At 69.5% G+C, this 57,432-nt stretch carries 48 protein-coding genes (1 of these 48 only partly in view); 23 read left to right on the top strand and 25 right to left on the bottom strand.

Translation table 11 applies throughout. The features are described 5' to 3' along the window. Positions 1-502 precede the first annotated feature (502 nt). The gene (locus ACFV6H_RS35610; RefSeq protein WP_385550737.1) at positions 503-2,134 is read left to right on the top strand and encodes a chitinase; all 1,632 of its coding nucleotides are present in this window, start codon (positions 503-505) and stop codon (positions 2,132-2,134) included. Between the two features lie 215 nt (positions 2,135-2,349). Here ACFV6H_RS35610 and ACFV6H_RS35615 read toward each other — a convergent pair whose 3' ends face one another. Then, positions 2,350-3,744 carry an Nramp family divalent metal transporter gene (locus ACFV6H_RS35615; RefSeq protein WP_385550739.1) on the bottom strand — a complete coding sequence of 465 codons (1,395 nt, stop codon included), beginning with the start codon at positions 3,742-3,744 and terminating at the stop codon, positions 2,350-2,352. Between the two features lie 214 nt (positions 3,745-3,958). Between ACFV6H_RS35615 and ACFV6H_RS35620 the strand changes: the two genes are divergently transcribed. Next, complete coding sequence (locus tag ACFV6H_RS35620) at positions 3,959-6,082, top strand: serine/threonine-protein kinase (RefSeq protein WP_385550741.1); 2,124 nt, start codon at positions 3,959-3,961, stop codon at positions 6,080-6,082. Positions 6,083-6,146: 64 nt separating this feature from the next. Here the strand turns inward: ACFV6H_RS35620 and ACFV6H_RS35625 are convergent, their stop codons facing one another. The 4 genes from ACFV6H_RS35625 to ACFV6H_RS35640 all read right to left on the bottom strand — a co-directional run bounded on the left by ACFV6H_RS35625 (position 6,147) and on the right by ACFV6H_RS35640 (position 10,179). After that, a complete protein-coding gene (locus ACFV6H_RS35625; protein ID WP_384982272.1) occupies positions 6,147-7,619 on the bottom strand; it encodes a GntP family permease in 1,473 nt (490 codons plus the stop codon). Between the two features lie 142 nt (positions 7,620-7,761). Next, on the bottom strand, positions 7,762-8,187 hold the full coding sequence (locus tag ACFV6H_RS35630) for a RidA family protein (protein WP_093597118.1): 426 nt from the start codon (positions 8,185-8,187) through the stop codon (positions 7,762-7,764). Positions 8,188-8,194: 7 nt separating this feature from the next. Then, positions 8,195-8,962, bottom strand: coding sequence for an IclR family transcriptional regulator (locus ACFV6H_RS35635; RefSeq protein ID WP_385550744.1), 768 nt, complete (start codon positions 8,960-8,962; stop codon positions 8,195-8,197). Continuing rightward, on the bottom strand, positions 8,959-10,179 hold the full coding sequence (locus tag ACFV6H_RS35640; protein WP_385550746.1) for a sugar kinase: 1,221 nt from the start codon (positions 10,177-10,179) through the stop codon (positions 8,959-8,961). Before ACFV6H_RS35640 ends, ACFV6H_RS35635 begins: the two co-directional genes overlap by 4 nt. Positions 10,180-10,317: 138 nt before the next feature. On the opposite strand from ACFV6H_RS35640, the gene ACFV6H_RS35645 reads away from it, so the two are divergent. The 3 genes from ACFV6H_RS35645 to ACFV6H_RS35655 all read left to right on the top strand — a co-directional run bounded on the left by ACFV6H_RS35645 (position 10,318) and on the right by ACFV6H_RS35655 (position 13,634). Then, positions 10,318-11,682 carry an alanine racemase gene (locus tag ACFV6H_RS35645; protein WP_385550748.1) on the top strand — a complete coding sequence of 455 codons (1,365 nt, stop codon included), beginning with the start codon at positions 10,318-10,320 and terminating at the stop codon, positions 11,680-11,682. 11 nt (positions 11,683-11,693) lie between these two features. Further along, positions 11,694-13,337 carry an amidohydrolase family protein gene (locus ACFV6H_RS35650; protein ID WP_385550750.1) on the top strand — a complete coding sequence of 548 codons (1,644 nt, stop codon included), beginning with the start codon at positions 11,694-11,696 and terminating at the stop codon, positions 13,335-13,337. Positions 13,338-13,457: 120 nt separating this feature from the next. Beyond that, the gene (locus ACFV6H_RS35655; RefSeq protein WP_385550752.1) at positions 13,458-13,634 is read left to right on the top strand and encodes a hypothetical protein; all 177 of its coding nucleotides are present in this window, start codon (positions 13,458-13,460) and stop codon (positions 13,632-13,634) included. A 224-nt stretch (positions 13,635-13,858) separates the two neighbouring features. Here ACFV6H_RS35655 and ACFV6H_RS35660 read toward each other — a convergent pair whose 3' ends face one another. Beyond that, positions 13,859-14,206, bottom strand: coding sequence for a DoxX family protein (locus ACFV6H_RS35660; RefSeq protein ID WP_385550754.1), 348 nt, complete (start codon positions 14,204-14,206; stop codon positions 13,859-13,861). Between the two features lie 201 nt (positions 14,207-14,407). Between ACFV6H_RS35660 and ACFV6H_RS35665 the strand changes: the two genes are divergently transcribed. Beyond that, complete coding sequence (locus tag ACFV6H_RS35665; protein WP_385550756.1) at positions 14,408-15,268, top strand: helix-turn-helix domain-containing protein; 861 nt, start codon at positions 14,408-14,410, stop codon at positions 15,266-15,268. Positions 15,269-15,408: 140 nt separating this feature from the next. Here the strand turns inward: ACFV6H_RS35665 and ACFV6H_RS35670 are convergent, their stop codons facing one another. Continuing rightward, positions 15,409-15,558, bottom strand: coding sequence for a hypothetical protein (locus ACFV6H_RS35670; protein ID WP_385550758.1), 150 nt, complete (start codon positions 15,556-15,558; stop codon positions 15,409-15,411). A 577-nt stretch (positions 15,559-16,135) separates the two neighbouring features. On the opposite strand from ACFV6H_RS35670, the gene ACFV6H_RS35675 reads away from it, so the two are divergent. From ACFV6H_RS35675 to ACFV6H_RS35720, 10 genes are all read left to right on the top strand, one after another. Beyond that, positions 16,136-16,882 (top strand): XRE family transcriptional regulator, encoded by a 747-nt coding sequence (locus tag ACFV6H_RS35675; RefSeq protein WP_385550760.1) that lies wholly within the window; start codon positions 16,136-16,138, stop codon positions 16,880-16,882. A gap of 148 nt (positions 16,883-17,030) precedes the next feature. Further along, positions 17,031-18,467, top strand: coding sequence for an aldehyde dehydrogenase (locus ACFV6H_RS35680; protein ID WP_385550762.1), 1,437 nt, complete (start codon positions 17,031-17,033; stop codon positions 18,465-18,467). 240 nt (positions 18,468-18,707) lie between these two features. Then, complete coding sequence (locus tag ACFV6H_RS35685) at positions 18,708-19,919, top strand: pyridoxal phosphate-dependent aminotransferase (protein WP_384982244.1); 1,212 nt, start codon at positions 18,708-18,710, stop codon at positions 19,917-19,919. Positions 19,920-20,038: 119 nt separating this feature from the next. Then, a complete protein-coding gene (locus ACFV6H_RS35690) occupies positions 20,039-20,461 on the top strand; it encodes a hypothetical protein (protein WP_385550764.1) in 423 nt (140 codons plus the stop codon). A gap of 205 nt (positions 20,462-20,666) precedes the next feature. Next, on the top strand, positions 20,667-21,743 hold the full coding sequence (locus ACFV6H_RS35695) for a hypothetical protein (RefSeq protein ID WP_385550766.1): 1,077 nt from the start codon (positions 20,667-20,669) through the stop codon (positions 21,741-21,743). A 64-nt stretch (positions 21,744-21,807) separates the two neighbouring features. Further along, the gene (locus tag ACFV6H_RS35700) at positions 21,808-23,001 is read left to right on the top strand and encodes a toxic anion resistance protein (RefSeq protein WP_384785106.1); all 1,194 of its coding nucleotides are present in this window, start codon (positions 21,808-21,810) and stop codon (positions 22,999-23,001) included. 17 nt (positions 23,002-23,018) lie between these two features. Continuing rightward, entirely contained in the window at positions 23,019-24,611 is a 1,593-nt protein-coding gene (locus ACFV6H_RS35705; protein ID WP_385550883.1) for an extracellular solute-binding protein, read from the top strand. Next, positions 24,598-25,224, top strand: a complete 627-nt coding sequence (locus ACFV6H_RS35710) for a hypothetical protein (RefSeq protein WP_384982235.1) — start codon at positions 24,598-24,600, stop codon at positions 25,222-25,224. The genes ACFV6H_RS35705 and ACFV6H_RS35710 overlap by 14 nt, the downstream gene beginning before the upstream one ends. Before the next feature lie 214 nt (positions 25,225-25,438). Then, complete coding sequence (locus ACFV6H_RS35715) at positions 25,439-26,047, top strand: ALF repeat-containing protein (protein WP_385550769.1); 609 nt, start codon at positions 25,439-25,441, stop codon at positions 26,045-26,047. A gap of 1,686 nt (positions 26,048-27,733) precedes the next feature. After that, entirely contained in the window at positions 27,734-27,973 is a 240-nt protein-coding gene (locus ACFV6H_RS35720; RefSeq protein ID WP_385550885.1) for a ricin-type beta-trefoil lectin domain protein, read from the top strand. A 1,459-nt stretch (positions 27,974-29,432) separates the two neighbouring features. On the opposite strand, the gene ACFV6H_RS35725 is transcribed toward ACFV6H_RS35720, so the two are convergent. Beyond that, a complete protein-coding gene (locus ACFV6H_RS35725; RefSeq protein ID WP_385550771.1) occupies positions 29,433-29,825 on the bottom strand; it encodes an ATP-binding protein in 393 nt (130 codons plus the stop codon). A gap of 200 nt (positions 29,826-30,025) precedes the next feature. Here ACFV6H_RS35725 and ACFV6H_RS35730 point away from each other — a divergent pair, with 200 nt between their 5' ends. Both ACFV6H_RS35730 and ACFV6H_RS35735 read left to right on the top strand, forming a co-directional pair. Then, on the top strand, positions 30,026-30,898 hold the full coding sequence (locus tag ACFV6H_RS35730) for a helix-turn-helix domain-containing protein (RefSeq protein ID WP_385550773.1): 873 nt from the start codon (positions 30,026-30,028) through the stop codon (positions 30,896-30,898). After that, positions 30,895-31,146: a DUF397 domain-containing protein gene (locus ACFV6H_RS35735; RefSeq protein WP_384982220.1), complete on the top strand. Its 252-nt coding sequence runs from the start codon at positions 30,895-30,897 to the stop codon at positions 31,144-31,146. Before ACFV6H_RS35730 ends, ACFV6H_RS35735 begins: the two co-directional genes overlap by 4 nt. A 43-nt stretch (positions 31,147-31,189) precedes the next feature. Here the strand turns inward: ACFV6H_RS35735 and ACFV6H_RS35740 are convergent, their stop codons facing one another. After that, entirely contained in the window at positions 31,190-32,086 is an 897-nt protein-coding gene (locus ACFV6H_RS35740) for an alpha/beta fold hydrolase (RefSeq protein ID WP_385550775.1), read from the bottom strand. Between the two features lie 241 nt (positions 32,087-32,327). On the opposite strand from ACFV6H_RS35740, the gene ACFV6H_RS35745 reads away from it, so the two are divergent. Then, positions 32,328-32,921, top strand: a complete 594-nt coding sequence (locus ACFV6H_RS35745; RefSeq protein WP_385550777.1) for a DinB family protein — start codon at positions 32,328-32,330, stop codon at positions 32,919-32,921. Positions 32,922-33,128: 207 nt separating this feature from the next. Beyond that, positions 33,129-33,980 carry a fumarylacetoacetate hydrolase family protein gene (locus ACFV6H_RS35750; protein ID WP_385550779.1) on the top strand — a complete coding sequence of 284 codons (852 nt, stop codon included), beginning with the start codon at positions 33,129-33,131 and terminating at the stop codon, positions 33,978-33,980. Between the two features lie 17 nt (positions 33,981-33,997). On the opposite strand, the gene ACFV6H_RS35755 is transcribed toward ACFV6H_RS35750, so the two are convergent. The 9 genes from ACFV6H_RS35755 to ACFV6H_RS35795 form a co-directional block, all read right to left on the bottom strand. Beyond that, positions 33,998-36,289, bottom strand: a complete 2,292-nt coding sequence (locus ACFV6H_RS35755; RefSeq protein WP_385550781.1) for a molybdopterin cofactor-binding domain-containing protein — start codon at positions 36,287-36,289, stop codon at positions 33,998-34,000. Continuing rightward, a complete protein-coding gene (locus ACFV6H_RS35760; RefSeq protein WP_385550783.1) occupies positions 36,276-37,316 on the bottom strand; it encodes an FAD binding domain-containing protein in 1,041 nt (346 codons plus the stop codon). The genes ACFV6H_RS35755 and ACFV6H_RS35760 overlap by 14 nt, the downstream gene beginning before the upstream one ends. After that, positions 37,313-37,945: a 2Fe-2S iron-sulfur cluster-binding protein gene (locus ACFV6H_RS35765; RefSeq protein WP_385550785.1), complete on the bottom strand. Its 633-nt coding sequence runs from the start codon at positions 37,943-37,945 to the stop codon at positions 37,313-37,315. The genes ACFV6H_RS35760 and ACFV6H_RS35765 overlap by 4 nt, the downstream gene beginning before the upstream one ends. 158 nt (positions 37,946-38,103) lie before the next feature. Continuing rightward, positions 38,104-38,796, bottom strand: a complete 693-nt coding sequence (locus ACFV6H_RS35770; protein WP_385550787.1) for a response regulator — start codon at positions 38,794-38,796, stop codon at positions 38,104-38,106. A gap of 3 nt (positions 38,797-38,799) precedes the next feature. After that, positions 38,800-40,077 (bottom strand): sensor histidine kinase, encoded by a 1,278-nt coding sequence (locus tag ACFV6H_RS35775; RefSeq protein WP_385550789.1) that lies wholly within the window; start codon positions 40,075-40,077, stop codon positions 38,800-38,802. Between the two features lie 75 nt (positions 40,078-40,152). Next, a complete protein-coding gene (locus ACFV6H_RS35780) occupies positions 40,153-41,061 on the bottom strand; it encodes a CPBP family intramembrane glutamic endopeptidase (RefSeq protein WP_385550791.1) in 909 nt (302 codons plus the stop codon). Between the two features lie 139 nt (positions 41,062-41,200). Beyond that, positions 41,201-41,737, bottom strand: coding sequence for a hypothetical protein (locus ACFV6H_RS35785; protein ID WP_385550793.1), 537 nt, complete (start codon positions 41,735-41,737; stop codon positions 41,201-41,203). A 30-nt stretch (positions 41,738-41,767) separates the two neighbouring features. Beyond that, a complete protein-coding gene (locus tag ACFV6H_RS35790; protein WP_385550795.1) occupies positions 41,768-42,430 on the bottom strand; it encodes a hypothetical protein in 663 nt (220 codons plus the stop codon). 128 nt (positions 42,431-42,558) lie between these two features. Continuing rightward, complete coding sequence (locus ACFV6H_RS35795; protein ID WP_385550797.1) at positions 42,559-44,394, bottom strand: phosphoenolpyruvate carboxykinase (GTP); 1,836 nt, start codon at positions 44,392-44,394, stop codon at positions 42,559-42,561. A 324-nt stretch (positions 44,395-44,718) separates the two neighbouring features. Here ACFV6H_RS35795 and ACFV6H_RS35800 point away from each other — a divergent pair, with 324 nt between their 5' ends. From ACFV6H_RS35800 to ACFV6H_RS35810, 3 genes are all read left to right on the top strand, one after another. Then, positions 44,719-45,354, top strand: a complete 636-nt coding sequence (locus tag ACFV6H_RS35800) for a hemolysin III family protein (protein WP_384982428.1) — start codon at positions 44,719-44,721, stop codon at positions 45,352-45,354. Between the two features lie 114 nt (positions 45,355-45,468). Next, on the top strand, positions 45,469-47,058 hold the full coding sequence (locus ACFV6H_RS35805) for an MFS transporter (RefSeq protein WP_385550799.1): 1,590 nt from the start codon (positions 45,469-45,471) through the stop codon (positions 47,056-47,058). Between the two features lie 5 nt (positions 47,059-47,063). Further along, positions 47,064-47,705: a TetR/AcrR family transcriptional regulator gene (locus ACFV6H_RS35810; protein WP_384982182.1), complete on the top strand. Its 642-nt coding sequence runs from the start codon at positions 47,064-47,066 to the stop codon at positions 47,703-47,705. A 45-nt stretch (positions 47,706-47,750) separates the two neighbouring features. On the opposite strand, the gene ACFV6H_RS35815 is transcribed toward ACFV6H_RS35810, so the two are convergent. The 7 genes from ACFV6H_RS35815 to ACFV6H_RS35845 all read right to left on the bottom strand — a co-directional run. Next, a complete protein-coding gene (locus ACFV6H_RS35815; protein WP_385550802.1) occupies positions 47,751-49,109 on the bottom strand; it encodes an aldehyde dehydrogenase family protein in 1,359 nt (452 codons plus the stop codon). A 23-nt stretch (positions 49,110-49,132) separates the two neighbouring features. Continuing rightward, the gene (locus tag ACFV6H_RS35820; protein WP_385550804.1) at positions 49,133-50,917 is read right to left on the bottom strand and encodes an asparagine synthetase B family protein; all 1,785 of its coding nucleotides are present in this window, start codon (positions 50,915-50,917) and stop codon (positions 49,133-49,135) included. A gap of 88 nt (positions 50,918-51,005) precedes the next feature. Continuing rightward, positions 51,006-51,548 (bottom strand): hypothetical protein, encoded by a 543-nt coding sequence (locus ACFV6H_RS35825; RefSeq protein ID WP_385550806.1) that lies wholly within the window; start codon positions 51,546-51,548, stop codon positions 51,006-51,008. A gap of 32 nt (positions 51,549-51,580) precedes the next feature. Further along, positions 51,581-52,546 carry a hypothetical protein gene (locus tag ACFV6H_RS35830; RefSeq protein WP_385550808.1) on the bottom strand — a complete coding sequence of 322 codons (966 nt, stop codon included), beginning with the start codon at positions 52,544-52,546 and terminating at the stop codon, positions 51,581-51,583. Continuing rightward, entirely contained in the window at positions 52,543-53,598 is a 1,056-nt protein-coding gene (locus ACFV6H_RS35835; protein WP_385550810.1) for a hypothetical protein, read from the bottom strand. The genes ACFV6H_RS35830 and ACFV6H_RS35835 overlap by 4 nt, the downstream gene beginning before the upstream one ends. Further along, positions 53,595-54,332, bottom strand: coding sequence for a cupin domain-containing protein (locus ACFV6H_RS35840; RefSeq protein ID WP_385550812.1), 738 nt, complete (start codon positions 54,330-54,332; stop codon positions 53,595-53,597). The genes ACFV6H_RS35835 and ACFV6H_RS35840 overlap by 4 nt, the downstream gene beginning before the upstream one ends. Before the next feature lie 226 nt (positions 54,333-54,558). Further along, positions 54,559-57,432 carry the 3' portion of an ADP-ribosyltransferase gene (locus ACFV6H_RS35845; protein ID WP_385550814.1) on the bottom strand. It continues 174 nt past the right edge of the window, so only the last 2,874 of its 3,048 coding nucleotides appear in the window; its start codon lies beyond the right edge, outside the window — the gene reads right to left on this strand; it ends in the stop codon at positions 54,559-54,561.

Genomic DNA, 57,432 nt, shown 5'->3' on the forward strand with positions numbered 1-57,432 from the left:
AGCCCGCACCCGCATAAGCCACTTCGCAGCACTTCGCCCCGCCGCATCCGGCGGGGCGAAGTAGCCAGACCCCGAATTAACCAACAGCGTCCGCACCTGCGGTCGGGGCGCTTCCATCTCCGTCCCACTCGCCGAGCGCACGGACGCGGCGCGGTCGTGGACCGGTTCGGCTGCTCCGCCGTCTACGGCCGGTGTGTGACACGCGCGCTCGGCATCTGCGCCGGCCCTCACGGCGGCGGCTTCCCCCAACCCCTCTAAGCGCGGCCGGCGTTGTGACGTGCGGTGGGGTGGTTTCTGTATACGACCTTCTGCCAGAGGTCTTGACAAGTTGATTGGTCTGGACCACCTTTACGCCCGACGGTGGCCACCGTTCCCCCTTTCGGTACCTCCATCCCCGAACCCCCAGCGGAGGCAGCAAGTGGAACGTGCACCAGACGGCAGAGGTCGCATACGGACCTGGATCGGCGGGGCGGTTGCCGTGTTGGCCGCCGGAGCGCTGAGTGTGACCGGGCTTTCCGGGAGTGCGCAGGCCGCGGATATCAATGTCGCCAAGAACGCCGGTTACGAGTCCGGGCTCGCCAACTGGACCTGTTCCGCGGGCAGTGGAGCCACCGTCGGCTCGCCCGTGCACGGTGGCGCCGCCGCGCTGCGCGGTACGCCCGCCGGGCAGGACAACGCCAAGTGCACCCAGGCCGTCGCCGTGCAGCCCAACTCCACCTACACGCTCAGCGCGTGGGTGCAGGGCGGATATGTGTACCTCGGCGCCGAGGGCACCGGTACGACCGATGTGTCGACCTGGACCCCGGACAGCTCCGGCTGGAAGCAGCTCACGACCACCTTCAGGACCGGTGCCTCCACCCGGTCCGTGACCGTCTACACCCACGGGTGGTACGGCCAGACGCCCTACTACGCCGACGATCTCTCCGTCTTCGGCCCCGACGGCGGCGGTGGCAGCGATCCCGGGCCGCAGATTCCCGCCGCGCCCGGCGGTCTCGCCGTCGGCTCCGTGACCTCGTCGTCCGTGACGCTCAACTGGAGCGGTGTCTCCGGCGCGACCGGCTACAACGTCTACCGCTCCGGTACGAAGGTCCAGTCGGCGACCGGCACCTCCTCGACCGTGACCGGGCTGGCCGCGAACACCTCGTACGACTTCCAGGTCACCGCGACCAACGCGGCCGGTGAGTCCGCGCGTTCCGCCACGGTCACCGGAAGGACCGCGCAGGGCGGCGGCAACCCGCCCGGCAATCCCGCGGTGCCGAAGCACGCGCTGACCGGCTACTGGCAGAACTTCAACAACGGCGCGACCGTCCAGAAGCTCCGTGACGTCCAGTCGCAGTACGACATCATCGCCGTGTCGTTCGCCGACGCGACGGCCACGCCCGGTCAGATCACCTTCAATCTCGACCCGGCCGTCGGCTACGGATCGGTGGCCGACTTCAAGGCGGACATCGCCGCGAAGAAGTCCGCGGGCAAGTCGGTGATCATCTCGGTCGGCGGCGAGAAGGGCAATGTCACGATCAACAGTGACGCCTCCGCCACCGCCTTCGCCGACAGCACCTACGCGCTGATGCAGGAGTACGGCTTCAGCGGTGTCGACATCGACCTCGAACACGGCATCAACTCCACCTATCTGACCAAGGCCCTGCGGCAGCTCTCCGCGAAGGCCGGCAGCGGACTGGTGCTGACGATGGCGCCGCAGACCATCGACATGCAGTCGACGTCGGGCGAGTACTTCAAGACGGCGCTGAACGTGAAGGACATCCTCACGGTCGTCAATATGCAGTACTACAACAGCGGTTCGATGCTCGGCTGCGACGGCAAGGTCTACTCCCAGGGCTCGGTGGACTTCCTCACCGCCCTCGCCTGCATCCAGCTCGAAGGCGGCCTCGACCCGTCGCAGGTCGGCCTCGGAGTGCCCGCCTCCACGCGTGGCGCGGGCAGCGGCTATGTCGACCCGTCCATCGTGAAGAACGCGCTGGACTGCCTCGCCCGTGGCACCAACTGCGGTTCCTTCAAGCCCTCCAGGACGTATCCCGGTATCCGTGGCGCCATGACGTGGTCCACCAACTGGGACGCGACTGCGGGCAACGCCTGGTCCAACGCGGTCGGCCCGCACGTCCACGCGCTGCCGTAGCAACGCCGTAGCGCCACCTCGGTAGCACGTCCGTCGCATCTCCGTCCGTACCGCCAGTAGCACCTGCCTGTACGTACACGGCAGTGCCGCCGCTCCCCCGGCGGCGCTGCCAGGGAGCCCCCAAGCCCCTCCGAGCCCCCCACAGGGCCGGCAGCGCCGTCGAACCCCACCCGACGGCGCTGCCGTGTGTCCGGCCCCATCACGTTGTGCGGCAGCTACCAGGGAAGGTCCCTTATCTGCTGTACGCACAGCACCACGAACAGCAGCCCGGCCGCCGCCAGCATCACATTGCTCAGCACACCGTTGCGCCATTCCCTCGGCGTACGGGAGGAGTTGAGCAGCCAGACCAAGGTGAGCGCGAGGAACGGCATGAAGAACGCGCCCAGCACGCCGTAGACCACCACCAGGCCGAACGGCTCGTCCAGGAAGAGCAGCGAGATCGGCGGAAAGGTCAGCCAGAGCAGATACACCCGGAACCAGAACGAGCGTTCCCGCGTGCCCGACGCGATCATCTGCGCCGTGTCCTCCCGGTCGACGCCCATCCGCTCCCGGATGAAGCGGTCCACGAAGTCGGCGAACATCAGGCTCACTCCGTGCCAGACACCGATCAGGGACGAGAAGGACGTGGCGAAGAAGCCGACCAGGAAGAGCTTCGCGGTGACGGAGCCGAAGCGGTCCTCCAGGACCGTGCCGAGATCGATCAGCCCCTGGTCCCCCGAGGTGAGGGCGATCTGGGACGAGTGCAGCAGCTCGGCCCCGATGATCAGCATGGCGATCACGAACAGCCCGGTGGTGATGTACGCGACGCGGTTGTCGAGGCGCATCACCTTCATCCAGCCGGAGTCGGTCCAGCCCTTGGCATTCACCCAGTAGCCGTACGCGGCCATGGTGATCGTGCCGCCCACCCCGCCGATCAGCCCCAGGGTGTAGAGGAGCGAGCCGTCCGGCAGGACCGGAGCGAGGCCCGCGAACGCGGCGCCGAGGTCGGGCGCGACGCGGATCGCCACGTACACCACCACCACGAACATCACGCCGATCAGGACGGTCATGGCCTTCTCGAAGACGGCGTACCGGTTGAACCAGACGAAGACCAGACCGATCAGACCGGTGATGACCGCCCAGGTCTTGAGCCCTGGCCCGTCCGGGAAGAGCGCCACGATGGGCAGGGCGCTGGAGGACATGGCCGTGGCGCCGTAGACGAAGCCCCAGACGAGGACATAGACCGCGAAGTAGACGGTGGTCCAGTTGCCGAGGCTGCGCCAGCCGTCGAAGAGCGTACGGCCGGTGGCGAGATGCCAGCGGCCGGCCGCCTCGGCGAGGGAGATCTTCACAAGGCAGCCGATCACCGCCGCCCAGAGCAGGGTGTAGCCGAACTTGCTGCCCGCGATGAGCGTCGCGACCAGATCGCCCGCGCCGACGCCGGTCGCCGCGACGACGATCCCGGGACCGATGTACGTCCAACTCGACTTGTGCGGACGGGAGATGGACTCGCCGAGGTTACCGGCGCCGCTTGCTTTGCTTGTCCCGTCGGTCTCACCGGCTCCGGCTCCGGCGCCTGCGCCTGCGCCAGTCGCGCCCTTGTCGCCCGTCGCACCCGTGGTGTCCGCCATTCGTATCGTCGCCTCCCACTCGACCCCCCTCATGTGACCCACGTCACCAAAGCGGAGCAACGGTGATCGCGCAAGACCGCGTCCGGCCCGGCGGACGCGTCGGGATTCCGGATCCGGTGAATTCCCTGCCCGTGGCGGGAACGGGCCGTACGCGCCAGGCGTGTTATGCACCGCGCACCGGAATCGACCGGGGATCTGCGGGGGGAGTTCTGGCATGTCTGGCATGTCCGGGGTGAAGATCGAGCGGCTGGGTACGGACGACCCGGCGGCTCTCGGCCCGTACCGGATCATCGGCAGGCTCGGCACGGGCGGAATGGGCCGGATCTATCTGGCGCGCTCCGGCCAACGGCTGGTCGCGGTCAAGACACTGCTCGCCGAGGGAATCGTCAGCGATGTCGACCGGCGCCGGTTCGCCCGTGAAGTGGCCGTGGCCCAGCGCGTCGACAGCGGCTATACGGCCCGGGTCCTGGACGCCGACGCCGAGGCGGCCCGGCCGTGGATGGCCATCGAGTACATCGCCGCGCCGTCGCTCGCCGAGCTGGTACGGACGGCCGGACAGCCACCGGCCTCGGCGGTGCGCTGGGTGGGCGCGGGAGTGGCCGCCGCGCTGGTCGCGCTGCACGGCGCGGGCATCGTCCACCGTGACATCAAGCCGCCGAACGTACTGCTCCCGCTGAACGGCCCGCGCGTCATCGACTTCGGGATCTCCCACGCCAGCGATCTCACCCGGACCAGCCTCACGCTCGGCACGATCGCCTTCACCTCGCCCGAACAGGCGAGAGGCGAGCCGTCCACAGCGGCCTCCGACATCTACTCGCTGGGCGCGACGCTCTTCCATCTCGCCGTCGGCCGGCCGCCGTACGCCCATGACGGCGACACGCTGGGACTGCTGGCCCGGGTGGCCAGAGGCGAACTGGAGCTGAGCGGGCTGCCGCGCGAGCTGGACCAGCTCATACGTCCCTGTCTGGCGGCGGATCCGGGCGCCCGGCCGCGGCCCGCCGATGTCCTCGCGCAGTTCAAGGCCGCTCTCGTCGGGCTGCCGGTGTCGGACAGTGGCCGCCGATGGCTGCCGCCGCGCTGGACGGCGCTGATCGAGGCGTACGACCAGCAGGGCCGGAGGCTACGGGAGGGCGGCGGGCCCGGAGCGGCGCCGGGCGCGGGACCCGACGATCCGACCGCGGACCAGCGTACTCACGGCGTACGGGAACCGGACCCGACGCGCGAGTACACCGAGGCCCGCGCCGAGGCGGCGGAGAAGGCCGAGCGGGAGAAGGCGGAACGGGAACGGGCCGAGCGGGAACGCGAGCGCGCCGCCCGCGAGCACGACCGCGCGGAACGTGAACGGGCCGAGCGCCGGGCCCAACGGGAGCGCGTGGCACGGGAGATGGCCGAGGTACGGGCCGAACAGGAACTCGCGGCCCGCGAGCGGCTCGAACGGGAACAGGCCGAACGGGCCGCACAGAACAAGGCCGGGCAGAAGGACGCCAAGGCCGAGGGCCGGTCACGGGCGGCGGGATCGGCCAACAGCCAGGGCTCCACCGGGCAGAGCTCCTCAGGACAGAGCTCCCCCGCCGGATCCCGCCCAGCAGGCGGACAGCGCCCGGCATCCGCCGCATCCGCTGCATCCGCCGCCACCGCCCGGGCGGCCACGACGAGCCCGGCGACTCCGGCCAAGAAGTCCTCCGGCAGCGGTGTGTTCCTCCTCATCGTCGCCTTCGTCGTCATCTTCATCTGGCGCCCTTGGGAGTCCGAGACCTCCAGCACCTCGTCCTCCGGCGGTTCGTCGTCATCGAGCAGCGGGAGCTCCTACGGCGGGAGTTCGTATCCCAGCGACACCTCCGCGACGCCCACCCCGAGCGCCGTCGACCTCGCCTTCCGTGCCGTACGGACCGGAGAGTGCCTCAGCTCGCACGACGACGGCTTCGGACGCTGGAGCGACGCCGTACCGAAGCGTGTCGACTGCTCGGCGCCGGAGGCCTACAACCGCGTCGACCAGGCCGTCTCGGACGCGGACAGTTCGGACTGCGACGGCGGCGACGACCAGCAGACCTGGACGAACAGCGGCGACGACGGTGTGACCACCACGCTCTGCGTCTCCCGCAAATACGCTCCGGGCCAGTGCTTCGTCGCCAAGAAGAAGGACAACCGCGTCGGCGCCGGCCGTCTCCAGACCGTATGGAGCTGCGGCGCCGACTCGGTGCCCGAGGGCTACGCGTACATCATGCAGATCACCGGCTACTACGGGATGCCGTCGGACGGCAGCGACCCCAACTGCCCGGACTACTGGTGGGAGGTGGACGACGACGAGAACTACGTCTGCGCGAAGGTCACTTCATGACCGTCGGCCCGTCCCGTACAGGAGCCGCCGGACAGGGCCACCGGACAGAGCCGCCGGACAGGCCCTAGATCACCAGACTCAGCAGCGCCGCCACGACGAAGCCCGCCACCGACAGGACCGTCTCCAGCACCGTCCAGGACTTCAGCGTGTCGCGCTCCGAGATGCCGAAGTACTTGGCGACCATCCAGAAGCCGCCGTCGTTGACGTGCGAGGCGAAGATGGAGCCCGCCGAGATCGCCATGATGATCAGGGCGAGATGCGCCTGCGAGAAGCCCTGGCCCTCGACCAGCGGGACCACGATGCCCGCGGTGGTGACGATCGCGACCGTCGCGGAGCCCTGCGCCACGCGCAGTACGACGGAGATCAGCCAGGCCAGCAGGATGACCGGCAGCCCGACGTCGTTGAAGGTGTCGGCGAGCGCGTCCGCGATACCGCTGCCCTTGAGGACCGCGCCGAAGACTCCGCCCGCGCCGACGACCAGCAGGATGTTGCCGACCGGCTTGAGCGAGGACGTGGAGACCCGCTCAAGCGAGGCACGGGACCAGCCCCGTCGGATGCCCAGCAGGTAGTACGCGAGCAGCAGCGCGATCGTCAGCGCCACGAACGGATGGCCGAAGAACTCGATCACCGAGCGACCGGTCGACGGATCCAGCGCGATGGACGAGAAGGTCGCGAGCAGGATCAGGACCAGCGGCGTACCAATGATCGCGAGTACGGTCCCGAGCGCGACGGGCCGCTCCTGCGGAGTGACACCGGAGGCCCGCTGCTCGGCGGCGACCGCGGCCTTGGCCTCCGCCGCTGCCTCGACCATGTCCTGCGGAACGTCGACGAACAGCCGCTTCCCGATCCACGCGGCGTAGACCCACGCGGCGAGCACGGCCGGGACGCCGACGACAACGCCCATCAGGATGACCCAGCCCAGATCCACCCCGAAGAGCCCGGCCGCGGCGACGGGTCCGGGATGCGGCGGCAGAAAGGCATGAGTCATCGAGAGACCGGCGAGCAGCGGCATCGCGTACAGCACGACCGACTTGCCCGAGCGCTTGGCCGCCGCGTACACGATGGGCGCGAGGACGAAGATGCCGACGTCGAAGAAGACCGGGACACCGAAGACGACACCGGTGACACCCATGGCGAGCGGCGCGCGCTTCTCGCCGAAGAGGTTCAGCAGCCGGGCGCTCAACACCTCGGCGCCGCCCGACACTTCGAGGATCGCGCCGAGCATGGTGCCCAGCCCGATGATGATCGCGACATGGCCGAGGATGCCGCCCATACCCGTCTCGATCATGGAGACGGCGGCGGACTTCTGGACCGTACCGAAGAGTTCGGTGACGGAGAGACCGGCGGCGAGGCCGACGGCTATGGAGACACCGAGGAGGGCGACGAAGGGCTGGAGCCTGACCTTGATGATCAGGAGGAGCAGCAGGGCGATACCGAGGGCGGCGACGGTCAGCAGACCGGCGGTGCCGTCGATGAGGAGCAGCAGACCACCGGTGTGGGGCGGTGTCTCGGGTGGCGCGTCGGCGGCCAGGAGCATGGGGGGACCTCTGTTCAGGGGATACAAGGGCATACGGCGGTGGTGTGCGGAGGCAGGCGGGATCGCGGTACGGCGGCGCCGCGTGGGCGATCGCCGTACCGGGGTTCGGGTTTCAGCAGCGATGGAGAGGCTCAGGGGACTCTCAGCCGAGGACGGCGAGCGCGTCGATCTCGATCAACAGGCCCTTGGGCAGGCCCACATAGACCGTCGTACGCGCGGCAGGCGCCTCCTTCAGGCCCTGCTCCTCGAAGTACGCGTTGTAGATCGCGTTCATCTCGGCGAAGTGGTCCACGTCGGTGAGATAGACACGCATCATCATCACGTCGTCCCAGCTCGCGCCGCCCTCCTCCAAAATCGCCCGGACATTGGCGAACGTCTGGAGTGTCTGCTCGCGCAAGGTCGGTCCCGCGACCGTGGGCGCCTGGCCCTCGACGGCGGGCAGGAAGCCGACCTGGCCCGCGACCTGGAGGATGTTTCCCTTGCGGACGCCGTGCGAGAACTTCGCCGGCGGAGCGGTGTGGGTGGCGGGCGTGAGAGCGGTCTTCTCGGTACCGGTCTTCTCGGTCATGCGGCACTCATCCTTTGGTGGCGTCCTTGACGGGCGTACTGCCGGAGTACTCCCGGCTGATGGCATCCGCGGTACGGCGTACCAGCGGAAGCAGAGTGAGGAGTTCCTCGGCGGTGACCACGACGTTCGGCGCGGAGACCGACATGGCGGCGACGGCCCGGCCGTCCGTACCGCGGATCGGCGCGCCGACGCAGTTGATGGACTCCTCGTGGCCACCGAGATCGGTGGCCCAGCCCTGTTCGCGCACGGTCGCCAGCTCCTTGAGGAAGGCGGCGGCGTTCGGCGTCGAACGGGACGTGTAGGCGGGATATTCGAGCTTCTCCGCGACGGCGCGGCGCTCGGGCTCGGGAAGGTCGGCGAGCAGGAGCTTGGCCACGGCGGCGACGGTGATGGCGACGGGCTTGCCGATCCGTGAGTACATGCGGACCGGATAGCGGCTCTCGACCTTGTCGATGTAGAGGACCTCGTTCTCCTCGTACACGGCGAGATGGACGGTGTGCCCGATCTCCTCGTTGAGCGCGGCGAGGTGCGGATGCGCGATCTCGCGTACGTCCAGGTTCTCCACGGCCTCCTGCGCGAGCGCGAAGAGCCGGGCGCCGAGGCGGTAGCGCTGGTCCTGCTGACGATGGACGAGCCCGTGCTCGTGGAGCGTACGGAGCAGCCGCAGCGCGGTGGACTTGTGCACACCGAGCCGGTCCGCGACCTGCCCGAGATCGGCTGGTCCCTGGGCGAGCAGCGGAAGGATGCTCAGCGCGCGGTCGACCGTCTGGCTCATGGTGTACGTACCTCCTGCTCCGTGGCCTCCGTCCAGCCGGGGCCGAGACGAAGTCTCCCCCACGCGCCGTCGTCGAGTCCCGCGAGCCGGTCGGCGTCCGCGCGCGCGGGCGGCGCGCCGAGATCGCCGGGCACGGTGAGCGCGGCGGCGGCCATGAGATGCCCGTGCCGCAGCCGCGCGGCGGCGGGCAGCCCGCGCAGCGTCGCGGAGAGAAACCCGGCGGCGAAGGCGTCCCCGGCCCCGACGGGCGCGACGACCTCGACACGGAGGGCGGGCACGGAGACGACGGTGTCGCGCCCGTACGCCGACGCGGCGGTCGCGGTCCGGCCGCCAGGACCCGTCCGACCGCCAGGACCAGCGTCCGGGCCCGCCTCGGCCGTACGCCCGGGACCGCGCCCGGCCGCCGACGCGCCGGGCACGGCGCCGAGAGCCGACGACTCAGGCCCCGGCGCCAGCTCCGGCCCCGGCCCCGGCCCCGGCCCCGGCTCGCGCGTGTAGACCGTCGCTCCCGCCGCGCCCCGTTTGATCACCAGAGTCCGTGGCTCGGGCAGCGCGGCGCGGATCGCCTCCGCGCCGTGCAGGTCCCAGGCCGCCGCGGCCTCGTCCTCGCCGACGAACACCACGTCGGCGCCGCGCGCGAGGTCCAGCAGCACGCGAACGCCGGACGGATCGCGCCACAGATTCGGGCGGTGGTTGACGTCGAAGGAGATAAGCGGACGCCCGGGTACGCGCGCGGTCAGCGCGCGCATCAGGGCCAGGCAGTCGTCCGAGAGCGCGGCGGTGATACCGGACAGATGCAGCAGCGTCCCGGACCACAGGTCCTCCGGCGCCATGTTCTCCGGCGACATCGCGGAGGCGGCGGAGCCCGCCCGGTAGTAGACGACCTCGTGCGCGTCGGTGGCGCGGTCCGTCGCCGTACGGAAGTAGACACCGGTGGGCCGGTCCGGGTCCCGGCGCACGCCCGAGGTGTCGACTCCGTAGGCCGCGACCGAGCGTACGAGATGGTCGCCGAAGCCGTCGGCGCCGACCCGGCTGATCCAGCGCACCCGGTGCCCGGCCGCCGCCAGCGCGCAGGCGACATTGGACTCGGCGCCGCCGATCGTACGGTCGAAGGACGGTACGTCCGCGAGCGGGCCCGGGCGCGAGGGCAGGAAGGTGACCATGGACTCACCGAGACAGACGGCCTCCGCGTGCACCTGCGGAAGGGTTCCGGTCACGCTGAGGCTCCTCGCCGCTCGGGATGTTCAATGAGGTCATTGACCCGCTGTCGCTCGGATGTTAAACAGCGGTAAGCGTTATACGCAATGGTCGTTGCAGATATTGCAACGACACTGTCAAAACTACGGGAGGCACCCATGGCGGCAGGCACAGGCGTGGCGGGCACAGGCAGTGGCAGTGGCAGTGGCAGTACGGACAGGGCGCTCGGCGACGAGCGCGTCGACCACCGCTTCAAGGGCCTCCCGCCGGACGCCGAGGGCCTCACCGTCGCCGCGCTCGCCGCCCAGCGCCGCTCCCTCTTCACCGGCGGCTTCACCACGCCCGTACTCGCCCTCTCCGCCGAGTCGGTCGAGCACAATCTCGCCCTCCTGGAGTCCTACTCCGCGCGCCACGGCCTGGCCTTCGCGCCGCACGGCAAGACCTCCATGTCACCGCAGCTCTTCGCGCGCCAGCTCGACCACGGCGCCTGGGGCATCACCGCCGCCGTTCCGCACCAGGTGCGCGTCTACCGCGCGTTCGGCATCCGGCGGATCTTCCTCGCCAATGAGCTGGTCGACGCGGCGGCCCTGCGCTGGCTCGCCGCCGAGCTGGACCGGGATCCCGGCTTCCGGTTCCTCTGCTACATCGACTCCGTACGCGGTGTCGAGCTGATGGACGAGGCGCTGCGGGCGGCGGGCGCCGTCCGGCCGGTGGAGGTCGTGGTCGAACTGGGCGCGGGAGAGGGCGCCCGTACCGGAGCCCGTACGGAGGCGGAGTGCGCGGCGGTGGCCGACGCGGTGGCGGCGGTGGCGACTCTGCGGCTCGTCGGCGTCGCCGGTTACGAGGGCGAGGTGCCGGCGGCCGACGGTGACACAGTCCGCGCGTGGCTGCGCCGGCTCGTCGCGCTGGCGGCCGACTTCGACAAGGCGGGCCGCTTCGAGGCCCGGACGGCGGACACGCACTCGGGCACGCCCGACGAGATCGCCGTCCCCGACGAGATCGTCATCAGCGCGGGCGGCAGCGCCTGGTTCGACGCGGTCGCGGACGTCTTCGCGGAGATCCCTCCGCTCTCCCGTCCCGTGCTCAAGCTGCTGCGCTCAGGTGCGTACATCTCGCACGACGACGGCCACTACCGCCATCTCACGCCCTTCAACCGCGTCCCCGAGGAGGGCGCCCTCCAGCCCGCCTTCCGGCTCTGGGCCCAGGTCGTCTCCCGTCCCTCGCCCGCCCAGGCCTTCGTCAACGCGGGCAAGCGGGACGCGGCGTACGACCTGGATCTGCCCGAGGCCCAGGTCGTACGGGACGGCCGCACCGGCACGATCCGCCCGGCGGCCGGTGTCACGGTCACGGGCCTGTCCGACCAGCACGGCTGGCTGACCACCGCGCCCGAGGCGGAGCTGGAGGTCGGCGACTGGGTGGGGATGGGGCTGTCGCATCCGTGCACCTCGTTCGACAAGTGGCAGCTCATTCCGCTCGTGGAGGCGGACGGCACGGTCACGGACCTCGTCCGTACGTTCTTCTGAGAGGGCCGGTCATGGATCTCGTTCTGCGGGACGCGCGTGTCATCGACGGTACGGGCGGCCCTTCGTACCGCGCGGATGTGGGCATCACGGACGGCCGTATAGCCGCGATACGCAAAGAAGCGGACGGCGGCGCCCGGCTCACCGGTGGCCGCCTCACCGGCGCCCAGGTCCTCGACGCCGACGGGCTCGCCCTCTCGCCCGGCTTCATCGACATGCACGCGCACAGCGATCTGGCGCTGCTGCGCGATCCCGACCACTCCGCGAAGGCCGCGCAGGGCGTGACGCTGGAAGTGATCGGCCAGGACGGTCTGTCGTACGCGCCCGTCGACGACGCGACGCTGGCGCAGGTGCGGCGGGCGATCACCGGCTGGAACGGCGGCGCGCCGGAAGACACGAGCGTCGACTTCGACTGGCGCACGGTGGGCGAGTATCTGGACCGGCTCGACCACGGCTTCGACGGCCGTGGCATCGCGGTCAACGCCGCGTATCTGATCCCGCAGGGCACGGTCCGTATGTACGCGGTCGGCTGGGACGACCGGCCCGCGACCGAAGCCGAACTCGCCCGGATGAAGCGACTGGTGGCCGAGTCCATGGAGCAGGGCGCGGTCGGGATGTCCTCCGGGCTGACGTACACGCCCGGGATGTACGCGGACGACGCCGAACTGACCGAGCTGTGCCGGGTGGTGGCGGAGTACGGCGGCTACTACTGCCCGCACCACCGGTCGTACGGCGCCGGTGCGCTCCAGGCGTACGAGGAGATGGTGACGCTCACCCGGCACGCGGGCTGTGCGCTCCATCTCGCCCACGCCACCATGAACTTCGGCGTGAACAAGGGCAGGGCGCCCGAACTGCTCGCGCTGCTCGACCGGGCGCTGGACGCGGGCACGGACATCTCCCTCGACACCTATCCGTACACGCCCGGCTGCACCACGCTCGTCGCGATGCTGCCGAGCTGGGCGAGCGAGGGCGGCCCGGACACGATCCTGGAGCGGCTGCGGGACGAGGCGGCGGCGGAGCGGATCCGCCACCATCTGGAGGTCGTCGGCTCGGACGGCTGCCACGGTGTGCCCATCGAGTGGGACACGATCGAGATCTCCGGCGTCTCGGCGCCGGAACTCGCGGGCCATGTCGGCCGTACGGTCGCGGAGTCGGCGCGGGCGCGCGGCGAGACGCCCTGGACGACGGCCCGCCGGCTGCTGATCGAGGACCGGCTGGGCTCGACGATCCTCCAGCACGTGGGCCACGAGGAGAACGTCCGCGCGATCATGCGGCACCGCGTCCACACGGGCGGCAGCGACGGCATCCTCCAGGGCGCGAAGCCGCACCCGCGCGCGTACGGCACGTTCCCGCACTACCTGGGCCGGTACGCCCGTGATCTGGGCGTCCTTTCCCTGGAGGAGTGCGTGGCCCACCTCACCGGCCGCCCCGCCACCCGCCTCCGCCTCCCCGACCGCGGCCTGATCCACGAGGGCTACCGAGCCGACCTGGTCCTCTTCGACCCCACAACGGTAGCGTCAGGCTCCACCTTCGCTTCCCCCCGCGTCCTCCCGGTGGGCATCCCCCACGTACTGATCGACGGCCGCTTCACCATCAAGAACGGCCACCGCACGGACGTCCTGGCGGGCCGATCCGTACGACGGTCGGCGGCGCGGTAGCCCCGCGGGGCGGGTCGGTACGGCGCTGAGCGCAGGAGGGCCGGGCCTGCCGGACCGGTGAGTGCACCGGGATCGGTCGGCCTGACCGTCGGAAGTCGGAGAATCGGGCAACCTGGCCTCATGAAAGCAACGCACGGCGGCGGGCGCCCGCCGGTGATCCCGCAGGTTCCGGCAGCCAACGGTACGGATCTCGCCGACCTCCTCGACCGCTTCGCTGGCACGCTGGACGACGACTTCGAGGACGACGTCCGGAGCACCCGCTCCCTGCTGACCACGGAGGACTCGTGGAGCGCGTGACCCGGGACACGGTCATCCCGATCGCCGCCCAGCGCGGCGAGGTCAGTCTCCCGGCGGGGCCACGCCGGCCGGACGACGACGTCTGCGTCCCCGCCGCGCGGGGCGCACGATCTGATCATCGCCGCCACGGCGGCAGCGACCGCCCGCACTGTGGTGACGCTGGACGCCAAAGCCCGGTTCGGCGACCTGCCCGGCATGAATGTGCGCGAAATCCCGGCGTGAACTCAGACCGAGGCCAGGCGGAGGATCAGCGCTGCGACCGCCAGGAGGAAGATGACGACCACCGGGGCGATCGCGTAGTCCTTCGCTCGGAGGTGGTAGATCGCCGCACCGATGAAGTACAGGGTTACGCCGATCGCCGCCGCCGCGCCCAGCGGGGCGAGCCAGAGGCCGATCAGGAGGCCTATCGCGCCCGCCGACTTCAGCGTGGCGAGGCGGGGGAGCCATGCGTCCGGGACGCCTACTTTGGTCATTGAGCCGACGACCGCCTCCTGCTTGGTGAAGGTGGCGAACGCGGAGCCCGTCAGGACGGCGGCGAGCAGGATGCCGACAACGGCGTAGGCGATGAACACGGATGACCCCTCGGAACGGTGTGCGTGCAGCGGCGTGTGTGAAGAACCACAGCAAAACCACAGAGGGGCTCCGCCGGTCGCGGGCCCCCGGGTCAACGTGCCGCAATCCGCCGCCCCGAGGAACACCCGGCCGAGGCTAGTAGTGACAGGGCTACCATCCGGCGGCTCCCGGCGCGCGGTCCGGCCGGTACATTGCCTGGCGTGAGCGACAACGAGCTGGGCCTCTTCCTGCGCGCCCGCCGCGAGTCCGTCACCCCCGCCGAGGTCGGGCTCCCGGACGGCAGCCGGCGCCGTACGCCCGGGCTGCGCCGTTCCGAGCTGGCCACGCTCGCCGGTATCAGCGTCGAGTACCTCGCCCGGCTCGAACAGGGCCGGGACCGTCATCCGTCCCCGCAGGTGCTCACGGCGCTCGCGGACGCCCTGCGGTTCACCGACGACGAGCGCTTCGCCCTGCTGCACCGCGTCAAGGCGACCAGCGACACGCTCAAGCTCTGCCCGGGCGCGGGCCGCCCGCCCGCCAGGACCGTACGTCCCACCCTGCGCGCGGTGCTCGACCGGCTGGAGCCCACTCCCGCCGTCCTGCTGAACCGGCTGACCGAGGTGCTCGCCTTCACCAGCGGTTACGAGCAGCTCGTCCGCCCGCTCGGCCTGTTGGACTCGCCCTCGCCCAGTCTCGTCCGCTACGTACTCACCGATCCCCGGGCCCGTACCGCGCACCCCGAGTGGTCCCGCGCCGCCGACGAGCAGGTCGGCCGGCTGAAGACCGGCTCCGTACCGGACGATCCGCATCTCGCGACGCTGGTGGAGGAGCTGACGCTCATCGTGGGCGCGCCGTTCACCGAGCGCTGGGCCGCCGCGCCCCGGATGAGGTCGAATCCCAGCGGGTGGCGGCTCGTACACCCGGGCGCGGGCGAGCTGCGGCTGTTGGACGAGACGCTCGAACTGCCGGAGGCCGAGGGCCAGCGGCTGCTGATCCATCTGCCCGCCGACGAGGCGACGTCCACGGCCCTCGACACCCTCACCGGCCGCCGCCCGGGCGCCCTCCGCGCCGTCGCGGGCTGAGTCCGGCCCCACACAGCCCCCGAGGACGGGCAAACCAGCAGGTCAGCGCCGCGAATGAGCCCCGCCCATGTGCCAGATGCGACGCACGGACGGGGCCGGACCGAGGTCGAGTCACGCCGATCGGGCACGTCTCCCCGTGGCTACTCGTGTTGTTCGTGCTCGATCGCCTTGGCGCAGTCTTCGTGCACGTACGCGTACCAGCCGGGACCGGAGGGAGCGTCCCAGTACATCCTGCGGTGGGATTCCTCCGGTTCCACGGGCCAGTGGCACGCGTAGCAGCGCTGCGTCATGTCACCACCGCCGCTTCCTGTTGGCCCTGAGGTTTTCCTTCTCCAGCCGGGACCGAAGGCGCTCCATGGTCGGGCTGTGGGACCTGTCGTCGGCCCGTGGGTGGTCTGCCCGGGGCTTGGCTCGTTCGGGACACTCCTCCCCCAACGGGCACTCGCACGGAGGGAACTTGATGCCCGGCACGAACGGGAGATCTCCGCTTTCGAGGCTGTCGCCGGTCATGTGCTTCGCCGGACGCGAAGCCGCACGGTGTCGTTCTGCGGCGGCGTGAACTCACGCCGCCGGGAACGGGCGGTGGAAGGCATCTGGTGCCCAACAGGCGCCCTCCGTAGGCAAGTTGAGAGCAGTAAGAGGGCAGCTGTTTGCCGGATAAACTTTCGCATGTCGGCGCTCCTTCGCGGCGTTGACCATGCCCCCGGGCCGTTAGCGCGGTCGCGGGGTGCTTCCGTCTGGTCATGCTGCCGACCCTTGCGGGACGTATCCGCCCAGGTCTCAGGACAGTTGGCCGTTTCACCGCTACCGTGGAAGAACGCCCAAACGTCCGAGGGGAAAGTCTTGAATACGGCTCTACGGTCAGCTATGCAGTCCGCTGGACTGTCACCACGGCAACTCGCTGCCCGGGTGGGCGTCTCAGGGAAGACCGTAGAGCGATGGGTAGCGGACGCCGAGTTGATTCCGCACGCCAGAAACCGCGAGGATGCCTGCAAGGCATTGGGAGTTGACGAAGAGATGTTGTGGCCGAAGGCGGTAAAGGACAGGATCAAGACCGGCGATGACCGAGAAATCATCCGCTCCTACCCCTACCGTTCTTCCTGTCCGTCGACAGTGTGGGGTGAACTGATCGCCAACGCCACAGATGATCTGTTCTTCGCTGGGTACACGAACTACTTTCTGTGGCTGGACCAACCGGCATTCGTGACGACACTCCGCAGGAAACTGGACACCGGATGTCGTGTGCGGTTTCTACTGGGCGATCCTGACAGCGAAGCAACCCGTAACCGGGAAACCATCGAAGATGTGGCGCTCACCGTTTCCACGCGCATCCGAATCACCCTTGAGCACCTGGGCAAGCTTGGGCCGTACGAGGGGCTCGAAACGCGCTTTTCGACACCAGGGGACGCGGCGAATCACGTCTCCTTGTCGGTGTTCCGGTTCGACAACGATGCCCTCGTAACACCGCACCTTGCACGGCTGGTCGGTCACGACTCCCCACTCCTGCACTTGCGCAAGCACGGCGACGGAGGCATGTTCGACAGGTTCAAGGAGCATGCAGAGGAACTTTGGTCGAGGGGCCTGCCGATACACCGCGTTCCCGCCACGCAGTAATTCACATCACCCCGGCATCCCCGGGCGCGCCCGCCGCCCTCGCTGCATCTTTGCGGGCCGCCCCGACCGACCGTACCCTGAAAATCACTGAAGAAATCACCGAAAGTCCCTCCGCGTAGCCGCGTCACCGCAGGAAGGGAAATGCGTCATGGAAATGAATCGCCTTTACATCGGAGGGAATTGGGTCCAGCCGTCCACCGACCGTAAGATCACCGTCACCTCCGCCAGTGACGGAAAGCCTCTGGGCGCCGTGCCGGAAGGGATGGAGGCCGATGTCGACCGTGCCGTCCACGCCGCCCGGACCGCGTTCGACACGCCCGGTGGCTGGCCTGACTGGCCACCGGATCGCCGCTCCGCGGCCATGCTGCGGCTCGCGGACGAGCTGGACGGCAGAAGCGGGGAGACGGCGGAGAGCGTCAGCGCGCAGAACGGTATGCCGATCTCGTCCGCCAGCGCCTTCGAAGGCGCCGTGCCGGCCATGCTGCTGCGGTACTTCGCCGAGCTCGCCTCCAAGACTCCGGAGGAGGAACAGCGCGACGGGATACCCATGGGAACGACCACCGTGCGGCGTGAGCCGGTGGGCGTGGTGGCGACGATCATGGTCTGGAACTTTCCTCAGGTGATCGCGTTCTTCAAGGTGGCGCCCGCTCTGGCGGCCGGATGCACGCTCGTGCTCAAGCCCGCGCCACAGGCGGTGCTCGATTCGGTCGTGCTGGCCGAGGCCGTCGACAAGGCGGGCATCCCCGAGGGCGTGGTCAACATCGTGCCCGGAGGGCCCGAGACCGGGGCCCATCTCGTCACGCACCCCGGTGTCGACAGAGTGGCCTTCACCGGTTCGACGGCCGTGGGACGCCGGATCGCGTCCGCCTGCGGGCAGTTGCTGCGACCGGTCACTCTCGAACTGGGAGGAAAGTCGGCGGCCGTCATCCTGGACGACGCGGACCTGGCGGCACATGCGGAACAGCACTTCGCCGCGAGCTTCCTCAACAACGGTCAGACCTGCTTCGCGTCCACCAGGATCCTGGCGCCGCGCAGCCGTTACGGCGAGGTCGTGGACTTCCACACCGCGCTGGCCGGTGGTGCGACCGTGGGCGACGCGCTGGATCCCGCCACACAGATCGGCCCGCTGGTCAGTTCGCGGCAGCGCGAACGCGTGGAGGGATACATCGGCAGGGGCCGGGCCGAGGGCGCGCGTCTGACCACCGGAGGAGGCCGCCCTGCCGGACTCGAACAGGGCTGGTTCGTCGAGCCGACCATTTTCGCGGACGTCGACAACGCGTCCGCGATCGCGCAGGAAGAGATCTTCGGCCCGGTCCTGACGATCACCGGCTACGACGACGAGGACGACGCGGTACGCATCGCCAACGACTCGCCGTACGGGCTCGCCGGCACCGTCTGGACGACCGATCCCGACCGGGGCGACCGCGTGGCCAAGCGTGTCCGGACGGGCACGATCGGCATCAACGGATATCTGCCGGACATCACCTCCCCCTACGGCGGGAGGAAGGACAGCGGACTGGGCCGGGAACTGGGCCCCGAGGGCCTGCGCTCCTTCCAGCAGCTCCAGTCGATCTACCATCCGTGAGCCGCTATTGAGCCACCCGTGAGCCACCCGTGTGGGCCGCCCTTGAGCGGAGTCGCGCGCCGTCGGGTGAGCGGCGCGCCGTGCCGCCGTACCGGGCCCGCTCCGTACCGCACACTCCACCGCACACTCCCTCTCTCCGCGCCTCCCGGACTCCCCCGCCCGCCCCGCAAAATCCCTCGCACGGCTGACGTGACCCGAAACACCACGCGGGCTCCGTTACGCGGCCGTAAGCTCGCGGACATGCAGGTCATCCAGTCGACGAAGCTCGCAAACGTCTGTTACGAGATCCGGGGCCCCGTCCTCGACGAGGCGACGCGGATGGAGGCGGCAGGCCAGCGCATCCTCAAGCTCAACACCGGCAATCCGGCCGCCTTCGGCTTCGAGTGCCCGCCCGAGATCCTCGAAGACGTCCTGCGCAACCTCGGCGACGCACACGGCTACGGCGACGCGAAAGGGCTGCTCTCCGCCCGGCGCGCGGTGATGCAGCACTACCAGACCAAGGGCATCGAGCTGGACGTCGAGGACATCTACCTCGGCAACGGAGTCTCCGAGCTGATCCAGATGTCGATGCAGGCGCTGCTGGACGACGGCGACGAGGTGCTCGTACCGGCGCCCGACTATCCGCTCTGGACCGCCTCCGTCTCCCTCGCGGGCGGCACGGCCGTGCACTACCGCTGCGACGAGCAGGCCGACTGGATGCCGGACCTCGCCGATATCGAGCGGAAGATCACCGACCGCACCAAGGCGCTCGTGATCATCAATCCGAACAATCCCACCGGCGCGGTATACAGCGACGAGATGCTCACCGCCCTCACCGAGATCGCCCGCCGCCACCATCTCGTCGTCTGCTCCGACGAGATCTACGACCGGATCCTGTACGACGGCGCCACCCACACACCCACCGCCGCCATCGCGCCGGATCTGCTGACGCTCACCTTCAACGGGCTCTCCAAGAACTACCGCGTGGCCGGTTTCCGCTCCGGCTGGCTGGCGGTCTGCGGCCCCAAGGCGCACGCCGCCTCGTACATCGAGGGCCTGACGATCCTGGCGAACATGCGGCTGTGCGCCAATATGCCGTCCCAGCACGCGGTCGCCACCGCGCTCGGCGGCCGGCAGTCGATCCAGGAGCTGGTGCTGCCCGGCGGCCGGATCCTGGAGCAGCGGAACACCGCGTACGAGCTGCTCACCCAGATCCCCGGCGTGACCTGCGTGAAGCCCAAGGGCGCGCTCTATCTGTTCCCGCGGCTCGATCCGAAGGTCTTCAAGATCAAGGACGACCGGCAGATGGTGCTCGATCTACTGCGGGCGGAGAGGATCATGGTGGTGCACGGTACGGGCTTCAACTGGCCGGAGCCGGACCACTTCCGGATCGTCACCCTGCCCGCCGTCCAGGACCTCACGGACGCGGTGACCCGGATCGGGAACTTCCTGGACGGTTACGCGCAGCCGTAGGGCGAGCGCGTACAGGCGTACACCAGAAGCTCCCGGACCGCAAAGCTCCCGGACCGCACTCAACTTTAGACTGAATCCAAGGTAGGATGGTCTCCTGACGTTGCCAGGAGGCCATCCTCATGTACGAACCGATCCGCGCGAAGTCGGTCCACTCGATGGCCGACCGCGCCGATTTCCCGCACCGCAGCCGCGAGGAAGAGCTGAACATCCAGCTCGCAGGACATCTCGCCGCGCTGCTCGCCGTCACCGACGAGCTGGGCCTCGAAGAGCCCGCCGAGTGCATCGCCGGGCAGATCGCGCGGCTGCGCGGCACGCCGCCGGACCGCCGTGCCGGGCTCGTCGGCGCCGACCGGACCGCTCTGCACCGCCGCGCCCTCGCCCTCGCGGGCCGCGCGCTGGTGGTGGCCGCCTCGCGCGCCGACACCGCGGCAGCGATCCTCTCGGCCGAGCGCATGGACGCGCACACCGCCGCGCTGAACGAAGCGCCGGCCACCGACGGACCACCGGCCACCCAGGACCGGCACCTGCTCGCCACGCCCTGACGGCCCCTGACGGCCCACCCCGGGCCGGCTACCTACCGGCGCCTCCAGTCGATCTTCGTCTGAGCGACTGAGCGACGCCACCGCCACCATGGGCCGACCTGACCGGTATGAACCCTGCGTTCCGGTTCCTTACCGGGATGGGTACTTCACCCGGCGTACACCCAACTCCCCCCGGAATGTGGGTCTCCGCGAGCACGCTTCGTACGTGAGACGCATCGTGGGAATCATCCTGGCGGTGCTGCTGATCGGCGGAGTGGCAGCAGCCGTCGTGGCAGGCCGAGAGAGCCAGGTATCGAGCACGGCAACGAAGACCGTGCGTGGGGTCATCGGTTCGGAGAAGGCCGAGTTCTTCGCCGATCCCGACGTGGTCAAGGCCCTGGACGAACGTGGTTATACCGTGAAGACGGAGACCTCCGGCTCCTGGGCCATGGAGGAACTCTCTCTCGACGGTACCGACTTCGCCTTTCCGTCGTCCACGGCACCGGCCGACGAACTGGCCGACAAGTATCAGGTGCCGGGCACACCGCCACGGCCCTTCTACTCGCCGCTGGTGGTCGTCGCCCATCGCTCCGCCGCCGAGGTCCTGGCCCGTAACGGGCTGGCCACCCTGGACGGCGAGTCACGCGGCACCCTGCGGATGGGCCCGTATCTGGAGGCGGCACGCAAGGAGCGCACCTGGCAGCAGCTCAAGGGCTCCTCGGCCCATGCCGAGCTGACCGGGACGGTCTTCATCGCCAGCACCGATCCGATGACCTCCAACTCGGGCGCGCTCTATCTCGCCGCCGCGTCCTATGTGGACAACGGCGGAAAGGTCGTGGGCGACAAGGCGGCGGTCGCCCGTACGGCGCCGCTGCTCAAGCAGCTCACCGTCGTCCAGGGCGCCCAGCAGACCAGTTCCGACGCGCCGTTCCGCGACTTCATCAGCGGTGTCGGAAATCCGCTCGTACTGGTCTACGAGTCACAGGTGGCCTCGGTGCTGCTCCAGAAGCAGGACGTCGGCGATCTGGTGGTGCTCTATCCGGACACCACCGTCATCAGCGACCACACGCTCGTACCGCTCACCGACGACGGCCGGGCGCTCGGCGCGCTGCTCACCACCGACAAGCGGCTGCGCGAGCTGGCGGTACGGCACGGCTTCCGCCCGCAGGGAGCCGCGGCGGAGTTCACCGCCGCGACCGCTCCGTACCAGGCCTTCCTCAACCAGCGGCTGACCGGTGTCCGCCAGGCGCCCGTGCCGACCACCGAGTGGCTGCACGCGATGGCGCAGCGGGCCAGGTCGTAGCTCTTCGCTGCCCTTCGCCGCTCTTCGCTCTTCGCTCTTCGTCAAAGTCCCAGGGGGGAACCGCATGTCCACAGAGCAGAGCCCCGGCCCGGCCGGCTCGGAGCTGATCCTCACACCGCCCGAACCCGTCCCGCCGGTCCGTACCGAACAGGCCGCAGGACTGGTGCCGGTCGACGACTCCGTACGCACGGAGATGACGCGGCGCGCCACGGACTATGTCGGATCGCTCGCCGCGCTCGACGCCCGCTCGCCCGAATTCACCGCCCGTATCGGTGAGATCGCGAATCTCGGCTCCGGCGAGATCCGCAGCGCCGCTCAGCAGTCCAACCGGATGCTGGACCGTACGATCCACTCCCTCTCCTCCGGCGGCGAGGACGCGCAGGCCCGGGTGTCGTCCTCGCTGGTCGAACTGCGCCGTACGGTGGAGGACCTGGACCCGCGCGACACTCCGGGCAAGGGAGCCCGCCGCTTTCTCTCCAAGCTGCCCGGCGGCAACAAGCTGCGCGATCACGCCGCCAAGTACGCCTCCTCGCAAGGCACCTTGAACAAGATCGTGAGCTCGCTCCGCGGCGGCCAGGACGAACTGCGCCGTGACAACGCCGCGTTGCACACCGAGCGGACGCGGCTGTGGGAGACCATGGGCAAGCTCCAGGAGTACGCGGTGCTCACCTCGGCGCTCGACACGGCGATCGAGGAGCGGATCGGTACGGTCGGTCTCACGGACCCGGCGCAGGCCGACGCGCTGCGCGCCGATGTCCTCTTTCCCGTGCGGCAGAAGCACCAGGACCTGCTGACGCAGCTCGCGGTGTGCGCGCAGGGCTATCTGGCGATGGATGTCGTACGGCGCAACAACGAGGAGCTGATCAAGGGCGTCGACCGCGCCGCGACCACCACGGTCTCGGCGCTGCGGATCGCGGTGATGCTCTCCTCGGCGCTGGAGAACCAGCGCAAGGTGACCGAGCAGGTGAACGTCCTGCGCTCCACGACGGAGGATCTGATCCGCGGCAACGCGGAGATGCTCGCCACCCAGAGCGGTGAGATCCAGCGCATCGCGGCGGATCCGGCGGTCGGCGCGGAGACACTGCGCTCGGCGTTCCAGCAGATCTACCGGACGCTGGACGCGATCGACACGTACAAGATCCAGGCGACGGAGTCGATGGCCTCCACGGTGGAGTCCCTGACGGCCGAACTCCAGAGCGCCAGCACATATTTGGGGCGGACCCGCACGGCGGGCGCGCTGGAAGGAGGCCTTCAGTGAGACGCAGGCTGACCGGGATGGCTGTGGTGGCGTCTTTGCTGGCCGTCGCCGCGTGCACCAGTGGCGGGGACGGTGCCGCCAAGAACCCCGATTCCGGCCCGGACACGACGTACCGCCCGGGCACCCTGCGTGTGCTCGCCTCCAGTGAACTCGCCGATATGCAGGGCGTGCTGGACCAGGCGGAGCAGAAGACGGGCGTGAAGGTGAACGCCACCTGGACCGGCACGCTGGACGCCGCCGATCTGATCGCCTCGGGCAAGGCGGACGGCAAGTACGACGCGGTGTGGCTGTCGTCCAACGACTATCTGCGGCTGGATCCGGGAGTGTCGCAGCGCATCACGAACGAGACGCCGATCATGTCCTCGCCCGTCGCGCTCGGTGTGCGGACGGAGACCGTACAGCGGCTCGGCTGGCAGCCGGACGAGGTCACCTGGTCACAGGTGCACCAGGCGGTCGTGGCCGGGAAGCTGACGTACGGGATGACCGATCCCGTGCGCTCCAACTCCGGTTTCTCCGCACTGATCTCGGTGGCCTCCGGGCTCTCGGGCGCGCAGTCGGCGCTCACCGACGCGGATGTGCGCCGGGCGACCGGAAAGCTGAAGGAGTTCTTCACCGGGCAGAAGCTGACGTCCGGTTCGTCCGGCTGGCTGGCGACGGCGTACACCCGGCGCGGCAGCGTGGCCGCGCTGGTGAACTACGAGTCGGTGCTGCTCTCCATGAACCGGGACAGCAACACCGGACTCACCGTGATCCGTCCCAAGGACGGTGTGGTGACCGCCGACTATCCCTTCACGCTGCTGACCTCGGCGCCTCAGGAGGCGCGGGAGGCGGGCCAGGCGCTCACCTCGTATCTGCGCGGCCCGGAGGCGCAGAAGGCGCTGACCGAGCAGACGTTCCGGCGCCCTGTGGTCCCGTCCGTACCGCCCGCGGCGGGCCTGGCCACCGACAAGCGGCGCGAACTGCCCTTCCCGGGCTCGCGTTCGGTCGCCGACGGGCTGCTCGACGCGTACGAGAACCAGCTCCGCCGGCCCTCGCGCACCGTGTACGTACTGGACACCTCGGGCTCGATGGAGGGCGAACGGCTCTCCCGGCTGAAGGACGCGCTCGCCGGGCTGACCGGTACGGACGACTCCGCGACCGGCGAGCGGTTCCGTGACCGGGAGGAGGTGACGCTGATGCCGTTCGGCTCCGAGGTGAAGAAGGTCCTGAGCCATACGGTGGACCCGGACGGCCGGGCCGCCGCGCTGGACGCCATCCGCGCGGACGCCAGGGCGCTGTCGGCGTCCGGCGACACGGCGATCTTCAGCAGTCTGCGGGAGGCGTACTCCCATCTCGGCAAGGGCGGTTCGGGCTCGGACGCCTTCACCTCGATCGTCCTGATGACGGACGGCGAGAACACGAGCGGCGCGAAGGCATCCGATTTCGACAGCTTCTACGCGGAGCTGCCGCCCGACCGCCGGTCCACTCCGGTCTTCCCCATCCTCTTCGGCGACTCGGACCGCGCGGAGCTGGAGCACATCGCCGAGCTCACGGGCGGCCGGCTGTTCGACGCGACGGGCGGCGAGGAGTCGCTCGACGGCGCCTTCGAGGAGATCCGTGGCTACCAGTAGAGGACTCGGCAGGGCACTGGCGTATCTGGAGTCGCGCAAAAACCTGGTGGGCAGCGCGGCGGGCGTGGGCGGCCTGGCCCTCACCTTCACGGGCCTGGCGGGCGCGTACTGGCCGGTGGTGGTGGCGGGACTGTACGGCGCGGGCGCGCTGATCGCGCCGCCGGAGCGCCCGGACGCGCCGGCCTTCGCCAATCCGGCGGAGCAACTGGACGAGATACGCGCCGACTTCACCAAGCTCCGCGCCTATCTCGCCGAGGTCGACCTCCCGCCCACCGCGGCCGGCCGCCTCACCGAGCTCACCGAGGTCCTGGCCGCCCTCCTGGAACCGGGCTGGGTCGCTGACGCGTTGGCGATGGACGCGGAGGGTGTGCACAGCCTGTCGCGGGCGATCCGCCAGGACGTGCCGGAATCGGTGGACACCTTCGTACGCACCCGCTGGTGGACCCGCCTCCAGCCGGGCACCGAACCTCCGGAACGCCACCTCGAACGCCAGCTCACCGTCCTCTACGACGAGGCCCGCGCCCTGGCGACGGCCCTGCGGGAGGCGGAGTCCCGCCGCCAGGAGACCCACACGCGCTACCTGGAGGAGCGGCACAGGCCACCGGGGACGTGAGGGGAAGGTGAGGGGAAGAAGCGGCATGTCGGCGGCACGTCAGCGGGCCGGTGACCGGCCGGCGCGCGACTGGCCGGTACTCCGAGACGCCGATACGCCGGTACGCGGACGGCAACGACGGTCGGCGAAGACTGCCCACCACCGGCAATGACGTCGGTGGCCCACAGCGGCGAGGATCTTCGCACCAAGAGCTCGACAAGGGAGGCACACACCCATGAGACCGTCCCGCGCTGCCCTGCTCGTCGCGGCCACCGCCCTGACACCGGCCCTCCTCTTCACCACGCCGGCGTTCGCCACGGACTCGACGGCCACGTCGACGACCGTGGCGGCCACATCCGTGACGGCCACGTCCGAAACGCCGGTGGACGAGATGTCGGAGGAGGACCTCCGCATCGCGATCCTGCGCATCCTGGCCGACGAGGACAACGGCAAGGCGGGCGTCCGAGAGGCCAACAAGGCCCTAGACGGCACCGTGGAGGAGATGCGCACCTTCCTGAAGACCGGCTACCGCCTCGCCCAGACCGAGGACGACCGCGTCGCCGTCTTCCGCATCCTGTTCCTGGCGACCGAAAACGGCGACAAAGCAGTCATCCGCGAAGTCAACAAGACCCTCAACGACGGCAGCCCAGAAGCCCTGCGCACCTTCCTGGAAACGGGCTACCGCCTCGCCCAGGCCGAAGACGACCGCGTCGCCATCTTCCGCATCCTCGCCGACCCGACCATCAGCGACGCCCTCCGCGCGGCTGCCGAGGAGGTCATCGACGGTACGCCGGAGGAGCTGCGGTACTTCCGGGAGGTCGGGCAGTACGAGGTGGACGGCTAGATGCCTGTTTCCTTCCCGGCCTGCGGGCCGGTGGTGGAGTACGCAGGAGTGGAATGGGGCTTCTGGGCCCGGCTTAGCGTCGAACCGCCGTCTGTTGGCTGAGGTTCAGGACCGCTGCTGGGGTGGGGTTGTTGTCTGCGGGTGCAGACCGAGGGGTAGTCGGGCCGAACCGGTAGGTCCTGTGTGACGTGGGGGCCGCCCCTTGAGGTTTCAGTTTCGCGACTCCGGGCCGGGCGTCAAGGGCGCTCCTCCGTCGCGTCGGCTGCGCCGATTCCGCTGCGCTCCACCCTTGACACCCGACCCTCCATCGCAAGTACAGGCATGGGAGGGGCGGCCCGGGGGGAGGGGTCCCCGGGGGGCTCACTTGTGGGCCCCGTTTCCTTCCGGCCTGCGGCCCGGCGGGTGGTCTGCGCACCAGTGGAATGGGGCTTCAGGGCCCGGCTTAGCGTCAGACCGCCGTCTGTTGGTTGGGGTTCAAGACCGCTGCTGGGGTGTGTGGGTGGTGGGGTGGGCGGGGCTGTCCGGAAGGAAAATGGGCCCGTGCGGGCCGTCGATACGTCCTGAGGACGGCTTATCGCTACCCAGGACACAAGACCGGCCTCGGAGGACCCTCAACGGGCAGCCAAACAGGTACATATGGGGCATCGATCGATGTCCGCCAGCCCTTCTCCGAAGATGAGGGCCGTCCGACGGTCTCTTGTGTCCTGCGGACGCAAGAACGAGTCATTCTCCGCCCACGACCCCAGGACGGACACCGGCCTGCCGCTCCACCGGGCCTCCGGCCTGGCGGATGGGATGGGCTGATGCCCGGGGTGCCACTCGGTCACGGATCTCAGACACGGGACTGAACCCCAGCAAACAGCGGACGGTCTGACGCTGAGCCGGTGCCGGGCCGCCCCATTCCACTGCCGCGTACTCCACCCACCGGGCCGCAGGCCGGAAGGAAACAGGGACCCATATCTGAGCTCCCCGGGGACCCCTCCCCCGGGCCGCCCCTCCCACCTTCCTTCAGCGGGGGCGGGACGGGGGTCAAGGGTGGAGCGCAGCGGAATCGGCGCAGCCGACGCGACGAAGGAGCGCCCTTGACGCCCGGCACGACCCCGCCACAATCAAAAACAAAGGGGCGGCCCCCACGCCACACCAAACCAACCGGCCCACCGCAACTACCCCTCGGTCGTAACCCGCACCGACAACCCCACCCTCACAGCGGTCCTGAACCCCAACCACCCACCAACCGCCCGACGCCAAACCAACCCCAGAAGCCCCACTCCACTAGTGCGCGACCACCATGCACCTGCCGTCACGGGCCGTTCTGCATGTGACGCATATGGCTTCAAAAATGAGGGGAACCTTTCGAGGCTGCAATCACCCAGATCCGCTGGCCAGGACCAGCAGATGCGTCCCGGCTGATGCGGATCTGCCGACCGTGAAGGGTTCCGCCTCGTGGCTAACGTATTTCGTAAGCTCCTCGTACCTGCCCTTGTCGCACTGACGTCCTCCGCGTTGCCGTCGGCCGCTGTGGCGGCCGCCGCACCTGCCGATGCGGTCTCGGCCGTAGGCACCATGTGCCTGTCCAGTGACTACCCGAGAACCCGCATAGTCAACGTGGAGTCATGCAACTCCTCCGCGCCCGGCCAGCGCTGGACCATCAACGGCGAATCAATCTCCGAGTCCGTGTACCCCGGCATGTGCCTGGCCAATGACTACCCGAGATCCCGCATAGTCAATGTGGAGCCGTGCGACTCCGGGTCCCGCCAGCGCTGGACCATCAATGGCGAATCGATCTCTGCGTCCGCGAACCCCGGTATGTGCCTGGCCAGTGACTACCCGAGGACCCGCATAGTCAACGTGGAGCCGTGCAACTCCTCCGGGCCCCGCCAGCACTGGACCGTACAGGGAGAGCAGATCAGCATGACCTTAGTGTGACCCTCTGATCCACTTCAGCAGCCTCTCGCCCGCTGGTAGGCGCGCCCTGCTGATACGCGCGGCGGCGCCTACCAGCACCGGGGGCGCAAGAGGTAGTCGAGGTGGGCCGATAGGTCCCGTGCCACGCGGGCGCCGGGTCCCTGGGAGGGTCAGTTACTGGTGCTGGTCCTTCCCGGGCCTGCGGGATGGTGGGTGGAGTACGCGGCAGTGGAGTGGGGTGGTGGCGCGTCGGCTCGGCGTCGGACTGTTGTTTGTTGGTTGGGGTTCAGGACCGCAGTTGGGGTAGGGCCGTTGTCTGCGGGTCAGGACCGAGAGGTAGTCGTGGTGGACCGGCAGGTCCTGTGCCACGTGGGGGCCGCCCCTCTGTTTTTGATTGTGGCGGGGTCGTGCCGGGCGTCAAGGGCGCTCCTTCGTCGCGTCGGCTGCGCCGATTCCGCTGCGCTCCACCCTTGACCCCCGTCCCGCCCCCGCTGAAGGAAGGTGGGAGGGGCGGCCCGGGGGAGGGGTCCCCGGGGAGCTCAGATATGGGTCCCTGTTTCCTTCCGGCCTGCGGCCCGGTGGGTGGAGTACGCGGCAGTGGAATGGGGCGGCCCGGCACCGGCTCAGCGACTGACCGTCCGCTGCTTGCTGAGGTTCAGTCCCGTGTCTGAGATCCGTGACCGCATGGCACCCCGGGCACCAGCCCATCCCATCCGCCTAGCCAGGGCCCCGGTGGAGCGGCAGGCCGGTGTCCATCCTGGGGCCGTGGGCGGAGAATGACTCGCTCTTGCGTCCGCAGGACACAAGAGACCGTCGGACGGCCCTCATCTTCGGAGAAGGGCTGGCGGACATCGATCGATGCCCCATATGTACCTGTTTGGCGGCCCGTTGAGGGTCCCCGAGGCCGGTCTTGTGTCCTGAGTAGCGATAGGCCGTCCTCAGGACGTATCGACGGCCCGCACAGGCCCACTGTCCTTCCGGACAGCCCCACCCACCCCACCACCCACACACCCCAGCAGCGGTCTTGAACCCCAACCAACAGACGGCGGTCTGACGCTAAGCCGGGCCCTGAAGCCCCATTCCACTGGTGCGCAGACCACCCGCCGGGCCGCAGGCCGGAAGGAAACGGGGCCCACAAGTGAGCCCCCCGGGGACCCCTCCCCCGGGCCGCCCCTCCCATGCCTGCACTTGCGATGGAGGGACGGGTGTCAAGGGTGGAGCGCAGCGGAATCGGCGCAGCCGACGCGACGGAGGAGCGCCCTTGACGCCCGGCCCGCAATCGCGAAACTCAAACCTCAAGGGGCGGCCCCCACGCGGCACAGGACCTACCGGCCCGCCCCGACTACCCCTCGGTCTGCACCCGCACCCAACAACCCCACCCTCACAGCGGGACTGAACCCCAACCACCCACCGGCCGTTTGCCGCTGAACCAACCCCAGAAGCCCCACTCCACTGCTGCGCAACCACCACACACCTGTCGTCACGGGCCGTTCTCCAGCCTGAAGATCAGGCCCTTTCCGGTCAGCGTGGTGACGACGGACCAGCCCGGCGCGAGGATGTCGAGGAGTTCCAGTCCTCTGCCGTGGCTGTCCCACTCGGAGTGCGGGCGGCGCGCGGGTTCCGTCTTGGAACGGTCGTGCAGTTCGATCTGCACCGAACTCCCCAGCGGCGAATGGCAGATCAGATCGAACCCGCCACCGCCCGCGTGCAGCACGGCATTGGTCGCGGTCTCGCTCACCAGCAGCTTGACGGCGTCGTGGTCGACCCAAGGGAACGGCGCGTAGGCGCGGCCGGCGAAGGCTCTGGCCTGTCGGACGGCGACGGGAGTGCAGGGGTAACGCTCGACTGCCAGGACGTAACCGCGCGGATCCATGGATGGAGACCTTTCAGCCGGGCATGACGGATGGTTACGCGCTGCGGTCGGTCGAGTACGCTCGCAGCGCGCGCAATGCAGTTTGGTCGCGCGACCAAGCGCGCGCAAGTCGATCGTGTGGAGTCACCCTCGAAGAGTCGGTTGCGCCCATCTGACCGTTACGCTGCTGGCGTTGGTCCGTCACCCGGGAGGAACTACCGTTGCCCGCAAGCGTCAACCCCAACGCGATCTTCGCCATGCGGAAGGTCGGTGAAGAGCTTGCGCGCCTGCGCGAGAAGGTCCGGCTTCGGCAGGACGACGTCGCGGTGCGTCTCGGCTGCACGCGGCACACGGTGAGCAAGTTCGAGCGCGGCAAGGCGTTCCCCACCTCGGAACAGCTCGAAGAGATGCTGAAGTTGTACGACGCGAGCGCTGACGAACGCGCCGCCGTTGTGGCGACGATAGACCGGAGCAAGTCCTACGGCCGCGCGTGGTACGAACAAACAAGATTCCAAACGCTCTATCGGGGCTCCTCATACCGTTACCTCGCCCTCGAAGACGCCGCGTCCCACATCTCACTGCACTCGGGAACGTACGTGCCGGGCCTACTCCAAACCCGCGAATACGTCGAAGCACTCGCGGAATTCGGTCAGAAGAACGAAAGCGCGGAGCACCGTGAAGTCTTCGTCGAGAGCCGGATGAATCGGAAAGGGGTCCTCTCCCGGAGCGACCCCGTCACCCTGGACGCGCTCTGCCTGGAAGCTGGCCTTCAGGCCGTTGTCGGCGGGCCGGAGGTCATGCGCGCACAACTCCGGCACCTGCTGTCGTGCGCCGAACAGCAAAACATCACTCTCCGAGTGATTCCTCTCGCCGCAGGAGTAGCGGGCGTCTCAAGCTCCCTGTTCACCATCATGGACTTTCCTGGCGCTGACCGTAGCGTCGTAGCGATGGACATGGCACGAGGGGATGCTTTCGAAGATGATCCCGCCAACGTCCGGCGCTTCCGCCGGAAGTTCGCCAACCTGGCTGAGCACGCCTTGGACGAAAAAGCAACTGCCCAACGTATCGCAGAGATCGAAAAGGAACTCTCATGAACAACCGGAAGGACGCTCTCTACGCCGCACCGCTCGACGGCGAGTGGGAGAAGTCCTCGTTCAGCTTCGGTTCGAGCGACAACTGCGTTCTGATCATGCCGATTTCGGGCGGAGTCGCCTTCGGTGACTCCAAGGCAAGGGACCTGGACGGGGCGCTCAGGTTCACCGACAAGGAGATGCTGGCCCATATCCTCGCGGTCAAGGCCGGCCAGTACGACCACCTCATCCCCGACGGCACCGAACTCTGAGGCCGCCGTCGGGGCGAGGCGTCAACTCACCGTCCACTCACCCTCAACTCACCGCGTCGATCGCCGACTTGATGACCTTGACGACAGCGGCCGGGTGCGAGATCAGCGTCAGGTGCGAACCGCCCTTGAACGTGGTGATCTTCGAGCCTGCCCGGCGCGCCATCATCAGCTCGGACTCGGCCGTGATGATCTGGTCGCCGGTGCTGATGAAGTACCACGACGGGATCGTCTTCCACGCCGCGTACGTGGACGGTGTGTCGAACGCGGCCATCGACGCGGCACGTTGAGTTGCCCAGAGGTTGGTGGCCTGCTGGACCGGTAGGTCCTGGGCGAACTTCTTGACGAAGATGTCCTGCTTCAAGTAGAGGTTCGTCGTGCCTTCCGGGGCGTTCGCGTACGGGACGCTGTCGAACAGCGTCTCGGGCGGCGCGTTGAGCGCCGATGTCGAGCCGCTCAGCGACCCCGTGGTCTCGCCCACGGCCGGCGCGGCGGCGTCCACGTACACGAGCGCCTTCACGTTGTCGGTCCGGGCGGCGGCGTTCGTGATGACCGAGCCGCCGTACGAGTGGCCGACCAGGACGATCGGGCCGGGAATGCTCTTGAGGAAGTCGGCCACCGTCTCCGCGTCGGTGGCCAGGCCCTCCAACGGGTTGCCGATCGCACGCGCGGAGTATCCCTCGCCGCGGAGGATCTTCACCTCGCCGCTCCAGCTCGATGTGTCGGCCCAGGCGCCGTGGATCATCACCACCGTCGGCTTGGCTTCGGTGCCACCGCCTGCGGCGACGGCAGGACGGGCACTCGCGGTGGGAACGGTGGCGGCGAACGCCGTGGCGGTGACGACGACCGCGATCGTGTACCCGCGACGCGGACGTGCCCCCGTACGTATCCGGGGACGTGTCCGAGGACGTATCCGCAGGCCAGGCGTGGACGGCACAGCCATCTGGTCTCTCCTTCGAACGGCGGAAGAGCTGTCCTCAGCGTCACCGCCCCGAGTCCACAGGTCGCGCGTTCAGAAGCAGATGAGTGAAATGAAACCGCCACCCGGGTGATGTTCTCCGCGCACCCGTGATGATTGGCCGCCGTCAGGCACGCTGCCCGCTCGCAGCACCGGCTCCCGGCACCCCGCTCCCAGCACCGGCTGTCAGTGCCGGCTGTCAGTGCCGGGTGGGAGACTGCCGGGCATGATCGAATCACAAGCAAAAGCGGACCTTCTCCACTATCTGCAAGCCGCCCGTGAAGCGCTGCTGTGGAAGCTCGACGGGCTCTCGGAGTACGACATCCGCCGCCCGCGGACGCCGACCGGTACGAATCTGCTGGGGCTGGTCAAGCACATCGCCGCTGTCGAGCTGGGGTACTTCGGCGATACGTTCGGGCGCCGGTTCTTCGACGAGCCGCCGTCCTGGTACGGGGAGGGCGCGGAACCGGACGCGGATATGTGGGCCACCGCGGACGAGTCCCGCGAACAGATCGTCGGGCTGTACCGGCAGGCGTGGAAGCACTCGGACACCACGATCGCCACGCTGCCGCTCGACGCGATCGGTCATGTCCCGTGGTGGCCGGAGGAACGGAGAGAGACGACCCTGCACCATGTCCTGGTACGCGTGATCGCCGACACCCACCGCCACGCCGGCCACGCCGATATCGTCCGGGAACTCCTCGACGGAGCCGTCGGGATGTCGGAGGGCAACGACAGCATGCCGCCGGGCGATCAGTCGTGGTGGGAGGACTACCGAAACCGACTGGAGCGCGCGGCCCGGGAAGCCGGCCAGGGCTGATCCCTCCTCGGAGGCAGAGAAGATGCGGCCGAGGAGGGTGATACGGCCGAGGAGGACGAGGACTTCGGCACCTGGTAGCCGAGGGCTGCGGTGATCGCTGCTATGCGTTTCCGAGTTGCCGGAGGTTGAGGCCCGTGCCGTAATTGGTATCGGCCTGTCTCGGACCGACAGTTGCCGGTCGACCACCTCTGCCGCGAAAGGTGAGCGATGAAACTCGCGACGTTCGATACTGGCAACGGTGAGCGTGTCGGTTTCATCGATGGTGACGAGGTCGTGGATCTGACGACGGCCGACCCGTCAGTGGCGACGATGATCGAACTGCTGGAGCGCGACCCGAAGAAGGTATGGGCCTCCTCCGGCTCAGCCGCGAGGCTGCCGCTGTCGGGTGTGAAGCTGTGCGCGCCGGTGCCCAGGCCACCCAAGTTTCTCGCCATCGGCTACAACTACGCCGCCCACCTCGAAGAGACCCACATGGAGCGGCCGACCCGCCAGGCTTGGTTCAACAAACAGCAGACCTGCATCATCGGGCCCGGCGAACCGATCTGGATCCCGGTGATCGCCCCGGACGAGGTCGACTACGAGGGCGAACTCGGTTTGGTGATCGGCAAGCGGTGCAAGAACGTCCCGAACGAAAAGCGCGCGGTGCTGGACGTGATCGCGGGGTTCACCATCGTCAACGACGTCAGTGTGCGCGACTGGCAGACGCTTGAGCCGGGCATGGTGGTCAGCAAGTCTTTCGACACCCACGGCGCGATCGGTCCGTGGATCGTCACCCCGGACGAGATCGGCGACCCGCTCGATCTGCGGTTGCGTACGTACGTCAGTGGCGACTTGCGCCAGGACGGACATACGGCGGACATGCTGTTCAACCTGTACGAGCAGGTCGCCTACCTCTCCAGTGCGTTCACCCTGGAGGTCGGAGACGTGCTGGCCACCGGCACCCCGAGCGGCATCGCCTGGCACCGGCCCGGCAAGTATCTCAAGGCGGGCGACACCATTCGCATCGAGATCGACAAGATCGGAACCCTGGAGAACCCGGTCATTGACGAACCTCGCTGACCGCCCTGTCACTCCCGTCACTCCTCCAGCGGCGGCAGGGCCGGCAGGAGGCTTTCGAGCGTGATGGGGAAGTCACGTACGCGTACGCCCGTGGCGTTGAACACCGCGTTGGCGACCGCCGCGCCGGCTCCGCAGATGCCGAGTTCGCCTACGCCTTTGGCACCGAGAGGATTGGCCTTGCCGTCGAAGCCTTCGAGGATGACGGCGTCGATCTCGGGAATGTCGGCGTGGACGGGCACCATGTACTGCGCGAGATCGCGGTTGACGAGAGCGCCGGACCGTATGTCCACGGCCACCGCCTCCTCCAGGGCCATTCCCAGCCCCCAGATCATGCCGCCGAGGAGCTGCGAGCGGGCCGTCTTGGCGTTGAGGATGCGGCCCGCCGAGAACACGCCCAGCATCCGCCGGAGGCGGATCTCGGCGGTGTCGGCGTCGACGCCGACTTCGGCGAAGTGCGCTCCGTAGGTGTTGATCGAGTAGGCGGCGTAGTTCGGCTCCTCCGCCATCGGGTACGTCTCGCCGTCCGCCTCCATGCCCCCGCCCCCGCCCCCGCCCTCGGGACGGATACGTCCGACGATCTCACCCAGCGGCACGGACACACCGCCGCGGCCACCGTCGGCGCCGTCGACGCGCACGCTGCCGTCCGCCAGGACCGCCGTCGCGGGATCGCGGCCGTACAGCGGCGAGCGCGCGTCGCCGCACGCCGCGGCCAGGAGCTTCTCGCGCAGGGCCGCGCACGCGCGGTGGACCGCGGTGCTCGAATTGCCCGCGCCCCAGGAGGCGCCGGAGCCGCCGCTGACCGGGAACTCGGAACGGCCGAGCTCGACGCGTACCCGATCGGGCGGCAGTCCCAGCCCGTCGGCGGCGACCTGCGTCAGCATCGTGTACGTACCGGTGCCCACGTCGGTCATGTCCGACCGGACGACAGCCGTGCCGTCCGCCTCCAGCCGGACCCGTACCCTGGTCGCCCACTGCGGGTGCGGGCGGATCGCGGAGGCCACGCCGTATCCGACCAGCCACCGTCCCTCACGCAGAGTCGCGGGCTTCATCGGGCGGCGCTTCCAGCCGAACCGGCGTTCTCCTTCGCGCAGACAGTCGACCAGATGGCGGTCGCTGAACGGCACACCGCGTTCCGGATCCAGCTCCGGCTCGTTGCGGATCCGCAGCTCGACCGGATCCATCGACAGCTCATGGGCCAGTTCGTCCATCGCCGCCTCCACCGCCAGCAGTCCCGGCGCATGGCCCGGCGCGCGGACGTCCTCTCCGCGCGGCAGGTCGAGCGCGGTCAGCCGGTGGCTCGTCGCGCGGTTGGGCGCGGCATAGAGGCTGCGCGTCGTGACGGCGGTCTGCTCGGCGTACTCCACATCGGGATTGGTGGACATGATGACGTCATGGGCGATCGCGACCAGCCTCCCGTCCCGCCCGCAGCCGAGACGGACGCGCTGGTACGAGGTGGGACGCATACCGACGAGCGGGAAGGTCTGCTGCCTGGTCAGCGCGATCTTGACCGGCCGGCGCAGCGTACGGGCGGCGATGGCCGCCAGGATCGTCTCGTAGTGGACGCGCAGCTTGGAGCCGAATCCGCCGCCGACGTACGGGCTGACGATATGGATCCGCTGTTCGTCCATCCGGAGCGTGCTGGCGATCGAGGTACGGGCCATATCCACGATCTGGACGCTGGTGTGGACGATCAGATCCTCGCCCTGCGGCACCACGAGACACGCGTGCGGTTCCATGGGCTGGGCGGAGCAGTACGGCGTCGTGTAGTGCTGATCGATCGTGACGTCGGCGGCGTCGAACCCGGCGTCGAAATCGCCCACCGCGGTGTCGGCGGCGAGGCCGATCTTCATCTTCTTCGGTGGATGGGCGTGGTCCAGACGGGCGGCGAAGTCGTACCGTCCCGGCTCGACGGTGTACGTGACGTCGATGAGCCCGGCCGCAGCCCGAGCCTGTTCGAAGGTCGTCGCGACGACAAGCGCGACCGGCTCACCGTGGAAGTGGATCTCTGGATTGGCGAGTGCCGTGAAGGCGCGCGGCATCTCCAGGAAGGTGGACTCGTCGCGGGTGCCCTGCGGCGGCGCGTTGTGATGGGTCATCACCAGGCGTACGCCGGGGAGGCGTTCGGCGCGTGTGGTGTCGACCCGCGTGATCCGGCCCTTGCCGATGGCCGCGCCGAGGATGAAACCGTAGAGTGGCGGGCCGGCTTCCCACTGCTCGTATACGTAGGTGGCTCGGCCGGTGACCTTGAGCGGGCCGTCGACGCGGTTGAGCGGCTGCCCGATCAGTGTGGCTTCCTCAGCTCGTGCCATGGTCGCTCTCATCTCGGCCGGATCGCTCCTGGGCCGTACGGGCCGCTCGGGCCGCCTCGTCCAGCGTGCGGCAGAGTGTCCGCTTGGCCAGCTCGATCTTGAAGTCGTTGCCGCCCTGCCCCACGGCGTCCCGCATCGCCGCCTCGGCCGCGGCGCGGTAGGTCGCCATCGTGGCGGGACGGTCCCGCAGCGAGTCCTCCGCTGCGAACGACCGCCAGGGCTTGTGCGCCACACCGCCGAACGCCACCCGGGCGTCGGCGATCGTTCCCGTCCCCCCGTCCGTCGAGACGATCGCCGCCACGGAGACCAGCGCGAACTCGTAGGAGGCCCGGTCGCGTACCTTGCGGTAGAGCTGTCCGCCCGGCGGAGGCGGCGGCAGGACGACGCCTGTGATCATCTCGTCGGGCCGCAGGACCGTCTCGATATGCGGAGTGTCGCCCGGCAGCCGGTAAAAGTCGCCGATGGCGACCGTACGTACGGACCGGTCGGCGCCGAGCAGTTCGATCCGCGCCTCCAGCGCCGTCATCGCGACGGCCATGTCCGAAGGATGCGTCGCGATGCAGGAGTCGCTCGCGCCGAGGATCGCGTGCATCCGGTTGACGCCGCCGATCGCGTCACAACCGGAGCCGGGATCACGCTTGTTGCAGCCGGAGTCCGTGTCATAGAAGTACGGGCAGCGCGTCCGCTGCAACAGATTGCCGCCGATGGACGCCATGTTGCGCAACTGGCCCGGGGCTCCGGCGACGAGCGCCTGGGCCAGGACCGGACAGCCGCTGCGTACGCGCGCGTCGGCGGCCACATCGGAGTTCGCCGCCTGCGCGCCGATCCGCAGTCCTCCGTCCGGCAGTTCCTCGATGTCCGCCAGAGGCAGCCGGCTGATGTCGACCAGATGGTCCGGCCGCTCGATCTCCAGCTTCATCAGATCGAGCAGATTGGTACCACCGCTGATGAACTTCGCGCCGGGCCGGGAGACGGCCGCCACCGCGGCCCGTGCGTCCGTTGCCCGCTCATAGGTGAAGGGCCTCACTCCGGGCCTCCTTTCGCGGCGTGACCTGCCCCGACGTGACCTGCCCCGTCAGCCGCGAGGTCCCCGTGAGCCGCGACGTCACGGATGGCCGCGGCGATGTTCGGATAGGCGGCGCACCGGCAAATGTTGCCGCTCATCCGCTCGCGGAGCTCCTCGTCGGTCAGCTCGATCCGCGCGGAGGAGACATCGGCGGTGGCATGGCTGGGCCAGCCCGCCGCCACCTCGCCGAGCATGCCGACCGCCGAACAGATCTGACCTGGAGTGCAGTAGCCGCACTGGAAGCCGTCGCGCTCGACAAAGGCCGCTTGCATGGGACTGAGATCGCCCGGTCGCCCCATGCCTTCGATCGTCACGATCTCGTCGTCCTGACGCATCACGGCAAGCGTCAGACAGGAATTGACGCGCCGGCCGTTGACCAGCACCGTGCAGGCGCCGCACTGCCCGTGGTCACAGCCCTTCTTGGTGCCGCTCAGCCGCAGGTGCTCACGCAGCGCGTCGAGCAGTGACGTACGCGGATCGATTTCGAGGCGCCGCGAACGGCCGTTGACGCTCAGCGTGATCGCGGAGAGGTGTGTCGCGGAGAGTGGTACGGACCCGTCCCGGGCCCGGTCCGCGTCCGGCTCGCTCATCGCAGCCTCCTTCCCGCCTCCGCCCGGCCTCCTAGGAGAGCGTTCAGAAGGGACGAACGGCATGCCTTATCCACCGTAACCCGGTCACAGCGGACACGAAACTCGCTGCCCGCTCAGTCCGTGCCCTCCCAGCCCGTGTCCGCTCAGTCCGTGTCCGCTCAGTCCGTGCCGGACACCAGGCCCACCCGGTAGGCGAGGACGACGGCTTGCACGCGGTCGCGCAGATGGAGCTTCATCAGGATCCGTGACACATAGGTCTTCACCGTTTCCGATGCGATGGACAGCTTCACGGCGATCTCCGCGTTGGACAGGCCGGCGGCGATCTGTTCGAGCACTTCGAGTTCGCGGCGTGTCAGCGCGCGTACGAGGTCCTCCCTGGCCGACCGGGATCTGTCGGCCGGGCGCAGATGTTCCGCGTAGTGGCCGATGAGCGTACGCGTGACGGCGGGCGCCAGCAGCGCCTCGCCACGGGCGATCGTCCGGACGCCGTTCACCAGCTCCGCCGGCGGCGCGTCCTTGAGGAGGAAGCCGCTGGCTCCGGCCCGCAGCGCTTCGTAGACGTACTCGTCTACGTTGAAGGTGGTGACGACCAGGATCTTCGCCGGGACGGTGGCATCGGGACCGGCGAGCTGTCTGGTCGCCTCGATACCGTCCACGACGGGCATCCGGATGTCCATCACGATCACGTCGGGACGCAGCCGTCGCGCGGCCTCCACCGCCGAGCGCCCGTCCTCCGCCTCGCCGACGACCTCCATGTCGGACTGCGCGGAGAAGATGGTGACGTAACCGGCGCGCACCAGTGCCTGGTCCTCACAGATGAGCACACGGATCGGTGGCGGCGAGTCGGGCATGGATCACTCCTGGGCGGGCCTCGACGGGATCAGGGCGCGGACGCTGAACCCGCCGTCGGGCCCGGCTCCGGCGACCAGTTCACCATCAAGCATCCGGACTCGTTCACGCAGCCCGTTGAGACCTCGTCCGCCCGAGGGGCCCGGGACTCGCGAAGGGCCCGGGATTCGCGGCTCCTGCGAGACCGGCGCGGTCGGAACCGGCGCGGTGGCGGTGCGTCCGTCGCCAGGCCCGTCCGTGGTCACCTCGATCTCGATGTGCTCGTCGCCGTACCGGACCAGTACCGCCGTACGCCGCCCGGTCGCGTACTTCAGCGCGTTCGTGAGCGCCTCCTGCACCACGCGGTAGGCGGCGAGTTCCACATCGACGGCCTGCGGTCGCCGCTCGCCCTGTTCGGTCCAGTCCACGGGCTGGCCCGAGAGCCGGGCCTGTTCAACCAGATCAACGACCTTTCCCAGGGCCGGCGCCCGGTCCGCGCGGGCCCGGTCCGCCGACGCCGATTCGCCGGTCGCCTCCAGCACTCCGAGCAGATACCGCAGTTCCGTCAACGCACGGCGGCCGGTGCCGCTGATGGCGGTGAGTCCTTCCGTGACACGCTCCGGCGCGGCCGGGAGCAAGAACTGCGCCGCGTCGGCCTGGACCACCATGGCGGTCACATGGTGTGTCACCACATCATGCAACTCGCGGGCGATACGCGCCCGTTCGGCGGCCGTGGCCACTTCGGCGGCCAGCCGCCGGCGCTCGGCCTCTTCCGCGCGCCATCTGCGTACCCCGGTCCCGGCCAGCCAGATCAGCGCCAGCGCCGAGAAGAACGCGAGGTAGTCCAGGGCCCTTTGTGGTGAGCCCAGGCTGTGCAGTACGACCGCCAGCGCGGCGTAGCCGACCGTCGACACCGCGACGAGCCCGCCGCGGAACCGGACTTGATGGGCTCCGGCCGCGTACAGCGCCAGATAGATCCCTACGGTGCCGAACGTCGGCGGACAGGCCAGCGTCTGATGAACCGCGAACGCGGTACCGACGACCGCGAGACAGAGCGCGGGCCATCGGCTGCGTATCGCCAGCGGCAGACACTGCGCCAGCGTCAGCGCCACACCGAGCGCGTCGGCCCGGCGCACGGGCAGATCGCCGAGCTGCGCTCCAATGGCCGACAGTGTCGGTACGAACGCGAGCACGGTGAGAAGTGCCGCGAGCGCGCCGTCCTTGACGTATCCGTCACGGGCTCGCCACCAGCCGAGCGGCGCCCGGAGGACACGTGTCCTCCAAGGCGCCTCGTCGATCTTCAATTCCGCTTCCTTCGTGCGAGGGAACGACCGGGCGTGAGGGATTGACCGTGCGATGGAACGACTGGGCAAGGTACGTCAGCGCTCGGCGCGGCGCATCGGTACGAGGCCGCCGCGCCGGTGGGCGAGGACGAGCATCGGGACGGCGAGCAGCACGCACACGACGACGGGCACGATCGACGCCTCAAGGCCGAAGCCGCCGCCCGTCAGCAGTGCCGGGCCGGAGACATCGGTGGTCAGCAGTCCCTCGGAGGCATGGCCGGAGACCGGGATGCCCAGCAGTCCCTCGGCGGTGTTCCAGGCGAAGTGGAATCCCACGACGAACCAGATGCTGCGCCGCCAGAGGAACGCGGCACCAAGGAGGAGGCCCGCCTCCAGGGCGATCGCGAGTGAACTCCACAGGGTGGCTCCCGGATTGGCCAGATGCAGTCCGCCGAAGAGGAGCGCGGTGATCGCGAGGGCCGCCCGACTGCCGTACAGCCGCTCCAGGGCCTGCACGGCGAGACCGCGGAACATCAGCTCCTCGGTGACCGCCGCGCCGAGCGATATGGCTGCCATGGGCGCCACGACCGACAGGAAGCCGCCGCCGGACCAGCTGAAGGAGTAGCCGCCGAAGGCCGCGATCAGCAGCGTGGAGAGAAGCACGAACGCCAGACCGATCCCGCCGCCGAGCAGCGCCTCCCTCCTGGCCCGCCCTCGGGCGAGCTCCGGCGTGGGCCGCCGCGCGACGAAGCGCATGACGGCCCAGTAGACGGCGACCGCGACGACCGCGCCCAGCACGGGCAGTACGGTGGCGGTCGCCGTACCGGGCTCGCCGCCCGAGGTCAGCCCCGCCACGCCGCCGACGCCGAGCACCCCGATCAGCATCCAGCCGAAGGGAGACCGGACGGCCCGCCCGACACGGCCCGTGGCCGCGCCCTGCTCCGGTCCGTACTCCCCGGCGCGCTCCGGGCGTGCGGAATGCGTTGCGGTGGACTTCGTATCCATGGTGACCTCCGTCGGCTTCAGCGGCGCGGTTCAGCGACCCACCGGAACCGTATGAAGACGACGACATCCACGAATCACCAACGAGCGGACAGTTCTTGTAGCTCTCCCGGGGGATACGGAACCCCGACGGCGACGTTGGTCACTGTTCCACCGTGAGTGCCCAAGTGACCGTGGAAGACGCGGTGATCCGGACCGTCCCTTCGGCCGGGGACCGCTTCAGATCGATCTCGTTGGAGGTGCCGCGTACCTCCTGAGCCGCACAGTCGAGGGAGAAGCTCAGACCGACCGGCTCGACCAACACCGAAAGTGTGCCCGTTCCCTGGCAGTTGACCTGTACTCCCAGCCGTCCGTCGCCGATCTTCTTCGCGAGCGGCAGAGTGGCGTTGCCCTTGCGGGACTTCGCGGTGAGCAGGATCTCACCGCCTCGGAACGGCGGAGGAGCCTCGGAGACCGTCCCGGCGCCGGACGCGTCGGCGTCGGCGGGCGGCCGTGTCGCGGGCATGGTCACCGGAGGCGTGGACGGCTTCGAGCCGTCGCTGTCGCCGTCGCTCCCGGTACAGCCGCTCACGCCGAGCAGCGCGAGGACCGTCAGCGCGGTCGCCGTGAGCAGCGCCGGCCGCCCGTACCGCCTGTGCCGCCCGTACCGCCCGTGCGTCTGTACGAAGTCGAGGTTCACGGGCGGGAGTCTGTCACGGGCGGGAGTCTGTCACGGCTGGGTGTCCGGCACCGGTGTGCGGTCGCGGTCGGGGACGAGAGGTGGCAGTGGTGTGGAGCGGATGCGCGTGCGCGTACGGCGGGAGGAGGTGCGGAGATTGCTCAAGCCGTTGTCGTCCAGGGCGTTCCGGGCGGCCTTTCTGAACTTCGGCAGGTTCTCCGTCATGGGCTGAACCGTCTGCTCGAACGAGATCAGCAGGGCAATCGTGTCCTGTGGCAGCTTTCCGGCCGGATTCCTCTCCTGGTCCTCTCTGATCCGCCCGAGGTCCGCGCAGAGAGAGGAGATCACATCGACCGACTGGGCGAGCTCCTCCGCCAGCGTCGACACATTCTCCGGGCCCGCCAGGGCCACATCCACCCATACGGCTTTGACACTTGACGCCCGGTCCCGGCACTCGCGTACATAGGCGCTCGTGAAGTCGCTCAGGGCGTGCGGCCCCGGTTTCCGCTGGCCGATCGCCGTCTGGAGCTCTTCCATCGCGGCGATGAAGGCCCGGTAGAACCCATGGCGTGGTTCACGGCGTTGCCGGTGGTGTTCCATGTGCGCCGCTAGCCGGGCCGATTCGAGCTGTGTGCGGCCGGCGGCGAACGCGGCTCCTATGGTGGCGAACGTACCCGCCAACGCACCGCATACCGCGGCTAACCCTGCGTCCATGACTGTTGAGTCTGACCGCTCCCGCCGTCGAACGCGAGACCGCCTCAGGCCCCGATGCGCGAAAATGAGCGAAACGGACGGCACCGGGCCGGTCCCGAAAGACGAGACCGGCCCAGTGGTACGTCGTGTCAGCGGAGGCGTTCCACCAGCGCGTGGTACTCGTCCCACAGCTCCTTCGGCGCGTGGTCGCCGAAGGTGTTGAGGTGTCCGGGCACGAGCGCCGCCTCCTCGCGCCAGACCTCCTTGTCGACCGAGAGCAGGAAGTCCAGCTCGGCCCCGGAGAGCGCCAGACCGTCCGTGTCCAGGGCCTCCTTGGTCGGCAGGACACCGATCGGCGTCTCGACGCCCTCGGCCCTGCCCTCCAGCCGCTCCACGATCCACTTCAGTACACGGCTGTTCTCGCCGAAGCCCGGCCAGACGAACCTGCCGGACTCGTCCTTGCGGAACCAGTTCACGTAGTAGATCTTCGGCAGCTGCGCCTCCTGGCCGCGGGCCGCCGCGTCGGCGCCGACCTTGACCCAGTGCCCCATGTAGTCGCCCATGTTGTAGCCGCAGAACGGCAGCATGGCGAACGGATCCCGGCGCAGTTCGCCGACCTTGCCTTCGGCAGCCGCCGTTTTCTCGGAGGCGACGTTGGCTCCGAGGAAGACGCCGTGCTGCCAGTCGAAGGACTCGGTGACCAGCGGTACGGCGGAGGCACGACGACCGCCGAAGAGTATCGCCGAGATCGGGACGCCCTTGGGGTCCTCCCACTCGGGCGCGATGATCGGGCACTGCCCGGCCGGCACGGTGAAGCGGGCGTTGGGATGCGCGGCGGGCGTGGCGGACTCCGGTGTCCAGTCCTCGCCCTTCCAGTCGGTGAGATGCGCGGGCGCCTCCTCCGTCATGCCCTCCCACCAGACGTCGCCGTCGTCGGTGAGCGCCACATTGGTGAAGACCGAGTTGCCCCACAAGGTCTTCATCGCGTTGGCGTTGGTGTGCTCGCCCGTGCCCGGCGCGACTCCGAAGAAGCCCGCCTCGGGATTGATCGCGTAGAGCCGGCCGTCCTCGCCGAACCGCATCCACGCGATGTCGTCGCCGATCGTCTCCACGGTCCAGCCGGAGACGGTCGGTTCGAGCATGGCGAGGTTCGTCTTGCCGCACGCGGACGGGAAGGCCGCGGCCACGTACTTCGACTGGCCCTGCGGAGGCGTGAGTTTGAGGATCAGCATGTGCTCGGCGAGCCAGCCCTCGTCACGCGCCATCACGGACGCGATACGCAGCGCGTAGCACTTCTTGCCGAGCAGCGCGTTGCCGCCGTAGCCGGAGCCGTACGACCAGATCTCGCGGGACTCCGGGAAGTGCGAGATGTACTTGGTCGTGTTGCAGGGCCACGGCACATCGGCCTCGCCCTCGGCCAGCGGCGCGCCCAGCGTGTGGACGGCCTTGACGAAGAAGCCGTCGACGCCCAGTTCGTCCAGGACCGCCTGTCCCATCCGCGTCATGGTGCGCATGGAGGCCGCGACATACGCGGAGTCGGTGATCTCGACACCGATCGCGGAGAGCGACGAGCCCAGCGGGCCCATGCAGAACGGCACCACGTACATCGTCCTGCCGCGCATCGCACCGCGGAAGACGCCCTGGTCGCCCGTGAAGATCTCCCGCATCTCGGCGGGCGCCTTCCAGTGGTTGGTCGGCCCCGCGTCCTCCTCCTTCTCGGAGCAGATGAACGTACGGTCCTCGACGCGTGCCACATCGGACGGGTCGGAGGCCGCGTAGTACGAGTTGGGCCGCTTGATCGGGTCGAGCTTCACAAAGGTGCCCTTGGCTACGAGCTCCCCGCACAGGCGCTCGTACTCGCTCTCGGACCCGTCGCACCAGACCACCCTGTCCGGCTGCGTGATTGCTGCTATCTCGTCGACCCAGGAGATCAGCTCCTGGTGGTGGGTGGGGGCGGTTTGGGGAGCCGCGATATCGCGCGCCACGATTGCTCCTTGATGAGGGATTTTGAGGTTGTGCCCCTTGGGGGCTGCGACCCGGACGCTTCGTAGCCGCTCATCCGGTGCCGACCGCACTCATATGATCATCCGCCGCTGCCGCCCATCTGTCCAGAGGACCGCCCACGTGAGCATCGCCACTCATGCGACATGACCAAGAGGTTATTTGTGCTCGAACGCTACCTACGCTCCCGTAGGTAGCATGAACTCATGACTCCTGCCTCGCCCGAGCCACTCGCCAACCCCCAGTCACAGGAAGGGGGAAGGACCGCGAGCCGAGGTGGCCCGGAAGCCGTGCCCGAGCTGTTGAGCATGGTCAAGCCGAGGCTGCGCGGCTGGCTGCACGCGGGAATGTTTCCCGCGGTACTGGTCGCGGGAGTGACACTCATCGTCACCACCGAGTCACTCCGCGCGAGAGTCGCGTGCGGGATCTACGTACTGACCGCCTGCCTGCTCTTCGGCGTCAGCGCCATATACCACCGAGGCACCTGGGGACCGCGCGGCGAGGCCGTACTGCGCCGGCTCGACCACGCCAATATCTTCCTGATCATCGCGGGCACCTATACGCCGCTGACCATGCTGCTGCTGCCCGACACGACGGGCCGGACGCTGCTGTGGGCGGTCTGGGCCGCGGCGGCGGCGGGCATCGCCTTCCGGGTGTTCTGGGTCGGCGCGCCACGCTGGCTCTACACGCCCTGCTACATCGCGATGGGCTGGGCCGCGGTCTTCTATCTGCCGGACTTCCTGCGCACCGGCGGGATCGCGGTGCTCGTCCTGGTGGTCGTCGGCGGACTGCTCTACAGCGCGGGCGGTGTGATCTACGGACTCAAGCGCCCCAATCCGTCACCGCGCTGGTTCGGCTTCCACGAGGTGTTCCACTCGTTCACGCTGGCCGCGTTCGTCGTGCACTTCGTCGGTATCTCACTGGTGGCCTACCAGCACTCCTGAGCCTAGGCCGCGAGCCTCGGCCGCTCCCGCCGCCCACATCTCCCATAGAGCTTGACGTCCGCTTCCTTTTGAGAGTTACTGTCACTTGACACTAACTCTCAAAGGAGGGCTGCCATGGGCCGCCGTTGGTGGGCGCTCGGCGCCCTCGTCGCGAGCATGCTCGTGCTCGGATTCGATCTGACGATCCTCAATGTGGCGCTGCCGACGATGGCGGAGGAGCTCGGCGCCACCACCGGTCAGCAGCAGTGGATGGCCGACGCCTATGTCGTGGTCTTCGCCGCGCTGATGCTGCCCGCCGGACTGCTCGGCGACCGCTTCGGCCGCCGCCGGATGCTCATCACCGGTCTCGGTCTCTTCTTGGCCGGCTCGCTCATGGGCGCGCTGGTCAGCAGCGTCGAACTGGTCATCGCCGCCCGCGCCGCGATGGGTGTCGGCGGCGCGCTGGTGATGCCGCTCGCCCTCGCCGTACTGCCCTCGCTCTTCGGCGATCCCAAGGACCGCACCAAGGCCGTCGGCATCATCTCCGCCGCCTCCGCGCTGGGCATCCCGCTCGGCCCGATCATCGGCGGCTGGCTGCTCGAACACTTCTGGTGGGGCTCGATCTTCGTGGTCAACATCCCGATGGCCGCCCTCGGGATCCTCGCCTGTCTCCTTCTGCTGCCCGAGACCAGCGACCCGTCCTCGCCCAAGGTCGACGCCGTCTCCACCGCGCTCACCGCACTCGGGCTCGGCGCGCTGATCTACGGGATCATCGAGGCGCCGGGCCGCGGCTGGGGCAGCCCGCTGGTCGTCGCCGCACTGGCCGCCGGAGCCGTCCTGCTCACCGCGCTCGTCCTGCGGGAACGCCGGCCGGCCAGGCCCATGCTCGATCTCGTCCTGCTGCGCGAGCGCGGCTTTCTGCTCAACACCGTGGCCGCGACGCTGGTGATGTTCGTGATGTCGGGCCTGCTGTTCCTGCTGCCCGTCCATCTCCAGGCCGTGCTGGGCTACGGCGCGCTCGGGACCGGCGTACGGATGCTGCCGATGATGGGCGGGCTGATGGTCGCCGCCCGAGGCAGCGGGCCGCTCCTGCGGCGGTTCGGACCGCGCGCGGTGATCGGCGCGGGCCTAGTCGTACTCGCCTTCGCGGCGCTGCTCGGCAGCCGTACCACCGTGGACAGCGGTTACGGATTCACCGCGCTGTGGCTGTCGGTGGCCGGTCTGGGCTTCGGCTTCGCGGTCGTGCCCGCGATGGACGGAGCGATCGCCGCCCTGCCGGCCGACCGTGCGGGCAGCGGCTCCGGGCTGCTGATGACCGTACGGCAGATGGGCAGCGCGGTCGGGATCGCCCTGCTGGGCTCGCTGCTCGCCGCCGCGTACGCGTCCAGGCTGGACACCTCGGGACTGCCCGCAGCCGCCGCCGATACGGCCGGTGACTCCGTGGTCGCCGCGCATACCGTCGCCGACCGGCTGGACGTTCCCGGGCTCGCGGCCTCGGCGGACGCCGCGTACATCCACGGTATGAACCTCGCGCTGCTGGTCTGCGGTGTCGCGGCGCTGGTCTCCGCGCTGCTGGTGGTGACGCTCCTGCCGGAAGCCGGGCGGGAGAAGGGCCGAAGCGCAGAGGAGCCGGAGGAGGCGGAGGCGGAGAAGGAGCGGGAGGCGGCCGGGCAGACAACAGGTGACGCGGGCGTGGCCCCGGCGCCCGCCGATGCCGGACAATAGGAGTCATGGCCGCCACTTCTCACAGCTCTCTCGCCTCTCCCGCCTCCCTCTCGGAACACCAGCCCCCGATGGGCCTGCGCGAGCGCAAGAAGCTCAAGACCAGGATCGCGATCCGCCGGGCGACCTACGCGCTGATCGCCGAGCACGGGTACGAGGCGACAACCATCGAGCAGATCGCGGAGGCGGCCGAGGTCTCGCCCTCGACCGTCTTCCGCTACTTCCCGACGAAGGAAGACATCGTCCTCACCGACGAGTACGACCCGGTCATGGCGGCGCTGCTGCGCTCCCGGCCGGCCGGTGAACCTCCGCTGGAGTCCATCCGGTTCATCCTGGACGAGGCGACGCGCGCCATGATGAGCACCGGCTACGACGAGGTGATCCAGCGCACCAAGCTGATGGTCGAAGTCCCGGCCGTCCGGGCCAGGATGACCGAGACCATGTCGTCGACGGCCAAGCTGCTCACCGATGCGCTGGTGGAACGCACCGGAAGGGACGCGGACGACTTCGAGGTGCGGATCTTCGTCGCCGCCGTGCTGGGCGCCCTGCGCGAGATCACTCTCTACTGGGGAGAGCGCGGCAACCAGGACGATCTGCCCGCCCTGATCCACCGCGCCCTGGACAGCCTGGCGGCCGGTCTGCGGCTGTGACGGGCATGACGACGGTGTGACGGGCCGCGCTCGGTCAAGCAGGACCTACCGCAGCCGCGCCGTGATCGTCTTCGGGCGCTGGTACTCGTGCAGCGCCAGCGTGCTCAGGTCCGTACCGTGGCCCGAGGAGCCACGGCCGCCGTGCGGAAGCTCCGCCGTCTGTACGAGATGGCAGTTGAGCCAGGCCTCGCCCGCGTTCAGCCGTCCGGCGAGGTCCAGTCCCGTCGGCAGATCACGTGTCCAGACACTCGCGGCGAGCGCCTGCGGCACACCGTTCGCCAGGGCGAGCGCGTCCTCGACCGTGTCCGCCGCCTGGACGGTGAGCAGCGGGCCGAAGACCTCCTCCACCACTGCGGGATCGTCGTCGGGCAGATCGGCGAGCACACGCGCCGGCCGCCAGAAGCCGCCCTCCTCGCCTTCCACCAGGGCCAGTTCGCCGGTCGCGGTCACCTTCGCGGCGGAGGCGCCGACGATACGGTCGTAACGCGCCGCCTGGTCCGCGTTGTTGAGCGGACCGAAGTCCCGGCCCGCGCGGCGCTCGCGCATCGCGTCGGAGAGCAGGGCGACGGCGGACTCGTAGTTCTCGCGGAGCGTGATCACGCGCGCGGGCACGGCGCAGCTCTGGCCGGCGTTGTACGTGGTCGCGGCGGCCAGCTCCGTCCAGGTGTCCTCGGGCGCGTCGGGCAGCACGACGACCGGGCTGTTGCCGCCCAGTTCCAGGCTGACGCGCCGGGTGCCCGCCCGCGCCGTCACATCGGCTCCGGCGAGCGCGCTCCCGGTGAAGGCCACCATGTCCACCTCTGACGCCACCAGCAGCCGGCCGGTCTCCCGGTCGCCCGGCACCGTCTGTACGACCGACTCGCCGAGCGCCTCGCGCGCGTGCTCGGCGAGCAGGATCAGCGAGTCGGGCGTGGTCTCGGCGGGCTTGACCACCACCGTGTTCCCGGCGGCGAGCGCGGGCGCACACCGCCAAGTGGCCATCATCAGCGGGTAGTTCCATGGCACGACCACACCGACGACACCGAGCGGCTCCCAGCGCACCCAGCTCTCATGGCCCGCGACAAAGCTTCCTGCGGCCGGCGTCGCCTGCGTACGCGCCGCCCAGGCGTAGAAGCGGAAGAGATCCGCCGCCTGCTCCACCTCGCCGGCCGCCTCCTCGGCGGGCTTGCCCGTACCGGCCCGCTCCAGCTCGGCGTACTCGTCCGCGTGCTCCTCGATCAGCCCGGCGAGACGGTCGAGCCGCCGTGACCGTTCCCTCGGAGTCAGCGCCCGCCAGCCGGTGAAGGCCCGGCGTGCCGCGCCGGCCACAAGGGCGACATGCTCCTCCCGGGCGACGGGAAAGTCACCGCGTATCCGTCCGGTACGGGGGTCGGTGAGGGCGAGCGTGTGCAAGGGAGCCTCCATCAGCAAATTTCGTAGGCGCGCGATCAGCGGATGTCGTAGGCGCGCAGCCACAGTTCCAAGGTGAGTACGAGCCACAGCTTGCCGCCCTGTCTCGGCAGCAGCGCGCCCTCGCCGCGCATCCACGCGCGTACGGTGTCCTGCCGGAAGAGCCCTCGGGCGCGTGCCTCGCGGCCCAGCAGCAGATCGCCCGCCAGCTCGCGCAGCGGTCCGCCGAGCCACTGCTGGACCGGTACGCGCATCCCGCTCTTGGGCCGGTCCACGACCGTGCCGGGCAGCAGATCCCGTACGGCCTCCTTCAGCACCCACTTCTCCACCGCGCCGTTCAGCTTCCAGCGAGGCGGAGTGGCGAAGGCATGGTCCACCACACGGCGGTCGAAGAGCGGCGCGCGGCCCTGGAGCGACTGCGAGGCGGTGAGCCGTTCGACCTTGGTGAGGATGTGATGGGCGCCCTTGGTCCGCAGATTGCAGTGCAGGAGCTGGTTGAGGAGATGGTCCATCCGGCCCTCGCGCGCCTCGGGCCGCAGATACGGAGTGACGAAGCGCTCGGGCCGTGGCGCGGTGGCGAGGGCGTCGAGCGTGTCCGGTGTGAGCAGTTCGGGAAGATCGGTGTAGCACTTGCGGTACGAGCGGAGATACGTGGTCTCACGCGCGGCCCTGCCCGGGTCGCCGGTCGCCTCCGCGACATCGTCACGGTGCATCTCATGCACCAGCATGGGCAGATTCTTCGGCCCGCCGAACACCGGATCGCCGCCCTCGCCGTTGAGCACGACCCGTAGCCCGTCACCCGCCACGGCCTCGGCGAGCATCAGATTGGGCACGGTCAGCGGATCGCCCACCGGGCTGTCGAGCAGCGCGGCGGCCTCCGCGAGCCGGGCGGCCACGGCGTCCCCGGACACCGTGAGCACCCGGTGGCGGGTGTGGCAGTGTGCGGCGACCAGGCCCGAGTAGCCCAGCTCATTGGGGAGTTCGTCGCCGAAGCTGATGGAGTACGTGTGCACGGGATGGGCGTGCAGCTTGGCGGCGAGCGCGGTCACCAGCGAGCTGTCGACACCGCCGGAGAGCAGGACGCCCACGGCCTCGGCCTCCGGCAGCCGGCGCGCGGTGGCCTCCTCCAGCAGTTCGCGCAGCCGTAGCGCGTAACTCGCGGACGAGGCACCGTCGTTCTCGATCCCGTCGTTCTCGATCAGCTCCTGCGGCTCCCAGTAGTGCTCCTCCGCCAGACTCCCGTCCGCCGCCAGCCGCAGACACCGGCCCGGCAGCACTTCGCGTACTCCCCGCAGGAGTGTTTCCTCGCCCGGGAGATAGGCGAAGGTCAGGAAGGAGCGTACGGCGGCCAGTTCGAGGCCGGTGCCGAGCGCGGGCCAGCGGCGCAGGGCCCGCAGCGAGGTGGACGCGGCCCAGCAGTCGGCGGCGCGGGCGTAGAAGAGAGTACGGGCGCCGACATGGTCGCGGATCAGGACCAGTGCGCCGTCCTCGTGCACGGCGAGCGCGAACATGCCTTCCGCCGCGCGGATCCCGGCCGTACCGAGCCGCGCCCAGCAGCGCAGCAGCAGCTCTCCGTCGGCGCAGTCGGGCGGAGCGGGCGCGCCGGCCGTGGCGAGGGCGGCGAGCAGTTCGGGCCGGTTGTGGAGAGTGACCTCACCGACGGCGGTACGGCCGTACGCGGTGAACGGGCCGGTGGCATGGCCCGGTTCGTCCTCGATCAGCGCCAGCGCGGGCCCTTCGGGACGTACGGAGGCGCCCGTCGCCGCCAGTTGGTCCCTGGCGTGCCCGGGATCCGCCGCCAGGAAGGCGCTGAACCGCGCCATGGTCACGCTCCTTGTGCCTTGTGCCTAGTGCTTTGCGCCTTGTGCCTCGTGCCTCGTGCCTCGTGGGATACGGCTTGTCCGCTGCCACTCAGCCGAAGTCGTCGTCGCTCCAGCTTCCGCCGTCGTCGGAGTTCCAGCTGTCCCCGGAGTCCCAGTCTCCGCCATCGCCGCCGTCACCGCCGGTGTCGCCGCCACCGCCGTCGCCGCCGCCGGAGGAGGAGCTGCTCTGGGCCTGCTGCCGCAGCTCTTCCTCCTCCTCGGGGCTGAGGCTCACCGGCGGATACTGCGCGGCCGTGACGGCGAGCGTCGCCAGACCGAGTCCGCCCAGCAGGACACCCATGCGCCCGCCGAACGAGGTCCTGTTGACCAGGACCGTTCCGTCCTGGCCCCAGACCGTACGGCCGTAGCCGATGTCCCGGCCGTACACGACACGGCCGTCCGCGAACTGCCGTTTGACGATCCGCTGTCCGAGCAGCTCGTCGGTGCCGGAGGCGCCCAGGTTGTCGTGCCAGCGCACGGTCGTACCGCTCTCGCGCCGGCGCCACTCCTCGCGCCCGTCCTCGTACCGCCGGTGGACGCTCCGGTCGGCGAGCAGCTCATCTCTGTACGGAATTTCGCGTGGCCGGTTCATCGCCTCTTGTCCTTATATCTCCGGGCCGGTTCTTATACGGCGGACCGGTCCGTCGGCCAGGTCATGAAACCGGCCGTACGCAGCTCGCGCAGACCGGTCCACAGGGAGTGGCTGGGCATTCTCGGTCCGCGTACCACGCGCAGGACCGTACGCAGCAGCCGCGCCGGAGGGACGGACTCCACCTCGGCGAAGCGTCCTCCGGCGAGCCAGTCGCGCTCGCGCGGTTCGAGCGCGGACGGCAGTGCCTGCGCGTCGTCGTGGGCGTCGTCCGGCCCGGTCGCTGGCCCAGGCCCCGGCGCCGGGCCGTGCGGTGAGACCAGGTGCAGAGCGGCGGCGTGCCGAGGTACGAGGCCCATCGAGGCGACCCGTACACCGGGACCGCCGGCAGCACCGGCCACAGCAGCGACATCGGCGCGCACTCGCGCGGTGAGGGCGATCCCGGCGGTGCTCGCGTCGTGCAGGACATGGACGGTGGCGCCGTCCACCCGGCCGAGCCCGGCGACAAGCCGTGGATCGAGCGGCAGACCGTCGGCGGCGAGCACCGGACAGGCGCCCTCCAGATGGATGTCGTTGGCGAGCAGCATCCGGGCCACGGAGCGGCTCTGGCAGACGAGCAGCCTGGGCAGCCCGTAGTCGTAGAGGTCGGGCTCCTCGGGCTGAGCCGATGGCTCGGGCTGTACCGGTGGCTGCGGCTCTGCCCGTACGGTACGGGCCTCCGGCACAGGCCCCAGCAGCCCGGGCACCTCGCCGTACCGCCGCAGCGCCTCCTCGAACCGCTCGTACCGTACGGGCGGCGCCGGAGTGAGCGGGATCCGGCGCGGCACGGTGTGCAGCGGGCGCAGGACACGGCACATCTCGTAGTAGAGCTGGCGCTCGGTGAACCGGATACGCGCCGGCGCGCCCGCGCGGGCCACCGCCGTGGCGAGCGCGCGGTCGAGGAGCCGGTCGCCGATGCCCGTGGCGACACGTGAGGTCCCCGTGGCGGCACGTGGGGTCATCGGGCGGCCTCGCCGCCGGACCCGCCGGGCCAGGTCAGAAAGCCGAGGGCCTCGGCCCGGCGCCGGACGGGATCCGCCTCGTTCATGGTGGCGACCCGGTGGGCGGTTCTGGTGACGGCCTCGATGAGCCTGGCGGGCCGTACACCGATCAGCGGGACGGTCCATCCCTTGGCCAGCCAGTCCAGCTCGTCCTTGGTCAGCGTGGAGCTCTCGGCCAGCCACGCGATGAGGTCCCGCGCGGGCCTGGCGACTCGTACCGTCGGCGCGTCCTTCACATTCATCACCGCGCGCGGCGGCAGCCCGGCGTCGATCACTCTGCGGCCGGGCAGTTCCTCCCGTGTCCGTACGACCAGCCGGCAGCCGGCCGCGCTCGCGTCGTGCAGGACGAGAACGGGCAGCATGTCGGGCAGTTGACGGCTCTCGGCGGCGAGGGCGATTCCGTACCGCTCCGGGATGTCGTTGGCGGCCAGGAAGGTGAGCACGGCCGGCTCCGGGCAGAGCAGCGCGATCCGCGCGCCCTCCGGGCGGTTGGCGCCCGCGCCCTGGCGTGGCGCGGCGTCCACGACTCCCTGCGGGAGCGAGTGGTACTGCTGCTTCCAGTCGGTCAGCAGGGCGCTGCGGAAAGCCTTCATCCTGGTGTCCGTCGGCCTGCGCCTGCCGCGTCTCAGATTGGAGACCACCGTCACGACGACGAAGAAGAGGATCGCGATGCCGAGGAAGGTGGTGAAGCTCGCGTTGTCGTCGGCGATCGAGCCGATGGCGAGCAGACCGACACCGACCGGTACGCCGATCGCCATGCAGCCGATGGCCGCCGCGATCCCGCTCTCGGAGCTCTTCCGGTTCTTGCGCAGCGCGGCGGCCCCGAGCTGGTCGAGAGTGATCTTCAGCTGCCCGCCGTCGGTGAGCTTCGAGGTGAGACGGTGGATCCGTATGTCGCTCAGCCCGAGCGAGTTGGTCTTGGGATCCAGGGCGAACCGGCGATGGCACTTGGAGCAGGTGCGGTCGGTCCGCTCCTTGTAGAGCAGGTTCTGGTTGCAGTGCGGACAGATCATCGCGGGGCCTCCAGCGCGGACGCGAACCGGCGCAGCCCGGCGGCGAGCCGCTCCCGCGCGGTGGTGGTGCCGACGCCGCGGAGCCGCTGGGCGCGTTCGATGTCGCGCAGCGCGGCGGCGAGGAGCCCGAAGTCGGTGCCGATCCTGGCGACGGTGCCGACGCTGCGGCGGCTGCTGCGTACGACATCGTCCGTGGCGCGGCGCTCGGCCTCGTCCGCGGTGATGGCGTAGTCCTCGTGGTCGATGCCGAAGCCGGTGTTGGCGGCGAGGATGTTCAGCGGCCTGGTGCCCCGGTTGGCGAAGGAGTGCGGCATCATCTCGGGGATACGGATCATCCCGCCGGGTACGAGCGGGATCTCGGTGACCCGGCCGCGCGGCGCGTCCCACAGTCCGCAGGAGGCGTGGCCGAGGCTGAGTACGAAGTGCTCACCGCCGTGGGCGTGCGGAGTGAACGCGCTGCGCGGCCCGACGACACCGAGCTTGACGGTCGCGTTGGACGGCCGCTCGGGCGAGGTCCGCGCGTCACCGACGAGATAGTGGGCGAACTGCCCGTCGTCGATGAACGGCAGAAACTCCTCACGCGGCCCCAGCTCCCGCGCTCCGTCGCGGTCGGCGAAGAGCACACTGCCCTCGGAGCCGAGCTGGAACAGCTCCACTCCGTACGGCAGTTCACGCGCGAGCCGCGCCATACCCCGTAGCCCCGCCCTGCCGGACCCGAACTCCACGCCGGACATCGACGCCCCCCATCGCGCTGTCGACCACGATCGCATGGTAAGCCGGTGTCCGGGAACACATGGCACGGATGGCACAAATGGCAGACGAGATCACGATGAACGAAGCGCGTCCGTGACCGGTTTCCGTGCGAGGCGGGGGACGGCGGGCGTCGGCCTTGTGCGGTGGGCCTGTGCGTCGGCCCCGTGCGGTGACCGGCTGGTCGCCGCACAGGGCCGGGCACATGGGTCAGCCCGTCTGCTTCAGGACGATGACCTTGTACTCCTTGCCGTCGATGATGGTCGTCTCCGTACCGGTCTGCGTGAACTTGCCGTCACGCGGGATGAGGACCTCCGACTCCCTGCCCCGGTAACGGGACAGCGGGTCGATATTGCGGCCGTTGTCCGTCTCGATGCGGACGAGCACCGACTCGCCCTGCCGGCCGTTGCTCTTCGCGTTGGCGGCGGCGCGCTGGGCCTTGTTGATGTCGGTGGACGTGCTGAGGTACTCGGGCATGGTGATCTCTTCACCGGCGGCGTACTTGTCGAGTATGTCCTGCGGCATGAACGTGCCTCGGTAGACGGTCGCGCTGACCGGCGGCAGATGCTCCAGGGCACGGTCCATCTTCTCGATGAACTCCGGGACCTTGCCGGCACGGCTGCCGGAGACCGGCTGGCCGCGCAGGTACATGTTCGCGTCATTGGCCCAGGGGCCGGTGTAGTCGGCGATGATGAGCGCGTCCTCGGCGGTGAAGTCCTTGGTCAGCGGGTTCTCGCGAGCGATTCGCTCGACCTCCTCCGACCACTCTTTGCGTCCGTCCTTCCCCGGGCGGTACGGCGGGATGTCGTCCAGCACGTGGAACGGGTCCATCGGCTGGTTGGCGTCGGGATCGGAGCAACTTCCCCCCAAGCTGGGGTCACCCGGGTTGTCCTGGTCCACGGTGGGGTCGCCCGGGTTGTCCCCGCCCACGTTCGGGTTCAACTGGTCCTGATCGTTGCCAAGGGCTTGCTGGACCGCGTCCTCCGCCTCTTGGTACGTACCGAAACCGGAGAGGGAGGCCGCGGACAACGCCTGCATCGCGGCTTGGGCGGAAGCGCCGCTCCCGGGGTTGTCGGCTGCGAGCAGGACGCCGGTGCCTGTACGTGCAGCCGTGGCCGTACGCGTACTCGTACCGACCTCGGCAGAAGCGAGCGCGAAGTGCGCAGTGCCGGTTGCGCCTGTGGTCAGGCTGCCGGAGAAGGAGACCGGTGAGCCGGCGGAAACAGCACCGCCGAGAGGAGCGAGGGCGCCGTCATCGCACTTGTCCTTCTCGTCCTCGCTCTCGTCCTCGTCCTTGTCGTCTTTGTCTTTGTCGTCGTCCTTGCCGCCATCGCTGCCACCGGTCGTGGGCTTCTCCGTGCAGACCTGGGTGTAGCCCCAAGGCGCCATGACCGGATTGCACTCGGTCACGGTTTCGTCCTTGTCCTTGTCCTTGTCCTTGTCCTTGTCCTTGTCCTTGTCCTTGTCCTTGTCTTCGTCGTCCTTGTCCTTGTCGTCGTCCTTGCCGCCGCTGTTACTGCCACCGGTCGTGGCGGGCTTCTCCGTGCAGACCTGGGTGTAGCCCCAAGGGGCCATGACCGGGTTGCACTCGGTCACGGTCTCGGTACCGCCACTCGACCCACCGCTGTCCGAACCACCACTGCTGGAGCCACCACCGGAGCTACCGCCGCTGGACCCGCCGCTGCCGCTGGAGCCGCCACTGCTGGAGCCACCACCGCTGCTACCACCGCTGGAACCGCCACTGCCACTGGACCCGCCGCTGCTGCTCCCACCGCCGCTGGATCCCCCTCCGCTGGACCCACCGCCGTTCGAGCCACCGCCGCTGGAACCGCCGCTGCCGCTGGAGCCACCGCTACTGGAGCCGCCACCGTCCGAACCGCCGCCGTCCGAACCGCCATTGCTGGAGCCGCCACTGCTGGAACCACCGCCGTCCGAACCGCCGCCGCTGGACCCACCACTATTCGAACCGCCGCCATTGCTGGAACCGCCGTTCGAACTGCCTCCGTTGGACCCGCCGCCGTTCGAGCCACCGCCGCTGGATCCACCGCCAATGACGGCTCCGCCTACGACGCCGCCGTCGTCATCATCGTCATCGGACCCGCCGTTGGAACCACCGTTGCTGGAGCCGCCGTTGGAGCCACCTCCATCGGAGCCGCCGCCGTCAGAACCGCCGCCCGAGTCGCCGCCACCGTTGCTGCCACCACCGTTGTCGCCACCACCACCGTTGTCGCCGCCGCTTCCGCCCGTACCGCCGTTGGACCCGCCGCCGTCGGAACCACCGCCATTGGTCCCGCCGTTGGAGCCCCCGCCGTCTGAACCACCGCCGTCCGAGCCGCCGTTGCCCGACGTACCGCCCGAATCGCCACCGCCGTCGGTGCCACCACCGGTGCTGCCCCCGTCGTCGCCACCACCCGTGGTGCTGCCCCCGTCAGCGCCGCCGCCATCGGCGCCACCGCCGTTGTCGCCGCCGTTGTCGCCGCCCGAACCGCCCGTCGTACCGCCACCGTTGTCACCGCCGCCGGAACCACCCGTACCACCCGTACCGCCCGTAGCCCCGCCCGTACCACCACCGGCCGTGTCGCCGCCACCGCCACCGCCGTCCCCCACCACCTGCGTCTCGCAGGAGCCGCCGAGGATCCGGCAGACCGCGGCCTCAAGGCCGCCGGCGATCTGGGGTCCCACGCCACCGAGAAGGAGTGCGCCGATGATGAGGGCGACCAAGCCGATCAGACCGACGTACTCGACCGTCGTCTGGCCACGGTGCCGGCGCCACTTGATCAAGTGCTGAAGCGAGGGGATCGCACGCCGACGGAACCGCTCGCGCGTAAGGCGCGGCTTCACGGCCCGCAGTTCCGCGGGGAGTTCGAACCAGGCGCGGCTACCGCTGATCAGCACCAGCAGAGCGCCGGGCAGCACCATCTGGCTGAGCCCGCGCTCCGAACCTCCGTACAGATTGATGACGCTCCCGGCCAGCAGCCACACCTGGAGACCGACCAGCCCGAACCAGACCAATCTCCCACCGGTCCACAGGCGCTGCGCCAGGACCACACCCGCGATGCCCGGCGCCACCGCGTACAGCGCCAG

The organism is Streptomyces sp. NPDC059743, from assembly GCF_042732975.1.
Lineage (GTDB): Bacteria > Actinomycetota > Actinomycetes > Streptomycetales > Streptomycetaceae > Streptomyces.

What these genes read in the sequence shown, in the direction of transcription:
- ACFV6H_RS35615 (WP_385550739.1), bottom strand. Translation starts at nt 3,744, where the DNA reads ATGGCGGACACCACGGGTGCGACGGGCGACAAGGGCGCGACTGGCGCA.
- ACFV6H_RS35620 (WP_385550741.1), top strand. Translation starts at nt 3,959, where the DNA reads ATGTCTGGCATGTCCGGGGTGAAGATCGAGCGGCTGGGTACGGACGAC.
- ACFV6H_RS35625 (WP_384982272.1), bottom strand. Translation starts at nt 7,619, where the DNA reads ATGCTCCTGGCCGCCGACGCGCCACCCGAGACACCGCCCCACACCGGT.
- ACFV6H_RS35630 (WP_093597118.1), bottom strand. Translation starts at nt 8,187, where the DNA reads ATGACCGAGAAGACCGGTACCGAGAAGACCGCTCTCACGCCCGCCACC.
- ACFV6H_RS35635 (WP_385550744.1), bottom strand. Translation starts at nt 8,962, where the DNA reads ATGAGCCAGACGGTCGACCGCGCGCTGAGCATCCTTCCGCTGCTCGCC.
- ACFV6H_RS35645 (WP_385550748.1), top strand. Translation starts at nt 10,318, where the DNA reads ATGGCGGCAGGCACAGGCGTGGCGGGCACAGGCAGTGGCAGTGGCAGT.
- ACFV6H_RS35650 (WP_385550750.1), top strand. Translation starts at nt 11,694, where the DNA reads ATGGATCTCGTTCTGCGGGACGCGCGTGTCATCGACGGTACGGGCGGC.
- ACFV6H_RS35655 (WP_385550752.1), top strand. Translation starts at nt 13,458, where the DNA reads ATGAAAGCAACGCACGGCGGCGGGCGCCCGCCGGTGATCCCGCAGGTT.
- ACFV6H_RS35670 (WP_385550758.1), bottom strand. Translation starts at nt 15,558, where the DNA reads ATGACGCAGCGCTGCTACGCGTGCCACTGGCCCGTGGAACCGGAGGAA.
- ACFV6H_RS35675 (WP_385550760.1), top strand. Translation starts at nt 16,136, where the DNA reads ATGCAGTCCGCTGGACTGTCACCACGGCAACTCGCTGCCCGGGTGGGC.
- ACFV6H_RS35680 (WP_385550762.1), top strand. Translation starts at nt 17,031, where the DNA reads ATGGAAATGAATCGCCTTTACATCGGAGGGAATTGGGTCCAGCCGTCC.
- ACFV6H_RS35685 (WP_384982244.1), top strand. Translation starts at nt 18,708, where the DNA reads ATGCAGGTCATCCAGTCGACGAAGCTCGCAAACGTCTGTTACGAGATC.
- ACFV6H_RS35690 (WP_385550764.1), top strand. Translation starts at nt 20,039, where the DNA reads ATGTACGAACCGATCCGCGCGAAGTCGGTCCACTCGATGGCCGACCGC.
- ACFV6H_RS35700 (WP_384785106.1), top strand. Translation starts at nt 21,808, where the DNA reads ATGTCCACAGAGCAGAGCCCCGGCCCGGCCGGCTCGGAGCTGATCCTC.
- ACFV6H_RS35705 (WP_385550883.1), top strand. Translation starts at nt 23,019, where the DNA reads ATGGCTGTGGTGGCGTCTTTGCTGGCCGTCGCCGCGTGCACCAGTGGC.
- ACFV6H_RS35715 (WP_385550769.1), top strand. Translation starts at nt 25,439, where the DNA reads ATGAGACCGTCCCGCGCTGCCCTGCTCGTCGCGGCCACCGCCCTGACA.
- ACFV6H_RS35720 (WP_385550885.1), top strand. Translation starts at nt 27,734, where the DNA reads ATGTGCCTGGCCAATGACTACCCGAGATCCCGCATAGTCAATGTGGAG.
- ACFV6H_RS35725 (WP_385550771.1), bottom strand. Translation starts at nt 29,825, where the DNA reads ATGGATCCGCGCGGTTACGTCCTGGCAGTCGAGCGTTACCCCTGCACT.
- ACFV6H_RS35735 (WP_384982220.1), top strand. Translation starts at nt 30,895, where the DNA reads ATGAACAACCGGAAGGACGCTCTCTACGCCGCACCGCTCGACGGCGAG.
- ACFV6H_RS35740 (WP_385550775.1), bottom strand. Translation starts at nt 32,086, where the DNA reads ATGGCTGTGCCGTCCACGCCTGGCCTGCGGATACGTCCTCGGACACGT.
- ACFV6H_RS35745 (WP_385550777.1), top strand. Translation starts at nt 32,328, where the DNA reads ATGATCGAATCACAAGCAAAAGCGGACCTTCTCCACTATCTGCAAGCC.
- ACFV6H_RS35750 (WP_385550779.1), top strand. Translation starts at nt 33,129, where the DNA reads ATGAAACTCGCGACGTTCGATACTGGCAACGGTGAGCGTGTCGGTTTC.
- ACFV6H_RS35755 (WP_385550781.1), bottom strand. Translation starts at nt 36,289, where the DNA reads ATGGCACGAGCTGAGGAAGCCACACTGATCGGGCAGCCGCTCAACCGC.
- ACFV6H_RS35765 (WP_385550785.1), bottom strand. Translation starts at nt 37,945, where the DNA reads ATGAGCGAGCCGGACGCGGACCGGGCCCGGGACGGGTCCGTACCACTC.
- ACFV6H_RS35770 (WP_385550787.1), bottom strand. Translation starts at nt 38,796, where the DNA reads ATGCCCGACTCGCCGCCACCGATCCGTGTGCTCATCTGTGAGGACCAG.
- ACFV6H_RS35780 (WP_385550791.1), bottom strand. Translation starts at nt 41,061, where the DNA reads ATGGATACGAAGTCCACCGCAACGCATTCCGCACGCCCGGAGCGCGCC.
- ACFV6H_RS35790 (WP_385550795.1), bottom strand. Translation starts at nt 42,430, where the DNA reads ATGGACGCAGGGTTAGCCGCGGTATGCGGTGCGTTGGCGGGTACGTTC.
- ACFV6H_RS35800 (WP_384982428.1), top strand. Translation starts at nt 44,719, where the DNA reads ATGGTCAAGCCGAGGCTGCGCGGCTGGCTGCACGCGGGAATGTTTCCC.
- ACFV6H_RS35805 (WP_385550799.1), top strand. Translation starts at nt 45,469, where the DNA reads ATGGGCCGCCGTTGGTGGGCGCTCGGCGCCCTCGTCGCGAGCATGCTC.
- ACFV6H_RS35810 (WP_384982182.1), top strand. Translation starts at nt 47,064, where the DNA reads ATGGCCGCCACTTCTCACAGCTCTCTCGCCTCTCCCGCCTCCCTCTCG.
- ACFV6H_RS35815 (WP_385550802.1), bottom strand. Translation starts at nt 49,109, where the DNA reads ATGGAGGCTCCCTTGCACACGCTCGCCCTCACCGACCCCCGTACCGGA.
- ACFV6H_RS35820 (WP_385550804.1), bottom strand. Translation starts at nt 50,917, where the DNA reads ATGGCGCGGTTCAGCGCCTTCCTGGCGGCGGATCCCGGGCACGCCAGG.
- ACFV6H_RS35825 (WP_385550806.1), bottom strand. Translation starts at nt 51,548, where the DNA reads ATGAACCGGCCACGCGAAATTCCGTACAGAGATGAGCTGCTCGCCGAC.
- ACFV6H_RS35830 (WP_385550808.1), bottom strand. Translation starts at nt 52,546, where the DNA reads ATGACCCCACGTGCCGCCACGGGGACCTCACGTGTCGCCACGGGCATC.
- ACFV6H_RS35835 (WP_385550810.1), bottom strand. Translation starts at nt 53,598, where the DNA reads ATGATCTGTCCGCACTGCAACCAGAACCTGCTCTACAAGGAGCGGACC.
- ACFV6H_RS35840 (WP_385550812.1), bottom strand. Translation starts at nt 54,332, where the DNA reads ATGTCCGGCGTGGAGTTCGGGTCCGGCAGGGCGGGGCTACGGGGTATG.